This window comes from Bacteriovorax sp. As-1, assembly GCF_058446905.1.
Genome location: NZ_CP184341.1, coordinates 3,244,872 through 3,302,542 on the forward strand (window position 1 = coordinate 3,244,872; position 57,671 = coordinate 3,302,542).

General features: G+C 42.1%; 54 protein-coding genes (2 of these 54 cut by a window edge). 27 read left to right on the forward strand and 27 right to left on the reverse strand.

The annotated features are described in order from the left end of the window. The 5 genes in view from ACN20O_RS16500 to ACN20O_RS16520 are tightly spaced (at most 44 nt apart) and all read left to right on the forward strand, a layout consistent with a single transcriptional unit that may run on beyond the window. A protein-coding gene (locus tag ACN20O_RS16500; RefSeq protein WP_491635219.1) for a beta/alpha barrel domain-containing protein crosses the window boundary here: on the forward strand, positions 1-735 show its 3' portion. It extends 285 nt beyond the left edge of the window; 735 of the gene's 1,020 nt are visible here — the last part of the coding sequence; the start codon falls outside the window, past its left edge; it ends in the stop codon at positions 733-735. Positions 736-779: 44 nt separating this feature from the next. Next, positions 780-2,108, forward strand: coding sequence for a hydroxymethylglutaryl-CoA reductase, degradative (locus ACN20O_RS16505; RefSeq protein WP_491639297.1), 1,329 nt, complete (start codon positions 780-782; stop codon positions 2,106-2,108). A gap of 7 nt (positions 2,109-2,115) precedes the next feature. After that, complete coding sequence (locus ACN20O_RS16510) at positions 2,116-3,159, forward strand: GYDIA family GHMP kinase (protein WP_491635221.1); 1,044 nt, start codon at positions 2,116-2,118, stop codon at positions 3,157-3,159. Between the two features lie 9 nt (positions 3,160-3,168). Beyond that, entirely contained in the window at positions 3,169-4,203 is a 1,035-nt protein-coding gene (locus tag ACN20O_RS16515; protein ID WP_491635223.1) for a diphosphomevalonate decarboxylase, read from the forward strand. 8 nt (positions 4,204-4,211) lie between these two features. Beyond that, the gene (locus ACN20O_RS16520) at positions 4,212-5,132 is read left to right on the forward strand and encodes a mevalonate kinase family protein (RefSeq protein ID WP_491635225.1); all 921 of its coding nucleotides are present in this window, start codon (positions 4,212-4,214) and stop codon (positions 5,130-5,132) included. On the opposite strand, the gene ACN20O_RS16525 is transcribed toward ACN20O_RS16520, so the two are convergent. From ACN20O_RS16525 to ACN20O_RS16540, 4 genes are all read right to left on the reverse strand, one after another. After that, a complete protein-coding gene (locus ACN20O_RS16525; protein WP_491635227.1) occupies positions 5,129-5,920 on the reverse strand; it encodes an enoyl-CoA hydratase-related protein in 792 nt (263 codons plus the stop codon). The two genes, ACN20O_RS16520 and ACN20O_RS16525, sit on opposite strands and share 4 nt — an antisense overlap. A 182-nt stretch (positions 5,921-6,102) precedes the next feature. Next, complete coding sequence (locus ACN20O_RS16530; protein ID WP_491635229.1) at positions 6,103-7,608, reverse strand: hypothetical protein; 1,506 nt, start codon at positions 7,606-7,608, stop codon at positions 6,103-6,105. Positions 7,609-7,759: 151 nt separating this feature from the next. Further along, on the reverse strand, positions 7,760-8,713 hold the full coding sequence (trxB, locus tag ACN20O_RS16535) for a thioredoxin-disulfide reductase (protein ID WP_166637353.1): 954 nt from the start codon (positions 8,711-8,713) through the stop codon (positions 7,760-7,762). An 18-nt stretch (positions 8,714-8,731) separates the two neighbouring features. Then, positions 8,732-8,956: a hypothetical protein gene (locus tag ACN20O_RS16540; RefSeq protein ID WP_102243454.1), complete on the reverse strand. Its 225-nt coding sequence runs from the start codon at positions 8,954-8,956 to the stop codon at positions 8,732-8,734. Between the two features lie 119 nt (positions 8,957-9,075). On the opposite strand from ACN20O_RS16540, the gene ACN20O_RS16545 reads away from it, so the two are divergent. Together ACN20O_RS16545 and ACN20O_RS16550 are read left to right on the forward strand one after the other, a co-directional pair. Further along, positions 9,076-10,647, forward strand: a complete 1,572-nt coding sequence (locus ACN20O_RS16545; RefSeq protein WP_491635232.1) for a hypothetical protein — start codon at positions 9,076-9,078, stop codon at positions 10,645-10,647. A gap of 17 nt (positions 10,648-10,664) precedes the next feature. Next, positions 10,665-11,852 (forward strand): outer membrane beta-barrel protein, encoded by a 1,188-nt coding sequence (locus ACN20O_RS16550; RefSeq protein WP_102243456.1) that lies wholly within the window; start codon positions 10,665-10,667, stop codon positions 11,850-11,852. A 3-nt stretch (positions 11,853-11,855) separates the two neighbouring features. Here ACN20O_RS16550 and ACN20O_RS16555 read toward each other — a convergent pair whose 3' ends face one another. From ACN20O_RS16555 to ACN20O_RS16575, 5 genes are all read right to left on the reverse strand, one after another. Next, a complete protein-coding gene (locus tag ACN20O_RS16555; protein ID WP_491635234.1) occupies positions 11,856-13,301 on the reverse strand; it encodes a glycerol-3-phosphate dehydrogenase/oxidase in 1,446 nt (481 codons plus the stop codon). Continuing rightward, positions 13,298-14,665 carry a hypothetical protein gene (locus ACN20O_RS16560; protein ID WP_491635236.1) on the reverse strand — a complete coding sequence of 456 codons (1,368 nt, stop codon included), beginning with the start codon at positions 14,663-14,665 and terminating at the stop codon, positions 13,298-13,300. Before ACN20O_RS16560 ends, ACN20O_RS16555 begins: the two co-directional genes overlap by 4 nt. An 11-nt stretch (positions 14,666-14,676) precedes the next feature. Next, on the reverse strand, positions 14,677-17,232 hold the full coding sequence (secA, locus tag ACN20O_RS16565) for a preprotein translocase subunit SecA (RefSeq protein ID WP_491635238.1): 2,556 nt from the start codon (positions 17,230-17,232) through the stop codon (positions 14,677-14,679). Between the two features lie 47 nt (positions 17,233-17,279). Next, positions 17,280-18,380: a peptidoglycan DD-metalloendopeptidase family protein gene (locus ACN20O_RS16570; RefSeq protein ID WP_491635240.1), complete on the reverse strand. Its 1,101-nt coding sequence runs from the start codon at positions 18,378-18,380 to the stop codon at positions 17,280-17,282. A 75-nt stretch (positions 18,381-18,455) separates the two neighbouring features. Further along, positions 18,456-19,199 (reverse strand): Stp1/IreP family PP2C-type Ser/Thr phosphatase, encoded by a 744-nt coding sequence (locus ACN20O_RS16575; RefSeq protein ID WP_491635242.1) that lies wholly within the window; start codon positions 19,197-19,199, stop codon positions 18,456-18,458. 179 nt (positions 19,200-19,378) lie between these two features. Between ACN20O_RS16575 and ACN20O_RS16580 the strand changes: the two genes are divergently transcribed. The 4 genes from ACN20O_RS16580 (at position 19,379) to ACN20O_RS16595 (ending at position 26,036) form a co-directional block, all read left to right on the forward strand. Further along, positions 19,379-21,436 carry a PrkA family serine protein kinase gene (locus ACN20O_RS16580; RefSeq protein ID WP_491635244.1) on the forward strand — a complete coding sequence of 686 codons (2,058 nt, stop codon included), beginning with the start codon at positions 19,379-19,381 and terminating at the stop codon, positions 21,434-21,436. Positions 21,437-21,460: 24 nt separating this feature from the next. Next, the gene (locus ACN20O_RS16585) at positions 21,461-22,576 is read left to right on the forward strand and encodes a DUF444 family protein (protein WP_102243463.1); all 1,116 of its coding nucleotides are present in this window, start codon (positions 21,461-21,463) and stop codon (positions 22,574-22,576) included. Between the two features lie 12 nt (positions 22,577-22,588). Then, entirely contained in the window at positions 22,589-24,085 is a 1,497-nt protein-coding gene (locus ACN20O_RS16590) for a SpoVR family protein (RefSeq protein ID WP_491635246.1), read from the forward strand. Between the two features lie 97 nt (positions 24,086-24,182). Further along, on the forward strand, positions 24,183-26,036 hold the full coding sequence (locus tag ACN20O_RS16595; protein ID WP_491635248.1) for a FecR family protein: 1,854 nt from the start codon (positions 24,183-24,185) through the stop codon (positions 26,034-26,036). A gap of 1 nt (position 26,037) precedes the next feature. Here ACN20O_RS16595 and ACN20O_RS16600 read toward each other — a convergent pair whose 3' ends face one another. Then, entirely contained in the window at positions 26,038-27,447 is a 1,410-nt protein-coding gene (locus ACN20O_RS16600; protein ID WP_491635250.1) for a hypothetical protein, read from the reverse strand. 41 nt (positions 27,448-27,488) lie between these two features. Here ACN20O_RS16600 and ACN20O_RS16605 point away from each other — a divergent pair, with 41 nt between their 5' ends. The 8 genes from ACN20O_RS16605 to ACN20O_RS16640 all read left to right on the forward strand — a co-directional run bounded on the left by ACN20O_RS16605 (position 27,489) and on the right by ACN20O_RS16640 (position 35,505). Beyond that, a complete protein-coding gene (locus tag ACN20O_RS16605; protein ID WP_491635252.1) occupies positions 27,489-29,165 on the forward strand; it encodes a hypothetical protein in 1,677 nt (558 codons plus the stop codon). 42 nt (positions 29,166-29,207) lie between these two features. Next, the gene (locus tag ACN20O_RS16610) at positions 29,208-30,176 is read left to right on the forward strand and encodes an RNA polymerase factor sigma-32 (protein ID WP_491635254.1); all 969 of its coding nucleotides are present in this window, start codon (positions 29,208-29,210) and stop codon (positions 30,174-30,176) included. 79 nt (positions 30,177-30,255) lie between these two features. After that, positions 30,256-30,534 (forward strand): 30S ribosomal protein S15, encoded by a 279-nt coding sequence (rpsO, locus tag ACN20O_RS16615; protein WP_185902995.1) that lies wholly within the window; start codon positions 30,256-30,258, stop codon positions 30,532-30,534. A 237-nt stretch (positions 30,535-30,771) separates the two neighbouring features. Further along, positions 30,772-32,904 carry a polyribonucleotide nucleotidyltransferase gene (gene pnp, locus ACN20O_RS16620; RefSeq protein WP_491635256.1) on the forward strand — a complete coding sequence of 711 codons (2,133 nt, stop codon included), beginning with the start codon at positions 30,772-30,774 and terminating at the stop codon, positions 32,902-32,904. Beyond that, positions 32,904-33,362 (forward strand): dUTP diphosphatase, encoded by a 459-nt coding sequence (gene dut, locus ACN20O_RS16625; RefSeq protein ID WP_102243470.1) that lies wholly within the window; start codon positions 32,904-32,906, stop codon positions 33,360-33,362. Before pnp ends, dut begins: the two co-directional genes overlap by 1 nt. A 25-nt stretch (positions 33,363-33,387) precedes the next feature. Further along, positions 33,388-33,672: a polyhydroxyalkanoic acid system family protein gene (locus ACN20O_RS16630; protein WP_102243471.1), complete on the forward strand. Its 285-nt coding sequence runs from the start codon at positions 33,388-33,390 to the stop codon at positions 33,670-33,672. A gap of 9 nt (positions 33,673-33,681) precedes the next feature. Further along, the gene (locus ACN20O_RS16635; RefSeq protein ID WP_491635259.1) at positions 33,682-34,398 is read left to right on the forward strand and encodes a 2Fe-2S iron-sulfur cluster-binding protein; all 717 of its coding nucleotides are present in this window, start codon (positions 33,682-33,684) and stop codon (positions 34,396-34,398) included. A gap of 84 nt (positions 34,399-34,482) precedes the next feature. Next, positions 34,483-35,505 carry an alpha/beta fold hydrolase gene (locus ACN20O_RS16640; protein WP_491635261.1) on the forward strand — a complete coding sequence of 341 codons (1,023 nt, stop codon included), beginning with the start codon at positions 34,483-34,485 and terminating at the stop codon, positions 35,503-35,505. Here ACN20O_RS16640 and ACN20O_RS16645 read toward each other — a convergent pair. Continuing rightward, the gene (locus ACN20O_RS16645) at positions 35,502-36,089 is read right to left on the reverse strand and encodes a hypothetical protein (protein ID WP_491635263.1); all 588 of its coding nucleotides are present in this window, start codon (positions 36,087-36,089) and stop codon (positions 35,502-35,504) included. The two genes, ACN20O_RS16640 and ACN20O_RS16645, sit on opposite strands and share 4 nt — an antisense overlap. 96 nt (positions 36,090-36,185) lie before the next feature. Between ACN20O_RS16645 and ACN20O_RS16650 the strand changes: the two genes are divergently transcribed. Beyond that, on the forward strand, positions 36,186-37,016 hold the full coding sequence (locus ACN20O_RS16650) for a phosphatase domain-containing protein (protein WP_491635265.1): 831 nt from the start codon (positions 36,186-36,188) through the stop codon (positions 37,014-37,016). A 112-nt stretch (positions 37,017-37,128) separates the two neighbouring features. Beyond that, entirely contained in the window at positions 37,129-37,842 is a 714-nt protein-coding gene (locus ACN20O_RS16655; protein ID WP_491635267.1) for a hypothetical protein, read from the forward strand. Between the two features lie 4 nt (positions 37,843-37,846). On the opposite strand, the gene ACN20O_RS16660 is transcribed toward ACN20O_RS16655, so the two are convergent. From ACN20O_RS16660 to ACN20O_RS16685, 6 genes are read right to left on the reverse strand one after another with little or no spacing between them, the layout of a single operon-like run. Beyond that, positions 37,847-38,179, reverse strand: a complete 333-nt coding sequence (locus ACN20O_RS16660) for a hypothetical protein (RefSeq protein ID WP_491635269.1) — start codon at positions 38,177-38,179, stop codon at positions 37,847-37,849. A 19-nt stretch (positions 38,180-38,198) separates the two neighbouring features. Continuing rightward, positions 38,199-39,161 (reverse strand): ABC transporter ATP-binding protein, encoded by a 963-nt coding sequence (locus ACN20O_RS16665; protein WP_491635271.1) that lies wholly within the window; start codon positions 39,159-39,161, stop codon positions 38,199-38,201. Continuing rightward, a complete protein-coding gene (locus ACN20O_RS16670) occupies positions 39,158-40,165 on the reverse strand; it encodes an ABC transporter ATP-binding protein (protein WP_491635273.1) in 1,008 nt (335 codons plus the stop codon). The genes ACN20O_RS16665 and ACN20O_RS16670 overlap by 4 nt, the downstream gene beginning before the upstream one ends. 1 nt (position 40,166) lies before the next feature. Next, a complete protein-coding gene (locus ACN20O_RS16675; protein ID WP_142409545.1) occupies positions 40,167-41,033 on the reverse strand; it encodes an ABC transporter permease in 867 nt (288 codons plus the stop codon). 2 nt (positions 41,034-41,035) lie between these two features. Next, positions 41,036-42,055, reverse strand: a complete 1,020-nt coding sequence (locus ACN20O_RS16680) for an ABC transporter permease (protein WP_491639299.1) — start codon at positions 42,053-42,055, stop codon at positions 41,036-41,038. Beyond that, entirely contained in the window at positions 42,056-43,699 is a 1,644-nt protein-coding gene (locus tag ACN20O_RS16685; protein ID WP_491635275.1) for an ABC transporter substrate-binding protein, read from the reverse strand. A 131-nt stretch (positions 43,700-43,830) separates the two neighbouring features. Between ACN20O_RS16685 and ACN20O_RS16690 the strand changes: the two genes are divergently transcribed. Next, the gene (locus tag ACN20O_RS16690) at positions 43,831-45,312 is read left to right on the forward strand and encodes a sensor histidine kinase (protein WP_491635277.1); all 1,482 of its coding nucleotides are present in this window, start codon (positions 43,831-43,833) and stop codon (positions 45,310-45,312) included. A 7-nt stretch (positions 45,313-45,319) separates the two neighbouring features. Beyond that, entirely contained in the window at positions 45,320-46,087 is a 768-nt protein-coding gene (locus ACN20O_RS16695; protein WP_491635279.1) for a substrate-binding periplasmic protein, read from the forward strand. 36 nt (positions 46,088-46,123) lie between these two features. Here ACN20O_RS16695 and phnE read toward each other — a convergent pair whose 3' ends face one another. From phnE to ACN20O_RS16710, 3 genes are read right to left on the reverse strand one after another with little or no spacing between them, the layout of a single operon-like run. Next, positions 46,124-47,173, reverse strand: a complete 1,050-nt coding sequence (gene phnE, locus ACN20O_RS16700) for a phosphonate ABC transporter, permease protein PhnE (RefSeq protein WP_221887024.1) — start codon at positions 47,171-47,173, stop codon at positions 46,124-46,126. Between the two features lie 23 nt (positions 47,174-47,196). Further along, on the reverse strand, positions 47,197-47,955 hold the full coding sequence (gene phnC, locus ACN20O_RS16705) for a phosphonate ABC transporter ATP-binding protein (RefSeq protein WP_491635281.1): 759 nt from the start codon (positions 47,953-47,955) through the stop codon (positions 47,197-47,199). 38 nt (positions 47,956-47,993) lie between these two features. Next, the gene (locus ACN20O_RS16710; RefSeq protein ID WP_142409541.1) at positions 47,994-48,899 is read right to left on the reverse strand and encodes a phosphate/phosphite/phosphonate ABC transporter substrate-binding protein; all 906 of its coding nucleotides are present in this window, start codon (positions 48,897-48,899) and stop codon (positions 47,994-47,996) included. Between the two features lie 164 nt (positions 48,900-49,063). Between ACN20O_RS16710 and ACN20O_RS16715 the strand changes: the two genes are divergently transcribed. Beyond that, positions 49,064-49,528 (forward strand): hypothetical protein, encoded by a 465-nt coding sequence (locus ACN20O_RS16715; protein ID WP_491635283.1) that lies wholly within the window; start codon positions 49,064-49,066, stop codon positions 49,526-49,528. Positions 49,529-49,551: 23 nt separating this feature from the next. Here ACN20O_RS16715 and ACN20O_RS16720 read toward each other — a convergent pair whose 3' ends face one another. The 5 genes from ACN20O_RS16720 to ACN20O_RS16740 form a co-directional block, all read right to left on the reverse strand. Then, positions 49,552-50,205 carry a hypothetical protein gene (locus tag ACN20O_RS16720; protein WP_491635285.1) on the reverse strand — a complete coding sequence of 218 codons (654 nt, stop codon included), beginning with the start codon at positions 50,203-50,205 and terminating at the stop codon, positions 49,552-49,554. A 132-nt stretch (positions 50,206-50,337) separates the two neighbouring features. Continuing rightward, positions 50,338-50,994, reverse strand: a complete 657-nt coding sequence (locus ACN20O_RS16725) for a class I SAM-dependent methyltransferase (protein ID WP_491635287.1) — start codon at positions 50,992-50,994, stop codon at positions 50,338-50,340. 21 nt (positions 50,995-51,015) lie between these two features. Beyond that, on the reverse strand, positions 51,016-51,345 hold the full coding sequence (locus ACN20O_RS16730; protein WP_142409537.1) for a hypothetical protein: 330 nt from the start codon (positions 51,343-51,345) through the stop codon (positions 51,016-51,018). Beyond that, positions 51,342-52,166, reverse strand: coding sequence for a hypothetical protein (locus ACN20O_RS16735; RefSeq protein ID WP_491635289.1), 825 nt, complete (start codon positions 52,164-52,166; stop codon positions 51,342-51,344). Before ACN20O_RS16735 ends, ACN20O_RS16730 begins: the two co-directional genes overlap by 4 nt. Positions 52,167-52,285: 119 nt before the next feature. Then, a complete protein-coding gene (locus ACN20O_RS16740) occupies positions 52,286-53,044 on the reverse strand; it encodes a DUF4360 domain-containing protein (protein WP_491635291.1) in 759 nt (252 codons plus the stop codon). A gap of 226 nt (positions 53,045-53,270) precedes the next feature. Here ACN20O_RS16740 and ACN20O_RS16745 point away from each other — a divergent pair, with 226 nt between their 5' ends. Then, positions 53,271-53,879, forward strand: a complete 609-nt coding sequence (locus tag ACN20O_RS16745; protein WP_142409534.1) for a DUF4360 domain-containing protein — start codon at positions 53,271-53,273, stop codon at positions 53,877-53,879. 50 nt (positions 53,880-53,929) lie between these two features. Here the strand turns inward: ACN20O_RS16745 and ACN20O_RS16750 are convergent, their stop codons facing one another. Further along, complete coding sequence (locus tag ACN20O_RS16750; protein ID WP_491635293.1) at positions 53,930-55,552, reverse strand: C45 family peptidase; 1,623 nt, start codon at positions 55,550-55,552, stop codon at positions 53,930-53,932. A 32-nt stretch (positions 55,553-55,584) separates the two neighbouring features. On the opposite strand from ACN20O_RS16750, the gene ACN20O_RS16755 reads away from it, so the two are divergent. Further along, positions 55,585-55,824 (forward strand): hypothetical protein, encoded by a 240-nt coding sequence (locus ACN20O_RS16755; protein WP_491635295.1) that lies wholly within the window; start codon positions 55,585-55,587, stop codon positions 55,822-55,824. Here the strand turns inward: ACN20O_RS16755 and ACN20O_RS16760 are convergent. After that, entirely contained in the window at positions 55,785-56,948 is a 1,164-nt protein-coding gene (locus ACN20O_RS16760; RefSeq protein ID WP_491635297.1) for a phosphatase domain-containing protein, read from the reverse strand. The genes ACN20O_RS16755 and ACN20O_RS16760 overlap by 40 nt on opposite strands. 66 nt (positions 56,949-57,014) lie before the next feature. On the opposite strand from ACN20O_RS16760, the gene ACN20O_RS16765 reads away from it, so the two are divergent. Further along, positions 57,015-57,671: the 5' portion of an MgtC/SapB family protein gene (locus ACN20O_RS16765; RefSeq protein WP_491635299.1), read on the forward strand. It continues 84 nt past the right edge of the window; the window shows 657 of its 741 coding nt (coding positions 1-657); it begins with the start codon at positions 57,015-57,017; its stop codon lies beyond the right edge, outside the window.

Below are 57,671 nucleotides of genomic sequence, written 5' to 3' on the forward strand. Positions count from 1 at the left end.
GAATCAGGGCAGTACTTTGAAGATTTTAATCTTCGCCCTATTTTAGGAAATGATCTTCCGTTTTATGCCAACCTGGGAATCGCGCAAGTTGAAAGACTTGTTTACGACCAGGAAATTAATAAAATTTTTGATTTAGTGAACCGACTGGACACAGACGGGCTTATTATTCATGTGAATCCTCTGCAAGAATGGTTTCAACCGGAAGGAGACAAGTTTCTTTTCAGCCCGATTGAGACGATTGCCAAGCTAAGCGAAGCTTTTAAAGGCAGCGGTAAAAAAATTATTGTGAAAGAAGTTGGGCAGGGAATGGGGCCAAAGAGCTTAAAGTCTCTTTTGGATCTTCCTATTGATGCTATCGAGTTAGCTGGTTTTGGCGGCACGAATTTCTCTCAGCTTGAATACCTAAGAACAAAGGGTGCGGACAAACTGGAGATCGAAGCGCTGGCCAAAGTTGGTCACACGTCTTTGGAAATGATCTCGATTCTTAACAATCTCCTGAAAGCAAACCCTGACTACATTAAAAAACAAATCATCATCTCTGGCGGGATCGGAAATTTCCTTGATGGATTCTACCTGCAGGAGCAATTGCACTTTTCTTCAATTATCGGCCAGGCCAAAAATTTCCTGACTCGCTCTGAGAACTATGAAGAGCTTAAAGCTTTTACCAATGCTCAGATCGAGGGATTAAAAATGGCGAGGAAATTCCTGACGATAAAGAACTCGGAGGTCCAGTGAACCAGACTATCGAAACAGAAGGCGCAGAAAAGAATAAACTTTCTATGCCAACAGCTCCAGTAAAAGGTTTTTCTAAACTTTCAAAGCTGGAGAAGATCGATTTTATCGCCGATAACTACTTCAGTGGGGGAGAGTCAGTAAAAACTCAGTTCAAGAGATTCTGGCTTAACGATGAAAACTTACAAAAAACAATTGATGAATTCAGCGAAAATACGCTGACAAATTTTATCTTCCCGATGGGAGTTGTGCCAAACGTATTAATCAACGGAAAACTTTTTTGTGTTCCGATGGTTATCGAAGAGAGCTCGGTTGTTGCTGCTTCAGCAAAAGCTGCTAACTTCTGGCTGACTCGCGGAGGATTTAAAGCAGAAGTCCTGGGTGTCAAAAAAGTCGGACAAGTCCACTTCATCTGGAATGGCGAAACATCAAAGTTAGAAAAATTCTTTGCTCTTAAAAAAGCAGAGCTTCTGCAAGCGGTTGAGCCTCTTGCGGCCAATATGGTTAAGCGCGGAGGAGGAATCCTTGATCTGCGTTTAGTAGACAGAACAAAAGATGAAGCCGGTTACTACCAACTTCTTGGGGAATTCGACACTCGCGATGCGATGGGGGCAAACTTCATCAATTCAATCTTAGAAAAATTAGGAAGCACGTGGAAAGAGATGATCCTTGATGCTTCGGACTTCACTGATGCAGAAAAAGAAATGCAAATCGTTATGGCGATTCTTTCAAACTACACTCCAGAGTGTATTGTAAGAAGCTCTGTAGAGTGCGATATCGCCGATCTTAATGAACCAGGGCTGGAAATGAGTGCCGAAGAGTTTGCTGATAAATTTGCCCGCGCTATCCGCATCTCAAAGATTGATGTAACGAGAGCGACAACTCACAATAAAGGGATCTTTAACGGAATCGATGCGGTGGTGATTGCTACTGGTAACGACTTCCGCGCCGTCGAGGCCTGTGGCCATGCTTACGCTGCCCGCGATGGTCAGTACAGAGGTCTATCAAATGTAGAAATTAAAAACGGAAAATTCCGCTTCAGCCTGGACATCCCGATGGCCATTGGCGCTGTAGGGGGGCTGACGTCACTTCACCCTATGTCAAAAGTCTCTCTTGATATGCTCGGACGCCCTAGTGCAGAAGAGTTGATGAAAGTTGTGGCGACCATTGGTCTTGCTCAGAATTTTGGTGCCGTGAGAAGTTTAGTGACTTCTGGAATCCAGAAAGGTCACATGAAAATGCACTTGATGAATATTTTAAACCATCTTGAAGCCTCAGAAGAAGAAAGAGAGAAGGCCAAGGTTCACTTTGCTAACGAAGTGATCTCATTTCAATCAGTGCGTGAATTTATTGCCAGCTTAAGGAACTACGTTTAGGAAAAATATGAATCAAATTAACCTTAACCAGATTAACAACGAACTAAAGAAGACTTGTCCGGAAAAAGACCAGTATTATTTCGGTCACGGCAAACTCCTTCTGACAGGCGAGTACTTCGTCTTAGATGGTGCCCTATCTCTTGCATTACCAACAAAAGTTGGTCAGTCCCTTTCAGTAAAATACAATCAATCATTTTCACCGTCGCTTAATTGGAAATCATACGATGTAAACGGCAACATCTGGTTTGACAGCACATTTGAGTTCTGGCACTTCAAGTGCACTGATGAGAATCCATCAGAAGAAGCTCTTTTCTTGCAAAAAATTCTTCAGCAGGTTAGGAAACAAAACCCTCATTTCCTAAGAGACAATGTCGATGTAAAAGTTGAAACTCGCCTGGGATTCCCATTAACGTGGGGACTGGGAAGCTCTTCTTCACTTATCTATAATATCGCTCAATGGGCCTATATTTCGCCGTTTGAGCTTTTATTTAAAACTCATGGCGGTTCTGGTTATGACATTGCGTGCGCGCAGTCTGACGGGCCGATTGCTTATAAGAAAGTTTCAAGCGGGCCTAACTGGTCGCCGATTTATTTCAACCCAAGTTTTAAACAAAATCTTTATTTTGTTTACCTGGGGAAAAAGCAAAACTCTCGCGAGGCCATCAAAGAATACACTAAGAAAAGACCGGTTGATTCGGCCATGATCTCTAAGATCACCGAGCTGACTCAGGAATTTATCAATGCTTCAACCCTAAAACAATTCCAGTCGCTGATGGTGTCGCATGAAGAGCTTGTCTCTCAGACGATTGACCAGCAGACGGTTAAAGCAGCGCTTTTTGCTGATTTCCCGGGAGCTGTTAAGTCTCTGGGCGCATGGGGTGGAGACTTCGTTTTAGTGGCCACAGAAAACGATTTTGACTTCGTAAGAAGTTATTTTGCCGGCAAAGGACTGGACACAGTTTATAGATACAGTGACTTGATTTCTGATCCAATTGAAGCTGAGTCTAAAGATGCAGTGAAGATGGGCTTTTCAAACCATCTGCTTCACTAAGGACTTCTTTTGGAAAAATTAAGTGTCAGTTGGTCGTCGCCTTCAAATATTGCCCTGGTAAAATACTGGGGGAAGATCCCGCACCAGATTCCCTGCAATCCATCGGTAAGTTTCACCCTAAAGAACTCACTGACCAGAATGGATGTGGAAGCAGAAAAGACTGATGCAGGAGAGATACAAGTAGATTTCTTTTTTGAAGGGAAGATCAACGAAAAATTCAAATCAAAAATTGTAAAGTTCCTAGAGTCTGAGCGCGAGCGCTTTGGCTGGATCACAAACTATAAACTAACTATTAAATCAGAAAATACATTTCCGCATTCATCAGGGATTGCCTCATCGGCCTCTTCGATGTCAGCACTTTGTTTATCGCTTCTTTCTCTGGATGAAAAAATCACTGGCAGTAAGGCACAGACGGACGACTTTTATAAAGAAGCTTCTGACCTTTCCCGTAGAGCTTCAGGATCGGCCGGAAGATCTGTTTACCCTTACCTGGTAAGTTGGGGAGAAATTGATTCTGTGGTGGGATCGAGTAATCTTTTTGCGGCCCCAGTTAATAAGGCAGATATTCATCCGATGTTTCATGACTACTGTGACTCTATCATGATTGTTGATGCCGCTGAAAAATCAGTTTCAAGCCGCGCGGGGCACTCTTTAATGGACACCCATCCTTTCAGAGAGCTTCGTTATAAGCGTGCGCACGAAAATTTAGAAAAACTTCTTTCGGCAATGAAAGTAGGGAAGATGGAAGAATTCATTTCCATCGTTGAAGAAGATGCTCTCATGCTGCACGCATTGATGATGACGTCGACGCCTAGTTTTATTTTACTGAAACCAATGTCGCTTCTGTTGATTGAGAAAATCAGGGAATACAGAAAAAGTACAAATATCCCGGTGTGTTTTACCATTGATGCCGGGCCAAACATCCACTTATTATACCCGAAGGCCCACGAAACGGCCGTAAAGGAATGGTTAGCGATGGAGTTTAAGGATTTACGAATCATTCACGATGAAACAGGGCCAGGACCTGTGAAGATCAAGGACTAGACTTAAGAATGAGCAGAACTCATACAGAAAAGAAATTTTACTCTAAGGTTATTCTCTTCGGCGAATACAGCATGATCCAGCACTCGATGGGACTGGTGATTCCTTATACATTATTTGACGGCAAGCTGACTTTTAGAAGAGACAACTCTGCCATTGTCGATCCTGAACTTAAGGCCTTCTCTCTATACTTAAAACAATTAATTGAAAGCAATCAGCTGAATATTCAGTTTGATGTGACGTCTTTTGAATTTGATATTTCTCAAGGGCTGTATTTTGATTCTACGATCCCGCAAGGATATGGAGTTGGAAGCTCAGGGGCGCTGGTTGCAGCGGTTTTTGACCGTTATGAGCAGGAGAGTCACTCGAACCTGGATATCAGCAAGCTAAAGAGAATTTTTGCTCAGATGGAGTCACATTTTCACGGCGCGAGCTCTGGAATGGATCCGCTGATAAGTTATTTAAATTCACCTATCCTGATTAAAAATAAAAATGAACTAGGCCCGGTCACTCTTCCTAAATTCCCAAAAGGAAAAGGGGGACTTTTCCTGCTTAATACAAAACGTTCAAGAAAAACTGAGCCCCTAGTGAACCTCTTCCTTGAAAAAACGACCAATGCACGCTTTAACGATATCTGTGAGACTCAGTTAAAGCCAATCACCAACAATTGCATCGAGAATTTTCTCGCTGCTGACATGGAAACACTTACTGAGAACTTCAAAAAACTTTCTGAGTTCCAGTTTGAGCATCTTTCTCCGATGATTCCAAAGCTCTACCGCGACGTCTGGGTGGAAGGGATTAAAGGCGGGGATTTTGCGCTTAAATTATGTGGCGCCGGAGGTGGAGGGTTTCTTATGGGAATCACTCGTGATTTCCAGAAGGCAAAACAAGTCCTCTCGGCGCATGAAATTAGATTGCTTTTAAGTTTTTAAACTTCTTGTTGTAATTTTTCTTTAAACTCAGAGTGGCTCATAAATGGCTGCTCTAATGTGTAGTCACCAGTTCTCACTGACGCGTTGAAGATTTGTCTTTCAACTTCAATCTTAGCGTTAACATCATTAGTGAAGTTGCTTCCTAGAAGACCGCGCTTGGCCTGCATACGGGCAACTGGGGCCTGAGCAAAGATAGTGGCCAGGATTTCTTTCGGATGAAGTCCCACTTCACACCAGCCTCCCAGTGTATTCATAACATTCACATCAAAAGTTCTTCCGCTTAAAATCAGCGAGCGCACTACGTTCTGGTTTAAATATGGAGCAAGGTAAGAGAAGACACCGCAAACCGGAGTCAATCCTTGCGAAAGGTGATCAAAAGTAAATTGAGCGTTTTCAGTAGCAAGGCGGATATCAGCGGCCAGCGCCAACTCAAGTCCAATACCTTTTGTTCCTTGCTTTACATCCATGATCACTGTCTGAGGAAGGCAAAAAAGTGACTGAGAAATTATTGAAAGCTTTCCTGTGATCTTTTTTAGTTTCTCTTCGTTCATTGTCTTCATTTCTTCCGGATCGATTCCCTGGATGAAATAATCACCGTAAACAGTGACATAAAGTGACTGCACTTCAGGATGACTTGCACACCAGGCAAGGATAGATTCAAATTCAAAAAGAGCTTCAAGAGTGATGAACTTTTTTCTGAATTTGATTTCCAGCGATTTGGTGTCGGTTAAAAGAGTCGTGGCAATGGTGTTGTAACTAAAAATAGGAATTCGTGTGAGTGCTTTCATTAACCTTCCTTGGTAGTAAACACTTAGGGCCTAGAGGGATGAAAGAGAGTCATTCTCTTTCATGAATCTATTCTTTCAAATTTTAAAAATGAATGTCAAAGGGCCATTGTTCATTTTTATAACAAAAAAATAAAACAATGTGAATTTAAGTAGTTAAAAGCAATAAAAGTGAATTAGTCGGATTAGAAACGGGACTTAAATTGAAGCATTGTCGTGTAGGTGCGGTCATCACTGGCCCTTGCCGTGATGGCAAGTGAAGAGGATTTCCCTATGGCCACTTCATGTTGAAGATCCATAAAGCGATTGCGCTCTCCCGCAGAAGTCGTCGCACTTCCAAATGAAGTGGTGAGTTTTCCGTAGTCACCGAGGTCGGTTTTTTTACCGACACTATAAGCTTTTGCTCCGGCAGTATCAGTTGAGAATTTTGTGGTCACTGTTCCAATGACATCATTGTTGAATTCACTTCCGACAGAGACCTTGCTGTATTTATCAATTGGCCTTTGGTAAAGCTCGAGGTCAACATACTTGTTACTGTGGTCGGTAAGGGCCATATTGTATGTTTGGGCGTTGGAAATTTTTCCATCAGTCTTATCAGTGGCCGGGATCACAGTTTCATTTTTCACACTAGCATCTACTTTTAATTTTGAATCCGCATCAATGTCCACTGACATTGGAACGACTGTGACGATTTGTTTTGTTCCGGCCGTGTAATTAGTCGCATTGACTTTTACCCAGTCAGAGCCTTTATCATTTTTTAACGAGAGCTCAGTGCTTTGTTCGTTGTAAGAAAACTTTGTTTTTGTTTCAAAGTTTAAATTTTCAGTTAGGGAAGTCTGCGTTTTCGCTTTCAAGACTTCAACGTCTGTTGGAACAGCACCATCGCGGAATTTTACACTTGGAACGATATCGACGTAGGTCCCCTCAGGCTCGCCCTTGGCCTTTGGTTTAATTTTGCGAAGAAGTTCAACAGTGCTTCTGTCATTTGCAATGCGCTCAAGTTTTAATTCTGAGGCGCTTGGCTTATAAGCAAAGTATCTAATCTTTGCCGTGCCATCTGGAAGCATGCGTACTTCAACCAGTGTGTTTCTTTGTGAGCCAGATCCGCGGTAAAGATAGACGACTTCCTGGCCATCTGCCGGTATGTATTGAATGTTCTCTACGTTGGGTAGCCCCACAAGCTCTTCGCGCATGAACTTGTAGTCGCCTTCATATCTTTTTGTTGTGGCATCAATGTTTCCAAACTTTCCACATTGGATTTTTCCATCAGCGGTTTCCCATCTGACGACATAGTACATGAAGTTCAGGTTATTGAGTTCTACGCCTATCTGGTTATTGGTTGTCACATCATCACCTTTTTTTAATTTGGCGATAATTTTACTGACATCTTTACTTAAGTTGAGGTGAGTGTCGCACGTCTGGCATTCAGATTCATCAATGAGAGCAGTGCTTAGCAGTTCTGATTCTCCAGTGACCCCGGCCTCTTTATCAGCAATATACTTATCCAGTGCTTGGTTGAATTTTGAAAAGCCTTCGGCCGTCTGGCCCGTAGAGACGTGGGAATCGAATTTTTCGACCATGCCTTTGTAATTTTCATTTCTCTCCAGCAGGTTTTCAAATTGGCTATTGCCCGCATGAACTGCAGTGAGTGAAAGAAGTGAATAGGTTATGATAAAAAGAGATAGTTTCATTTTATTCGGAACTCCCCATTTGTCTTTGCGGGAATCCGATAAAATTCTTTAGCGTTTTGGTGAATTTTTATGTTTTATAATTCACATAACCAAGCTGAATCGTCGGTTGATCCAATAAAAAAGGCCGCTCAAGGCGGCCTTTAAAAGGTCTTTATTGATTCTTTTTGTCGTGTTCTGCTTCCAGGAATCTTTCAGCGCGGATAGCAGCTGTACATCCTGAACCTGCCGCCGAGATGGCCTGGCGGTAGTATGGATCTTGAACGTCACCACAAGCAAATACACCGGCAACTGATGTATCTGGGTGGAAGCCCTGAGTTTTGATATACCCGTGGTCATCAAGTTCAAGCTGGCCGTTTAAGAATTTTGTATTTGGCTCGTGACCGATTCCAAGAAAGAACCCGTCAGTTTTTCTTTCTGTGATTTCATTTGTCTTATTGTTAATAACTTTCAGACCTGTAACCCCAGTTTCATTGAAAAGAATTTCTTTTACTTCTGTGTTCCACACCACTTCAATCTTTGGGTTTTTGAAAGTGCGCTCTTGCATTGGTTTACTTGCACGGAATTGGTCTTTTCTGTGAATCAGGTAAACTTTCTCTGCAAAACGAGTCAGGAAGTTTGCCTCTTCAAGAGCAGTGTCACCACCACCTACAACGTGAACAACTCTGTTGCGGTAGAAAAATCCATCGCAAGTCGCGCAAGCTGAAACACCTTTACCGATAAGTTCCATTTCATTTTTAAGGCCTAGGTATTTTGCTGAAGCACCAGTTGAAATGATCAGAGTTTCGGCCATGAATTCAGCGCCGTTGTCGCACTTTACATGAAATGGTCTTTTTGAAAGATCGACACTTGTTACTTTTGCTGAAAGGTATTCAGTTCCAAAACGTAGAGTTTGTTTTTTCATGTTGGCCATTAGATCAGGGCCCATAACTCCTTCAGGAAATCCCGGGAAGTTTTCTACGTCAGTTGTTGTTGTTAATTGTCCGCCTGGCTCATGGCCTTCGATAACGAGAGGGTTAAGACCAGCACGTGATGAGTAAAGGGCAGCTGTATATCCAGCAGGTCCAGAACCCACGATAATAACTTGTCTGTGAGCGATTGTTGTCATGATAAATTCCTTAAGAGATTACTCAGATAATAATGCTGCTTTTAATTCCGCAGCAGTTTCTTCTTCCTGCTTAACTTTGATTTTTACATCAACTGGACGGTCGTCCAGCTCTGGGTGCATTTGGTAGTAAGCGCTGACAGTCATCAGGTCTCCTGGAGATGGAGCTTCTGATGTTGTTTTGAAAGTCTCACCTGTCACGTTACATTCGTACTTGTAGATTTTTTTAATCTTTTTCTTGCTCATTTTTGAGTCCTGCTTCATTGGGAATAATGTACCTCTAGTTATAGAGAATTATACCCAATAGAGCAAGGATTTCCCATCAGTGGGAAGGCGCGCAAGTTTGCTTTAAACTATTAATTAATATGAAAAATTCAGCCTTAATCACAGTTCTTTTATTTATGGGTGTTTTTACCGGCAAAGCCTTTGGAATTGGGCTTACAGAGGTCAATTTACAGGACATTTCCACTTCGGGGAAAAGCTTAATCATCGACCGCGGGAACCTCGAAGAGTACAAAGAAGGGCTTCTGGCCCGTTTTTACCTGCAAAAAGGGCCAAAAGAGTTCCCGAAAGTATTCCTGGTTGCTGAAGGGGAACTGGTTAAAAGCTTTCCACGTAAGTCTTACTGGATCCTAAGAAAGATCCATATTCCTTCGGCCATTAAGCGCGATTCAAAGGTTTTGATTTCAACTTCCAGTGAGCTTTTGAGAGAGCGTCCACTAAAAATGAGAAACAAGCACGTGGTGATTTCGGATTCTCAGTATCAGGACGTGGATGATTACATCGATCAAAACCAGGAAAATGTTCCTTCGAGACTGGTTAAAGAAGACAAACCCTATGCGGCCTCAGCAGATATTTTTGAGCGCGATGAAATTAAAGACGTCACTCCTGAGACAGATGTCCTTTTGACGACCTATGAATCTTACAAGAAAAAATCAGGCAACTATTACAGCGATGAATACGGTGATTTGACGGCACAGAAGTATTTTGTCGGCAATAAGCAAGTGGCCCTGGGTGATATTAAAAAAGCAGAAGATAAAAAACTTTTTGATTCTATGAGCGATGGTTATGAGAAAAAAACCAACGGTATGAAATACGGAATTAAAAGTTTTTACAGCGAGCAGGCAAGAACTCCAGGACTTCCAGAAATCGCGGAAAAAGGGGTGGAGATTTCAACTTATGCCCGCATGAAAGAAGATGCCAAACTTGCTGATCAAGTTGACCCGAGGGCAATGGCGAAGATGAAACGCGATGGTGATCAGTGGTCGTCAGATATGGATGATGCTGCTTTAAGACGTTATTTCATTCAAACGGGAATGGAAAAAGAAATCAGAAGAAGAGATCTGGCCCTTAATGAACTTGAAGGCCATGAGATCATGCTTCATTACTCGGGTTCAATGGTTGCTCACGGGAACACTCAAGACCCAAATTACCAGGGACGCGGTTACAGCCTGGGGATTGCTTATGACTTGCACCTGGCACGTACGTCGGCTTCTCTTAAAAAATGGTCGCTTCAATTTTTTCTTGAGCGCGGGGTAACTGAGTACGACACAGGAGAGTTTAACGCTCGTTCTGAAGAAACGGACTATGGGGCCTATTTAAATTATTACTTCATCAACAACCCGCTGACGTTAAATTCGTTTATTTACCAGGCGGGCGTTGGACTTAAAAATGGAAGTGCCAGCGTTTACTCACCTGACCTCTCAAAAGAGTATTCTTATCAACTTTTATCTCCCTCGTTGCAGCTTATGACTAAATACCGCTTCCGTTCAGGTGACCTGAAAGAAGACACGGTCAATGTAGGAGTGAGTGTGAACTTTGGGGTCAATATCGACATGAAGAATTTGTCAGTCATTGACCGTGTAGATGACAATATTAATAGCAAAATTTCTGTCACTGACTTAAAATATATACTAGGAATGAGTGTTTATTTTTAGGATGAGGATTTAGAGGCATGAAAAGGTCATTATATTTTGTTTTGCCTGCCGTTTTCGCTTTCAATGTCACTAACGTCAGCGCTTTAGAAATCGATGAAAAATTAACTCTTCGTTTTTTGAAAGTTTCATCAAGTAAAAAAACAGTACTCGTTAACCGCGGTGGAGAAGATGGTTTAGTGGTCGGAGATCACGCCAAGTTTTTTATCACAGCTGGTGTTGTGGCCCGTGGAGTGGCCGAAAAAGTTTCTCCTTCAAGATCGGTCTGGTCGCTTTATAGAATTGTTGATCCAAATGAGATCACTCAGGATAAAGTCCTTAACCTGAAGATCGCTACGCCGGTAAAAATCACAGATGATCCAAGTAAGAGTTTAAAAGAAGAGCCGATCCCTGGTGGCACTGAAACGATGAATGTTGAAGACAATTCAGCAGACGGCGCTGCAAGTGAAGAAATCGTAGTAAGCGATGCTGATAAAGACGAACTAAAAGGCCTGGGACTGGAAGAAGATATGTCAGTGGGCACGACAAAGTCAGTGCCTTCTAAGACGGCAAGCAGCTCTAAGAAAACAAGTTCAGCTCCAGTGATTGAAGAATCAGCTCCTGTCTACTCGTCAAATACTTCAAAAACTTGGGAGGCCTGGGGAACTTTATATGTGAATTCTCTCTCTGGCACGGTTGAAAGTGATACGACGACATCATCTTCTACTGCAGCCTCAGGATCAACAATTGATTTCTCCGCTGGGATTGAAAAATATTTTTTAACTTCATCAAGCTTTTTTAAAGAGTTTTCTCTTTCACTTTTTGCTCACAAGAGAACTATTGAAACTGGTGACGATGTTAAATCGACGAGTGATTGGTTTGAATATGGGGTAGGAGCGAACTACCACTTTTATAATTCAGCGGCTTCAGTCAACAAACTTATCGGTTACGGGGCCTTAACGGCAGGAAAAGGAAGCGCTTCCGTTAAGTCGGTATCGACAACTGGAGGAGTGGCGACTGAAAACACAACTGATGGGACAAATACATTTTTCTCAGTTGGTGTGGGTGCAAAATACATCCTTAATAATGGTTTTGGTGTAAGAGCAATCCTGGATTATTACCATTCATCAGAAGAGTTTGAATTTGATGACGGAGCTGGCGGAACTTTTGTTTCAACAAGAACTCTGGCAGGTCCTCGTGTTCAGTTTGGGCTCTCTTACCGTTTCTAATTATTAATTAAATTTTTCAATATCTTCGGCGCTTATCTTTAGATAGCGCTGGAGAGTTTTTAGATGTCTATTGAGATAAGTATCGAAATCTTCTTTAGTTTTTTCTTTCCAGATCGCGCGGCTTAAAACTGACAGCCTTCTGACAACTAAATCTTCAAATGTCTTTGGCATTTCTTTTTCACAGATATGAATCAGCTCAGCTTCACTTGGCAAATGCCACTCGAAAGGGCCAACCACAGAAGGACTGCGCAGAGGTGATTCTGTTTTATCTTGATTGTAGCTTAGATGAAAACGATGACAGATTTTCTGGGTGATTTCTCTGCCCATCACTCTGAAGGTTGTGTATTTTCCTCCGGCGATTACATAGGTGTCGCTGGCCGGCTGGAAAACTTTATGCTCTCGCGATGTTTTTCCGCGGTCTCCTCCGGTGTTTTCTTCTTTTACCAGAGGTCTGATTCCTGCAAAACTTCCAATGATTTTATCTTTTGTCAGGTTGGACTGAGGAAAGTACAGGTTTAAATTTTTAAGCAGGTATTGGATTTCTTCTTCCGTCGGTTTGACATGGAAGAGGTCATCTTTGTTAGGAACTTCTGTTGTTCCTACCAGAACTTTTTCGCCATGAGGAATAACAAAAATGACACGGTCTCCGTACTCATCTTGAGGAGTCATAACAATCGGATGGGCAATAGGAAGATCAGCGCTTTTTACCCAAATGTGTGAGCCTTTTGAAGGAAGAAGCACATCTTGCCAGTGATAAAAGCTGTATTGTTTTAAAAACGAATCAGTAAAAGGGCCAAGTGCATAGACTACCTGATCAGCGATAATGTTTTTTTCTTCGCCGGTGATCTGGTCTTTGAGCGTGAGTGTATTTTTGTTGTTAATTTTTCTGACGTTGGTAACTTTTGTATGGTTTATGGCAAAGGCATGGGGTTCATTAAGCGCATCGTAAATCACTTCCAGCGTGATTTTAGCGTCGTCCATGATCCCATCATAATACACGCCCGCACCTGAGAGTCCTTCAGGGTTAAGACCTTTAATATCTCTGACACATTCGTCTCTATTTTTCATACTAAAAGGTGAGTTCTTAAAGCTTGAGAGAAGATCGTAGAGGAAAAGCCCAATTCTGATCATCCAAAGTGGACGTTTTGAATCTTTGTAGACCGGCATATAAAAAGGAACTTCGCGAGTGAGGTGAGGTGTGAGTTTTAACCACAGGTTTTTTTCATGCAGGGCCTCAAATACCAGAGGAAAATCCATATTTTCCAGGTAGCGTATGCCTCCGTGAAGCATCTTTGAGCTGCGCTCACTTGTCTGGGATGAAAAGTCCCCGGCATCGATTAAAAGCGTTTCTACGCCATTTAAAACCAGGTCGCGGAAAATCCCCGCGCCAACAATCCCACCGCCAACGATGACGGTTTTATAAGAATCTTTTACTGGCGTTGTTTTCAAGTGGTCTCCGGGCCTACGATGGCAAGAGTGGCACTGCAAGTGATCTGGTACGCATTCACTCTTCCATGTGAGCGTTCAAATTGCAGCGGTGATAATTGAAAATTGAGTCCCAAAAGCGCATTTGCGTGTTGAGCATAGGCCTTTTGTTTTAACTGCATCGTCAGGTCTTCATATAAAAGAGCAAACGAGTTTTGGTAATCTTTAAATGCTTTTTCAGATGTTAGCTCTGGATTCTCCAGGTCTTCCATATTGAGAATTTCACCTGAATCACGCTGGTTTTTTTGCACGAATTGCAATCTTTCCAGTTCGGCTTCTTCGACAATCGTAAAAGTCGTTTGCACGCCGATGTAGTTTTCCACCACGTAACCTGGAACCTGTGAGCTTGTTGTGACGATGATGTCTTTAATGCTCGTATCGATGTCTGAGAGCTTTAAACTCTCGGCACGGTTTTGTTTTAGGTTGTCTTTTTTTAGTAGTCCGCGTGGATTGCTCTCGCCTGATTTTGAAGGATGCACTTCATCCGAGAGGCCAACTTCCAGGTCTAAATCAAAGCGGCGTAGTTTATGGGCCAGGACAATGGCCGTGTACTCGCTGATCTGGGGAACGATAAGTGAGCCCAGTTCAAGTGAGCGTTCAGTGTCTTTTTCATTTTGAGTATTGACCACGCCGAACTCTTTTAAAAGTTCCAGGATGTCGTCAGCTTCTTCTTTGTATTTAATATGACGGGCGATAATGCTGTAGGGAGGATTTCCTCCACCAACAGAGGCCTTGCCGTATGAAAAATTTTGAGCAAAAGTTTTAACATCTTCAAATTTTTCTGAAGTGTTGGTGTAGGCGCTTTCGTCGCGGAGAGTTTCTTTTTGAAGCGCTTCACTTTCCATTGGAGTGAAGTCTTCTTCTATTGTTGTCGTTTCTTCTTCGGCAAAAGATAATTCTTCAGTCGGAGTGAACTCTTCGGAAACTTCTGATTCAAAAGGTGATTCTTCTTCAAGATTGATATCGAAAGAGCCTTCTTCTTGGAAATCTTGAGATTGCTCTTCTGAGTCACCAAAAGGATTGTCTTCAGTCGCACCAAAAATATTTTCTTCTTGTGTCTCAGTTTCCAGCTCAGAGACTTCAAAACTCATCTCTTCAGAGGCATTAGATCCAGAATCAAAGGGAACCTCTGGAGGGACATCGGGAGAGAGGTCATCATCCAGGGCATCTAAGCTGATGCCCGTGGAAGATGAATCATTGTTGTCGAAAGAGTTAGAATGAAAGCTGTCGAATTTAGAGTCGAGATCAGAGTCGTTCTGGTGTAAAAACTCAGAAAGATCCTCGATTCTCGTTAAATCTTTATTTTCGTCATCTTTCTTTTTTGTCATTTAAGACCTTATTAAGCTTCTGTCCCGTGACATTGCTTGTATTTTTTCCCTGAACCACATGGACAAGGATCGTTTCTACCCACTTTAGGGTTTGATCTTCTGATCAGTTTTGCTTCTTCTTTTACTGTTTCAGCTTCTAAGGCGCGTCTGTGGGCCTCAAGTTGAGCTTCTAGCTCTTCTTGGTGCCTCTTTTGAAGCTCTTCGATCTCGGCCTTAGTATAAAGTCTAACAGTAAATAGGTTAGCTACAATAGATTTTTTAACTTGAACTTTCATGGCATCAAAAAGCATGAACGATTCTTTTTTGTATTCAGTTAATGGATCTTTTTGAGCGTAAGCGCGCAAGTTGATACCTTCTTTTGCATGGTCCATGTTCAGAAGGTGCTCTTTCCAGTGCTGGTCAAAAGCAGAAAGCAGGATTTCTCTTAGAGCGTATGTCACTTGCTCAGGCTCGTATTGAGAGAATTTTTTCTCTAGAACACTGTTTGCTGTAGCACCGAAATAGCGCTCAATTTCGCCATCAAAGCCCTGAAGACACTCTTGGTATGAGATCTCATGATCAGTGTTAAAAGTTGACTTAAATCCTTTTTTCATCTCTTCCCAGTCCCATGAATCAAGCGGAGCTTTTTTCTCAGGACGGTAGTTCTCTAATAATTCAACTGCAACATCTTCCACCATTTCTTGAACGAATCCCATGTTGTCCTGGTCGTTTAAGATGTCGCGGCGGATTTTATAGATAATACGACGTTGCTCGTTCATAACGTTATCGTACTCAAGAAGGTGCTTTCTGATGTCGAAGTTATGGGCCTCAACTTTCTTTTGCGCCTTAGCAATCGCGTTTGAAATCATTTTGTGTTCGATTGGCTCATCTTCTTTCATTCCCAGAGTGTTCATTAACCCTGAGATTTTATCTGAACCAAAAATTCTCATCAGGTCATCTTCAAGTGAAAGGAAGAACTTCGAGTTCCCCGGGTCACCTTGACGTCCCGAACGACCGCGAAGCTGGTTGTCGATACGACGAGATTCGTGTCTTTCAGTACCAAGGATGTAAAGACCACCGGCCGCTTTTGTTTCCGGAGTCAGCTTAATGTCGGTACCACGACCGGCCATGTTGGTAGCGATGGTAACCGCACCTGGTTGACCAGCATTTTTAATAATCTCGGCTTCACGCTCGTGTTGTTTCGCGTTTAGGACTTCGTGAGGAATACCTTCCTGGCGAAGGTAGCTTGAGATCAATTCTGATGTTTCAATAGCGATAGTACCGACGAGAACTGGCTGTCCTTTAGCATGAAGAGTTTTAATTAACTCAGCAACCGCTTTGTATTTTGCCGCTCTGTTTTTGTAGATGATATCTGCTTCATCGATACGGGCCATTGGAAGGTTTGTCGGGATAACTACAACGTCAAGGTTGTAGATCTTCATAAATTCTTCTGCTTCTGTATCAGCTGTACCTGTCATCCCTGAAAGTTTTTTATAAAGCTTAAAGTAGTTCTGGAAAGTAATCGAAGCAAGTGTCTGGTTCTCAGACTTGATCTTTACACCTTCTTTCGCTTCAACCGACTGGTGAAGACCATCAGACCAGCGCGATCCTTCTTTTAGACGTCCTGTGAACTCATCTACGATGATGATTTGACCGTCGCGGTTAACGTAGTCAACATCCAGCTTGAAAAGCGCGTGAGCTTTTAGTGACTGGTTTAAATGGTGAAGAAGGTTAGAGTGCTCAATGTTGTAAAGGTTTTCAATTTTTAAAAGTTCCTGAACGCGGATAACCCCTTCTTCAGTGAACATTGCTGAGCGGGCCTTTTCATCCACTGTAAAGTGAACATCTTTTTTTAGTTTTGGGATAACGTCATTAGCGACGTAGTAAAGTGAAGGGTCACCTTCTGATGGACCAGAAATTAAAAGTGGAGTTCTCGCTTCATCGATTAGAATCGAGTCAACCTCATCCACGATACAGAAGTGGTGGTCTCTTTGAACGTATTCTTCCAGAGAGAATTTCATGTTGTCGCGAAGGTAGTCGAAAGCAAACTCATTGTTTGTTCCGTAAGTGATGTCACATTTGTAGGCAACCTGGCGGTCTTCATCCGACATTTGCGAAAGGATTACACCAACACTTAGTCCTAGCCACTTGTATAAAACACCCATTTCTTCCGAGTCACGGCGAGCAAGGTAGTCGTTAACTGTTACGACGTGAGCGCCTTTTCCTTCAAGGGCCACAAGATACAGAGGAGCTGTTGCCGTAAGAGTTTTACCTTCTCCGGTTTTCATTTCCGCAATACCACCATTAAATAGAGCAATACCACCCATTAACTGCACGTCGAAGTGTCTCATTCCAAGGACACGCTTAGAAGCTTCTCTGATTGTGGCAAACGCTTCAGGAAGGATATCCGCTGTCGTTTTTCCTGACTCAAGCATGGCCATTAGTTTTGGCGTTTGAGCTTTAAGTTCTTCGTCAGATAATTGCTGCATTTTTGGTTCAAGTGAGTTGATCACTTCAACAATTGGTTTAAGTTTTTTTAGATCTCGGTCGTATTTTGTCCCGAAAATCATTTGCAATGGATTGAACATAAAAAAGGTCTCCTGAGATTCAATATAAAAATAAATTTTAAGTGTTGCTAGTTAAGCGTGTAGTAAAGTGGGTCAACGGGTGTGCCGTTGACACGAACCTCGTAGTGGACGTGCGGTCCTGTCGAATACCCTGTGTTTCCGACGGTTGCAATTCGATCGCCACGAACAACTTTCTGACCTTTTCTAACTGTAAGAGTAGAAGCGTGACCGTAAATAGTTTCGACCCCGTATCCGTGGTCGATCTGGATAAAGTTCCCAAATCCCGGTTTCGCTCCAGAGTATGTCACGACACCGTCTGCTGGAGCAATGATGGCCGTGCCACTTGGGGCCCCGACATCGATTCCTTCATGCATTTTGATTCTTCCGGCATACGGAGACATTCTTGGACCATAACTTGATGTGAGATGTCCTGCTGCCGGCAGTAGCGTCGGCGTTGAGCGCAGGAATGATTCTTTATCCAGTAAGTGCTGATCGAGTTGATGAACGCGCACTTCAATATCTTTTAAGTAAGAGACGACCACTTCATACTTGTAGTCGAATTCCGCGTAGAGCGGGGCCATGGTTAAACTCTGGCGAGTCAGGAATGACCATTCCTTTGAATAAGAAAAATCGTTGTTCTGCACATAAGCGGTTGCGATTTTTTCTTCGTAACTCTTTTTTGTTTCCTGATATTTTTTATCATCTTCAAACTGCTCAAGCTTCTGCGCCGTTTTAGTCGGCTGTTGTTTGAAGATTCTGATCATTGAACCCGGAGAGTAGTCGCGGTCTGGTTCACCTAAAACATTTGAGCCGTTAGGGCGAGCAGCACTTCCGCTGTCAACTGTTGTCGCTTGAATGGCTTCAAGGCCGGTGATGGCACGAAGTTTTCTTTCAAACACGTTGATGCGCTCAAGATCTTCAGTGATCGAATTGAGCTTCATCTGGAAGAGTTGAACCTGTTCTTTGAGCTGGCGGTTTTCCACCAAAAGGTGTTTGTTTTCGTAGACCTGACTTAAAACGTTCCAGTAGTCATAAGTTAAGATTCCTAAAAGAACCGTGAACGTAATAAAAAGAAACACGATACTTTTAAAAACAAGGCGCGGAATTTTGATCGAACGGACGTCTTTATTTTTTTCCGGAATGATCATTAAAGTGTAATAGCGATCCAATGGGAACTCCAAATGTTTTCACTAGCAGAAAATGTACTTATAAATTGTAAATTTAGAGGGGGCTGATGGCAACTGTTATTGCGCTATGACCAGAATTGCCGTGATATTATCCTGCCCACCATTTTCGTTGGCCTGAGCAATAAGACTCTTTACCACTTGCTCACAGGTCGCTTGCGTAGCTACGGCGGGGTCGGGAATGTGCTTGTTGATGATGTAGAGAATATCTTCGTCACTTACTTTCCCGTGTAGTCCATCTGAGCAGCAAAGAAAGATATCATTTTTGACAACTTTGTAGATGAAGACATCAACATCGACATCGTCTTCAAATCCCACCGTGCGCACGAGTACGTTTTTTTGTGGATCAAGGGCCGCTTGTTCGCGGTTGTAAACGCCGTAATTAAGCTTTTCCTGCACGAGAGAGTGATCGCGTGTAAGCTGGAAAATTTTTTTATTATTAACTAGATAGCCACGTGAATCGCCGACGTTGCCAACGTAAATATTTTGCCCGCGGAAGTAGAAACTAACAATCGTTGTCCCCATCCCAACAAGATCTGGATGAGTTTCTCCGAAATTCTTAATGGCCCTATTTGATTCCTTAATTGAACCAGTAAGTAGCGGCGTAGGTTCCATTGAAATATTTTTGATCAAGTATTCAGGAAGCGCTTTAACTGCCATCTGCGAAGCGATGTCACCACCGTTATGGCCACCCATACCGTCAGCTACTACAAAGAGTTTGTTCTCAAGACTTAAAAAGTAAGCATCTTGGTTACTCTTGCGTTTGCGCCCAATGTCTGTTGCACCTGCAGCTATTAAACCCATTTGTTCGCAAATTCCTAAAAAACGTTGTTTCTATTTATCTATTGTCAGGAAGCCCGGAATTTTTGTCAATTTCATTTTTTACACACTGGAGTTTTTTGCTCGGGTTTATATATTTAGGTAAATTTTTGAATCTATGCCATAATTATAAGTGGAAATCGTTAAAAAAGATGGGAGGCCTAATGTCGAAATTAGATATCAATAGATTTATGGATGAGAATTATAAAGTATCAGACTTTTCTCATTTGCACTGGTCAGGTACGTTTCAACAGTACCTGGATTTAGTTACTGAAAATCCAAAAATCACGAGAAACGCTTTCCAGCGTGTTCACGATATGATTATGTCATACGGATCTACTACATATACAGAATACAAAAAAGAAGTTGTTCGTTACCACTTCTTTGATGATCCAATCCAAAACGGAAAAGATGCAGTATTTGGTATCGACGTTCACTTGATGAAACTGGTGAACTTCTTTAAATCCGCAGCAGCAGGATACGGAACTGAAAAACGCGTTCTTCTTCTGCACGGGCCGGTAGGATCGGCAAAATCATCGATTTCAAGAATGATCAAAAAAGGAATTGAGCACTACTCGCGCACAGATGCCGGAGCACTTTTTACTTTCGAATGGTTTGATGAAACAGAATCAGACATCCTTGGTGGAGCAAAAATTTTCCCTTCTCCAATGCACGAAGAGCCGCTTAAGCTTCTTCCGGTAGAAGTAAGAAAGCAATTCCTTGAAGAAATCAATAAGGGAAGAAAAGACGGACACAAGATCAATATCAAAGGCGAAGTGTGCCCAGCTGACCGCTACATCCTTGGCGAATACCTGAAAAAATACAACGGTGACTGGAAAAAAGTTCTCAACCACGTTCGTGTGAAGAGACTTCTTCTTTCTGAAAAAGACCGTATCGGTATTGGTACGTTCCAGCCAAAAGATGAGAAGAACCAGGATTCAACAGAATTAACTGGGGATATCAACTACAGAAAAATCGCTCAGTACGGATCGGACTCTGATCCACGTGCGTTTAACTTTGATGGGGAATTCAACATCGCTAACCGCGGGATCGTTGAGTTCATCGAGATGTTAAAACTTGACGTAGCTTTCTTATACGACCTTCTTGGGGCGTCTCAAGAGCAGTCAATTAAACCTAAAAAATTCTCTCAGACTGATATCGATGAAGTTATTCTTGGCCACACAAACGAGCCGGAATTTAGAAAACTTCAGTCTAACGAATTCATGGAAGCCCTAAGAGATAGAACGGTAAAAATCGACGTTCCATACATCACGCGCCTGGATCAGGAAGTCAAAATCTATCAAAAAGATTTCAATGCTGAAAGAATCCCTCACGTGCACATCGCTCCTCACACCATCGAGATGGCAGCGACATGGTCGATCCTGACTCGTTTAGAAGAACCAAAAAAATCTGACCTGACTAAGCTGCAAAAGCTTAAACTTTATAACGGAAAAACACTTCCGGGATACAACGAAGACAACGTAAAAGAGCTTAGAAAAGAAGCTATCCGCGAAGGTCTTGAAGGGATTTCTCCTCGTTACATCCAGGATAAACTTTCAAACTCTCTGGTTAAAAACGGCCACGTAGGATGTCTAAACCCATTCATGGTTTTCAACGAACTTGAATCAGGACTTAAGCACCACGGTCTGATCAACTCACCTGAGCAGCTGGACCACTACAGAGAAATGCTGGCGATTGCTCGCCAGGAGTATGAAGATACAGTGAAAAACGACGTGCAGAAAGCGATCTCAGTTGATGAGTCAGCGATCCAGACACTTTGTGCAAACTATATCGACAACGTGAAAGCTTATACACAGAAAGAAAAGATTAGAAATAAATACTCTAATAAGTTAGAAGACGCTGATGAGCGATTCATGAGATCGATTGAAGAAAAAATCGATATTCCTGAGTCGAGAAAAGACGACTTCAGAAGAGAAATCATGAACTACATCGGAGCTCTGGCGATCGAAGGTAAAGTTTTTGATTACAAAATGAATGAGCGTCTGCACAGAGCGCTTGAGCTGAAGCTTTTTGAAGACCAAAAAGACTCAATCAAGTTGACAACGATCATTTCTAAAGTTGTGGATAAAGAAACACAAGAGAAGATCGATGTTGTGAAGTCTCGCCTTATTAAAAATCATGGCTACTGTGAAATCTGTGCGACAGACGCACTGAACTTCGTAGCATCGATTTTTGCTAAAGGTGACTCTGCTAAGTCATAAGCTTAACTTTTAAGGGATAGTTAGATGGATCATCCAATTAAAAGAGACCATGCTCGCTTTAGAAAGATTGTTAAAGGAAGAATCCGCGACAATCTAAGAAAGTATGTGTCTAAAGGTGAAATGCCAAGTCCAAAGGGCGACGGGACTTTTAAAATCCCGATGCCCTCGATTGATACACCTCGCTTTAAATTTGGCGACAGAAACCAGGGCGGAATGGGCCAGGGTGAAGGTCAATCGGGTGACCCGGTTGATGGACAAGAAGGCGATCAACCAGGACAAGGGCAGGAAGTCGGTAACCAGGCCGGAAACAAAGAATTAGAAGTTGATCTTTCTCTAGAAGAGCTGGCTTCAATTCTTGGTGATGAGCTGGCACTTCCACGCATTGAACCCAAAGGAAAGAAGGCCATGCCTTCGGTGACCAATAAGTACACGTCTATAGGGATGACTGGTCCAAATTCATTAAAACATTTTAAACGCACTTATAAAGAAGCGATGAAGCGCCAGATTGCGACGGGGACTTACGATTTTAATGACCCGCGAGTTATCCCGCATAAGCGCGACTTCCGTTACCGCGCCAGTGATGCAAAAGTTGAGTTTGAAAACTCAGCTGTTGTTATCTATATGATGGACGTTTCTGGATCAATGGGTGATGAGCAGAAAGAAATTGTCCGCACGGAGTCTTTCTGGATCAACCTATGGCTTAAGTCTCAGTATAAAGATATTGAAGTCAGATACATCATCCACGATGCCACAGCAAAAGAAGTGGACGAAGAAACATTTTTCAAGACCCGCGAATCGGGAGGGACACTGATTTCCAGTGCGCTTAAACTGTGCCGTGAGATCATTGAAAAAGACTACGACCCATCTGAGTGGAACATTTACCCGTTCCATTTTTCTGATGGTGATAACTGGTCAGCAGACGACACTAAGCTATGTTTAGAAATCCTGGATCAGGATCTTCTGCCAGCTTCAAACGTTTTTTGCTACGGACAAGTTGAAAGCCGTTACGGTTCTGGGCAATTCTACAAAGACCTTGCCGGCCGCTACGGTGAAGACGATGAGAAAGTGATCCTTTCAAAAATTAAAAATAAGGACGCTATTCTTGATTCAATCAAAGATTTCCTAGGAAAGGGAAAATAAAGAGGAAGACAGATGTCGAGAACCAAGCCACTTGATGGAGAGTTACTAAGAATCAGAGATGAGATCCATGGTTATGCCAAGGAATTCGGACTGGATTTTTATGAAGTTCGCTTTGAAGTTTGCGACTATGACACTATTAACATCCTTGCCGCTCAAGGTGGATTTCCTTCTCGTTACCCTCACTGGCGTTTCGGGATGGACTACGATCAGCTTTCTAAAGGATACGCTTACGGATTACAAAAAATTTACGAGATGGTTATCAATACCAATCCTTGTTATGCTTACCTGCTAAATGCCAACCACATTGTTGACCAGAAAATCGTTATGGCCCACGTTTACGGCCACGCGGATTTCTTTAAGAACAATGCCTGGTTTGCTAATACTGACAGAAACATGCTGGCCGTTATGGCCAACCACGGGACGAAGATCCGCCGTTATATGGAGCGCTTCGGGCAAAACCGCGTGGAGGAATTCATCGACCGTGTAAACTCAATTGAAAACTTAATTGATGTCGGAATGCTTTTTGAAACTCCGGAAAGCAGAAGACAAAGCGAAGAGCGCATGAAAGTGGCCCGCGAGGAAATCGCGAACCTTTCAGATGACCGCTCAAATGCGCTTAAGTCATTCATGCGTTCTAAAGACAGAAAAGAAGGATCTGCCCCTCAGCAGGTTGTTGAGGAATCGGCCGACCTGCGCGAGAAAAAAATCAATTACCCTCGCGATATTATGCACTACCTTCTGGAGAATGCTCCCTTGGAAGAGTGGGAAGCCGATATTCTGGGGATTCTAAGAGATGAAGCGTACTACTATCTTCCTCAGCGATTAACAAAAATTATGAACGAAGGCTGGGCAAGTTATTGGCACTCACACATCATGACCACCAGAGCGCTTAAGGCCTCAGAGATCATCGATTACGCCGATCACCATGCAGGTGTAATGGCGATGAGCAGACAGAATATCAACCCGTATAAAATCGGAATTGAGCTTTATAGAGACATTGAATACCGCTGGAACACTGGCCGCTTCGGAAAAGAATACAACGAATGCGAAGACATGCATGTAAAGGCGAATTGGGATAAAAAATTAGGCCTTGGCCGCCAGAAAATCTTTGAAGTTAGAAAAACTCATAACGACGTAAGTTTTATTGATGAATTTTTTACTCCTGAGTTCTGTGAGCGCCAACAGCTCTTTACTTATAAATTCAATCCACGCACGGGTCGCAACGAAATTGAGACCCGCGATTTCATGGACATCAAAAATAAGCTTCTTTCATCTCTTTCAAACTTCGGTTCACCGGTGATTGAAATTGAAAGCGGAAACTACCAAAACAGAGGAGAGCTTCTGCTTCGCCACGTTCACCGTGGAGTAGACCTGGATTTTGGTTATGCTTCTGATACGCTTAAAAACCTTTATGCTCTTTGGAAGAGACCGGTGAATATCACCAGCCGTCAGGAAGAGCAGAACATCACATTGAGTTTTGACGGGAAAGAATTCAAGCAGACAAAGTAAGGTTAACTCACTTTAGTTTTCCTGATCTTTCCTTGTACTCTTTATTAATTCGAGTAAAATAAATAAAAAAATATTAACTCGTTTTGCTTGAGAGTTTATGCGCACAATCCAATCGACAGGTTTATTGGTTACTCTTTTATTGTCTTCACCACTTTTTGCAGCAAAAACTCCGATTGCTTCTGTTGCAAAGATCCGCGGGAATGTAACGAAGCTTCTTCCTGGCGCTCTTGAGGCCACTGTTCTGGAAGCAGGTGATCAGCTTCCGGAAGATACATCGATTGTTACAGGCCCAAAAAGTTTCGTTAAAATCGTTTTCATTGATAAGTCTGAACTCAATATGGGGCCGGAAAGTAAAATCGTTATTTCCGAAATGAACCCTAATGAGCAAGTGGGGATCATCTCCCTTTTAAAAGGAAGAATCAGGACGGAAGTTGAAAAGTCACAAAAACCTAATTCACAAAACCAGAATAAATTTTATATCAGAACCCGCACCGCTGCTTTAGGTGTGCGTGGGACAGATTTCCAGACGATTTACAATCCTGAAAACCGCATGACATCACTTCTAACTTACAAAGGTGCTGTCGCTATGGCCAAGGTTGATGAGAACACTCATCAGCGTTTTGAAACCAGCGAAACCAAAGTAGTGAGAGACGATGTAACCAAGGCCCCTGAGATTCAAAAAATCCCAGGAAAAATCATCGACGAAAACACGGAACTTAAAAAAGTTCTCGCTTCAAGTGATGTGGTCATCGTTCCTCCGGGGCAAAGTTCATTTTCTTCGCAGGCCCTGAAGAAATCCTCTCTGCCTGTTAAAATCTCTCCAGTGCAGTTAAATGCTTTGTACAAAAACACTGAGTTCAATGAAAAGAATCTGGTGAATCTAAAACCAGCAAACTTGGATAATGAGGTAGGGCCTCTGATTGCTGTTGCCCCACAAAGTGCACCGGCCGATGGTCTCTACAACGCTAAAAACGGCGACTTTGCTCCAAGGGCCGGAGGCTTTATTGATGAGGTCACGGGTCTTTATGTCGCTCCTGAAGCAGGTTCAACATTCGATTCAAAAAACGGTGTTTACGTCTCAGGTAAAAGTGGTGAGATCGATGCCGATACTGGACAGTATGTGGCTCCAAAAGGGCTTATCCTCGACGCTCAAAAAGGGTTTGTGGTTGAAAAAAATGCTGAGGTTAAGCCAGAGCTTCTCGCTTTAAGAGAAGATTTAAATAAGTCTATAGCCCGCGATGTGGTTGTGGGAGATTTAGATGGGGAAGTGGTTATTGCCGCTAAAACACTGCGTGAGAAATTTATCCGCGATCATTTGAGTTTTATGCTGTGGATGGGCGGAGAAAAAATAAAAGTTAATGATGGCATGGATATGGATGCCGACAAACCGTACAAGTTTAATGTTGAATGGCAGATTGCTTCGACAAACCGTTTTGCTCCTCTCTTAGGTTTGTCGTACGAATCAACAGAGTTCGACGATCTTTCTAATCGCGGTTTTTCTCAGGACTCAAAAGCACAGTTTGATATGACAGTAGGCTTAAAATACGCTCTAACTAACAGAGTGGACCTGGTGTCTAAACTTGTTTTAGACCAGTCTCTTTATGCTGTTCAGACATCGGTGTCTCCTGATGTTTTCAATCTTAACCGCATCGTGATTACAAAGATCAATTTAGGGGCGATGGCCGAATTGATGCGCTCAAACCGCTTTTCAGTTAATGCGGAATTTTTTGCGAACATGGGATTTAGGAAGCGCTTTAACAATGCAGTTGTCTCAGGCATCAGCGGTTTTTCATTTAAGCTAATGCCACAATACGCTTTGGATGAAAAGAGATCACTGGCCTTTGGTTTTGTGATGGAAAACGAGTCTGCAAAAGTAGGGACAGGGCTCATCACCAATGATATCAAACGCGAAAAACGCGCTCTGGAATTAAAATATACAACGAATCTTTAAATTATTGTGGTGAGATCTTAATGGTCTCACCATCAAGCTCTTCAATGTCAGACTGGTCGATACTTTTTGCTTCAACCAATGGTTCAAGTGTTTTCTTTTCTTTTAGTGAGTCTAAAGAAAGTGTTTTATCTGTGTAAGTCGCATCATCTCTTTGAATCGTTTTCCCCAGATTTTCCCACTGGATATACTGCAGTGAAATCCAGCAGCTCATGCCATCAAAAGACTTGCATGATTTTTCTGCCGTCTCTTCGACCTTTCTTTTTTCAGCGCCTACGATCAGGTTGACGTAACTATCCATGATGTTGACTTCAAAAGGTGGCTCATTTTTAAAGGCGATCTTTAAAAGTGTGAGTTCTCTCTGTGCTTCAGCAAATCTTTTTTCTCTGATTAAAAAAGCAATTTTAATAGCCTGCGAGTTTCTTGGATCGAGACTCTTATTAGAAATATTATTGAGCATTGAAAGGCCATCGGCCCATTGGTTGAGCAGCCATGAAAGCGGGATCGCACGCTCAAGCGAGTTTTGCGAGTCCTGCTTTTTTTGCAGGGCCAGGCGGAAGTGTCCGAAGGCGAGTTCGTATTCTTTGTTGGCAAGATTGATATTTCCTTTGATGTTTTCGGCGTTGGCAGAGTCGATATCATCGACGAAGGCCAGGGCCTTTTTCGAATCACCCGAGCGCAGATACATAAAGGCGATAATCTCGCGCAGTTTTTTAGACTGGTACGAGCTCTCCGGTAAAAGAGAAATCAGGTTAAGCAGGTCCTTTTCTTTGTTGAGATACAGTCCGGTCTTAAGCCACAGCTTCGACATTTCATCGTCGCTGATAGTGTATTCGATATCAGTGAGCATGTTCTTTTTAAGTCCCTGAGTGTCGTTGGTTTTTAGTTTGATCATGGAGTCCAGCCAGAACTGATCATTCTTAGAGAATTTCATCGTGTAGAACTGGCAGGATTGTTTTTCGCGGTTAATGGCCGCAACATCGTTGACTGCCATGAAGTTAATCAGGCGCAAAAGACAGTTCTGAATAAAATAATTGTTGTTATTAACTTTGGGGTCATCAAGTTCTTTAATTGATTTATCAAAGCGTCCTTGGACAAAATAAATCATCGCCAGGTAGCGCTTTTTAATCGCCATCACCGCACTTTCTTTTTCACTGATTCTTCCCAGGAAAAATTCGGCCAGCTTTAAATCGCCGCTGATCATTTTAAATTTTGCTTTTTGCAAATTGTAGAGATCGACTTGTCTTTGGTTGTTGTCTTTAATCTGATTGGTTTCAGTCAAAGCATCAAGCGAGTATTCTTCGCCCTCAAGGATGATCTCTTTGAGTTCGTCTTCATTGACCTGAGAATGTGCCTTCGTTGGAACAAAACCAACTGAGAGAGTCAGGAATAAAAGGACATATAATGCTTTCATGCTTAATTTTTCGGGTTTTATCCCGATAACTTTAAAAAACTATGAAAGTCTTAAACACAAAATTTGTTGCCGTTTTCCTTTTTGCCTTCTCGGTGCTTGCTCCGAGTGCTTTTGCTTTGGCACCGGTGGAGAGTTTGGTGTTAGGAAATTTCTCTGATGATTATTCTGAAAATAAAAGTGATCCACTCAACTATGTCTATACCCGTGACTTGTCTCTTAAAAATGCTTCCGTTGAATTAAAGCGCGAACTCGCTATTTACCGCGGTTTTTACGAGGAAGGTAAAAACACACTGAACTACTGCCGTGGAGGCCGTGAGGTTCGTTATGCGACTGAATGGGAGAAGGTACAAGTTAAGCGCTCTGTATTGGCGCTTATTCAGTATATCGGCCTGGACTTAACCACCAGAGCGCTTCCTAAGTACGCCAAAGCCCTGGAGTTCACCAGTGATGAATACAGCAACATGATTGAGGGACTGGTTGGAAACTATTGCTCTACGAATCTTTCCATCATCAGCAAAAAAGAACTTCTGGCCAACTTTCGTTTGAAATTCGACAAGGATAATAATTTTAAACTTCCAAGTGTGGAAGGGAATCCTTATTTTCCTGACAATCTTTCAAGCTATCTTCCAGAGAAAAAAGCACTGGAGCAGGAGATGCTTTATACCGTGAAGCTTTTTCAGTCGCTTTGTTCGTGGAATGGAAATCCGACTAATCCGGGATTGATGGTTCCCATCCTGAAAAACCCGGCATTAATGTCATTTTTTGCCAGACAAATGTCCAATCAGGATATTGGCTGGAAAGAAATCGACAACTCGCTTTTTTTGAAAGAAAACAAAAATACTGCGCAAGTCTGGTGTGAGAACCTGATTTGCAGAAAAGTTTCCCGCGAAGAATTTTTAAATAAGTTCTATTACTCGGTAGGGGGAACAAACATCACTGATGACATCAAACGCCTTTACTGTGAAGAATTCAGAACGGTTGATTATAAACCAAAAGACAGCGACCCAAAACTTGCCAAGATGATGAACAGTATGACTTTTGAAGAAGAGAACTTCATCAATTCACAATTCATTGCTTTAATCACAGGTGTTCCAGATTTTCTTTTGCGGGGAGAAAAGTTCAAATCAGGTGAAGACGTGTTCCGCTCGAGTGTTGATTATACCTGGAATAAATGGGCCCGCGCTCAAAGTGAAACCAACACTCTCGATTTATACTTCGAAGAGCCTCTGACTCTGGAGCTTATCGACCGCAATCAGTATTACGATTTCCGCTCGGGAAAATTGCGCGTGGCCTTTGATGTGAACCTGGGTGAATTTGACCGTATCAATCAGCGCGCGGGAAAATTAAAAGTGCAGTTTAAGATCTTTGTACAAAAAAGTTTCCTTGAATACTATCGAACGGCGATGAAGAATAATGACTACCGTGATACCGCTGAAAAGGCACGCCTCAAAAACCGCTTTAAAATGCAGGTGACTAAGGATGTTCAAGGTGCGCGTGAAAAATTTATCATCCCTCCGTGGAAGGGAGATCTTGAGGGGTTGATCGTCAATGAGTTAACCACTCAGATCCTCGACACACCAGAAAAGCTGCTCAATTTCACAGGCACCGGCATGTACGAAGTAAACGTAGAAATCAACTATGGCCTCTTTGCATTAAAATACTTGAATCACCAATTAAATGTGCAAAAGAGTCAAGAAAAACTCCCGAGTAAAAAGTAAAAGAAATGTGACAACAATGGCAGAAATGGTTTAAAATCCTTCATGGCCAAAAAAACAAGCACATCTAAAAATCAGGCATCTAAAAAAGGCGAAGAACACCTTCCGGTGATTCTTCCAAAGACATCTGATGCTTTGGTCGTTCAGAGCATTCTCGAGCACAACCGCGCCAGCGATCTTCCGACAACGACGGATCCGCTTACAACCTACGTGCGTGAGATCAGCCGCTACAAACTTCTTTCAAACGAAGAAGAAGAGGCCCTGTTAAAAGAGCTTCAGGAAACCGGTGATATCGAAGTGGCCAAGAAACTCGTTTTGGCCAACCTGAGACTCGTAGTAAAGATTGCCATTGAATACCGCTCTGCCTGGCAGAACGTCATGGATCTAATCCAGGAAGGGAACATCGGTCTGATGAAAGCCGTTTCAAAGTACGATGCCACTAAAGGGGCGAAACTTTCTTATTACGCCAGCTGGTGGATCCGTTCATACATTTTAAAATTTATTCTCGATAACTTCCGCCTGGTAAAAATTGGGACGACTAATGAGCAGAAAAAACTCTTTTTCAATCTGATGAAAGAAAAAGAGCGCTTGATTGGTCTGGGGTTTAACCCGGACAACAAGATGATTTCGGAGAGTTTAGGGGTTTCTGAAAAGGCCGTGGCCGTGATGGACCGTCGTCTGGGAAGTTCTGGAAACGAACTTTCTTTAGAGGCCAAAATTGATGAAAATGGCCCAAGCCTTGGCGAAGTCCTGGCCGATAAGGATGAGCTGGCCATCGATGATAAGCTTGCCGACCTTCAAGGTGTAGAGATCTTAAAAGAGCAGCTTCAAAACTTCTTAAGTGGTCTAAAAGAAAGAGATAGAGAGATTTTTGAGATGCGCCTCCTGTCAGAGGTTCCTGCATCGCTTCAAAGTATCGCCGATCAATATGGCGTGTCGCGTGAGCGAATCCGGCAGATCGAAGAACGACTGATCGGAAATTTAAAAGTTTACATGTCTGAATTTATCCGCTAAAAGGTTAGAACTATTAAAAAACACCTTTATCTAGGTTTGGGGATTGGCCCCATGCTTGGGCATTGGCGAGGAGAAAATTATGATTACTGTAGCAGAATCAAAAAAAATCGTAGCTGAGTTCGGAAAAGAATTCGGTTCATCAGAAAAAGACTCAGGATGTACAGCGGTTCAAGTTGCGCTTATCACAACAAGAATCAACAACCTTGCACCTCACTTCGCAGCTAACAAGCACGACTACTCTGGAAACAGAGGTCTTCTAAAGCTAATTGGTCAAAGAAAGAGACTTCTTTCTTACCTAGCTAAGACTGATGACAAAAAATACCAAGCTCTAATTAAGAAACTTGGTCTAAGAAAGTAAAAAAACCAAAAAAGGGAACCTACGGGTTCCCTTTTTGTTTTATATCGTTAAACTATTACTAGAGAAAAGACTTCGAATTTTTGGGTGTAGGAATTTGAAGGATATTTGAAGTTAGTGTCTGTCTTAAACACCACTGCCTTGAAATATCTTTTAAAATCCCTCCCTAAAAAGCACAAAGATCTTTTCCATAACAAAGCACCAATGCCAATTATGGTGGTGCATCGACATGGAGAATTTATGGCCCTAAACAACAAGAAAGAGTACAAAATCAATTACGGTGGTAAGGAAGTTACTATCGAAACTGGAAGACTCGCAAAACAATCAGATGGAGCAGTTTTAGTAAGCTGTAACGGAACTCAGGTTCTCGTTGCTGTTAACTCTGCACGCGAACTAAAAGATGGACAGGATTTCTTTCCACTTCTAGTTGAGTATCAAGAAAAATTCTACGCTGCTGGGAAATTCCTAGGTGGATTCATTAAACGTGAAAACCGTCCTTCAACAGCAGAAATCCTGGCATGTCGACTTATCGACAGACCACTAAGACCTATGTTCCCAAGCGACTACATGTTCGACACTGTTGTAACGTGTTCAGTTCTTTCATACAGCGAAAAAGGTGACCCTGAAGTTCTAGCCGGACTTGGAGCATTCGCAGCTGTAGCAATCTCAGACATCCCATTTGCGGCACCATTAGGATCGGCGAAAGTTGGTCGTATTGATGGCAAGCTTGTTCTTAACCCAGACCACGCTGACTGGGCAAAATCAGATCTTGAAATCGTTATCGCTGGTTCAAAAGACGCGATTCTAATGGTTGAAGGTGAAGCTCATATCGTTCCAGAAAAAGAAGTTCTTGAAGCGATCAACTTTGGTCACGATCACGTAAAAGAATTCTGTGAACTAGTTGCTAAAATGCAAAAAGAAGTTGGTAAAGCAAAACGTACATACGTTTCAGCTGAAGCGAACACAACTCTATCTAAAAAAGTAAACACAGATTTCTCTGCAGCAGCTCGTGCGGCCTTATCAATCAACGATAAGATGGAACGTCAGGACGCTGTGAGAAACCTTAACAAGAAAGTTGCTGAAGCTATTAAAGCTGACCCAGCTGCATTCGGATTAAAAGACGACAAAGGCGCTTCTAAAGAAGCTTACAAAGCAGTTGATGGTCTTTTATACGACATGATGAGAGCGGACATTCTTAACGAAGGAAAGCGTATCGCTGGAAGAAAACTTGATGAAGTAAGAAAGATTGAAACTGAAGTTTCAGTTTTAGATGCTCCTCACGGTTCATCTTTATTTACTCGTGGTGAAACACAAGTAATGGCAACTGTAACTGTTGGTGGATCAGTAGGTGATCAAATGGCCGACAGAATTTCAGGTGTGACTTACGATAAATTCTACCTTCACTATAACTTCCCTGGATTCTCAGTTGGGGAAGCAAAAGGATCTCGTGGAGCTGGTAGACGTGAATTAGGTCACGGAAACCTTGCTGAGCGCGCCCTAAAAGCAGTTATGCCTTCACAAGAAAAATTCTCGTACACAACAAGAGTTGTGTGTGAAGTATTAGAATCAAACGGGTCATCTTCAATGGGATCTGTATGTTCAGGATCACTTGCTCTTATGGACGCAGGGGTACCTATCGTTGCTCCAGTTGCCGGAATTGCAATGGGTCTAGTAACTGATGGTGGAAAATATAAAGTCCTAACAGACATCCTTGGAGATGAAGATCACCTAGGGGATCTGGACTTTAAAGTTGCTGGAACAAAAGATGGTGTAACAGCTATTCAAATGGATATTAAGATTACAGGTCTTACTCGTGAAATCATCGCAGAAGCGATTGCTCAAGCTCACAAAGGACGTCTACACATCCTTGGTGAAATGGAAAAAACAATCAAGACTCCAAGAGAAGGATTCAAACCAGGTGTTCCAACAATTATGACAGTTATGATTCCGACAGATAAGATCGGAGCTCTAATCGGACCTGGTGGAAAAAACATCAAGAAACTTCAAGAAGAATTCAAAGTGACAATCGAAATCACTGAAGAAGGAATGGTTAAGGTTCTTGGATCTGATATGGATGTTCTAAAGACTGCTATCAGCACAATCAATATGCAAATCAATGGACCAGAAATTGGTTCAGTATACGATGCTCGCGTTGACTCTATTAAAGAATACGGAGCTTTCGTTGACATCGGTTCAGGTGTATCTGGTCTTGTTCACGTTTCAGAAATGTCTGATGACCGTGTTCAAAACCCTGCTGACTACATCTCAGAAGGTGAGACAATTAAAGTTAAGGTTCTTGAAATCGATAAGATGGGAAGAATCAAGCTTTCAGCTAAAGCTGTTGCGTCTCTAAAAAAGAAAGAAGGCAAATAGTGATTACTGTAAAAGTAAAAAAGCTCGAGCATTACGACTCGAGCTTTCCTCTACCATCGTATGAAACGACAGGAGCAGCGGGTGCAGACGTACGCGCTTCTCTTGGAAACGGTGAAAAGCTGCTAATAAAACCAGGGGAGCGCGTTTTAATCCCTACAGGTCTTTCAATGGAAATCCCGCACGGGTACGAAATTCAAGTTCGTCCACGTTCAGGGCTTTCATTTAAAACAGGACTTATGGTTTTAAACTCACCAGGGACAATCGACTCAGATTACCGTGGTGAAGTGAAAATCATTTTAGGAAATCTTGGTAAGAATGATGAAGTGATTAATCACGGCGACCGCGTAGCTCAACTGGTGCTTGCACCTGTGACTCAGGCGGCCTATATCGTATCAGAAAGTGAACTTTCTGATACTGCCAGAGGAACCGGCGGATTCGGTTCAACTGGCAGACAATAGAACTTAGATTTTAGGAGATTCAAGGATGAGTTTAAAAATTGATTACAATAATCTCACGAATTCAGCTGACGCTTATGAGAAAGTTAAGAAGCTGATCACTCCTGAGTACATTGAGAAGTTTCAAGTGAAAGCTGACATCAAATACGACGATGCCGGCAAAAAGGTCACAGCAAAAGGATCGGGCTTCACACTGGAGCTATGCTTTTTTGATAAGCACTGTGATGTAGACTTAGACCTCTCGTTTCTTCTTAAGCCCCTTAAAGGCAAAATTTTAGAGAAGATCGAAGGGCAAATTAAAAAGAATTTATAAAAGGAATATATGACATCTCATAAAGTAACGTTAAGACCAGAAGGGAAAGTCGTTGAAGTTGAAGAAGGAAAAAACCTTCTTGAAGCACTACGCGGCCAGGACGTTTACGTTAAATCAAGCTGTGGCGGACACGCAACGTGCACGGACTGTATTATTAAAATCGTTTCAGGTGAAGACAATTTAACTCCTCCACCGTTTGAAGAGTTAAAACTTTTAGGAAATGTGTTTCACATTACAAAAGAGCGCCTTGCTTGCCAGACAATGGTAACTGGGGACGTGACGATTGATATTTCAAAACACGATAAAGCTTCTGATGAAGAGAAGCTAAGAAGCAAGACTTCTAACTTTTCAAAAAAAAAACAGGTTCAAACTTTAGTTCGCAAAGAAAGCGATATTAACCGCGCCCGTGCTGAACAAGAAGAAGAGCGCGCTCAGTTTGACCGCGATCAAAAACAAAAGAATGATACTTGGCAAAAGCACTGGGAAAAGGAAAAAGACGCAAACGCGCCTAAGAGACTTGCCGGTGGAAAACGTCCCAAGTTTTTTGACACTGATAAGGTTGACTACGAAAAAGAAACGTACACAAGACCTCTTTCGGCAGAAAAGCAGAAGCTTAGAGATGAGCGCCTTGCTAAGGAAGCAGAGCTAAAGAATGACAAAGAACTAGTGAAGAAATCTCAAGAGATTCCTAAGTCAGACAAAGACTTTAAGAAATTCCGCGGATAGAGAACGCCTCGCGTTTTGACGACTTTGAGAGATGCATAAATACTTAATCTTGTATTAGGTATTCATCACTCAAGGAAGAAACGCATGAAAAACTTATTAGCTCTTCTTGCTTTAACAGTTTTCTCTACTACTGCCTTCGCTATCAGCGAATCATACTACGCTACAGAATACAAAGAAAAAATTCTCCCGCTTATTGGCTCATTTAAAAATGCTACTTTTAAAGGCCAGGCGGGAGTGAATATTCATTACGCCACTTACACTTCAAACGATCAAAGCACACGCTGTTTAGTCATTCTACCAGGGCGAAGCGAGCCGCTAGAAAAATACGCAGAAGTGGTCTACGACCTGGATCATGGATCAAAGGCCGGGGCCTTTAAGTATTTCCTGATGGACCATAGAGGGCAGGGAAGTTCAGGGCGCATGATTAATGATGAAGCAAGTGATTCAGAAAAAGGGTATGTCGATCATTTTGAAAACTACGCTTTAGACGTAAAAACATTCTTAGATACGGTTGTTGGAAATGCCGGATGCTCAGAAAAACTTCTGCTTGCTCACTCTCTGGGAGCGGGGATTGCAGTGGATTTCATGCAGAAAAATCCTGAGTACTTTGACCGCGCTTTCTTAACCAGCCCGATGTTAAAAATCCAAACAGCGCCTTATAGTTATGCCGTGGCCAGAAGCATTGTTCTTGCCAGCATGGCCGCGGGACGCGGGAAAAAATATGCTGTTGGACAAAAACCTTTTAACCCAAATAGAAACTTCGAAGCTAACACCTTTACAACTTCACAGGCCCGCTACAATATGGCGATGGATATGTTTGATTACTTCCCACAAACGAGACTCGGTGGAGTGACAAACAGATGGCTTAATGAAGTCATGAGTGCTACAGCTCATATCAGAAAAAACTACAGCGACCTGAAGCTTCCGCTTCGCATGGCCCATGCTGGAAATGAGACCTATTCAGAGCCAAGTGAAATGATCCGCCTATGTGAAGAGGCCCCTCATTGTAATCGTGTGTTCCTGAAAGATTCTAAGCATGAAGTGCTGATGGATCAGGACCACAACAGAGGTGTGGTCCTTATAGAGATCGAAAAATTCTTTAACTAGTACTTTGAAAGAAGCTCTTTAAGCTTAATGAGATCAGCTTTGCGAGAGTGTCTGTCGATGTTGACGGACTTGTTCTTGTCAGTCTTGATGTTGAGTTCAAAGTAGCCCTTGTTCTCAAAGTGTTTCATCGCCTCGGGACTTCCCAGACCTTGTCTGTTTCTGATTCTTGCCATATTTGGTGAGTCCATAAAGTGATCGACAGTAAATGAGTCCTGAGCGCTTAAGCGGAATTTTTTAATCCAAAATGGAATGAAGAATACACGGTAAGTGAGGATGAGTTCTTGCCCTTTTTTTGTCAGCATCTTCTCATAGAAGAAAAAGCCTAAGAGAACAATTGGAGTCAAAATCAGGGTCCATTGAACCAGGTGACCTAGAAAAAGCATTGTCGGGTCTTCCCCGTAGCTTAAAAGTTTAGCAATCACGGCACGGCTTGCTAGCCACATAATTAAAAGAACAGACATGGCCGCCGCCAGGTAGCCCCAAAAGATCATCGGAAGACCATAAGTCTTAAGTGTCAGGGTGTTGTCTTTTACAACCGCGCGATCGCCTTCTGATTGATCGTCTGTAACTGGAAAAATATACATAAGACCCATAATACGCCTTGAGTTAAATTTTACTTTTAATAGGGCCTCACTTTAAACTATTTCCCATATATGTGTAAACTGCATGGAGGCCACCCAGTGAAGTCTATTAAATTTTTAGTCCTATTGAGTTTGTTCTCATATTCCTTTGCGAGCTTTTCTAAAACAATTATTGTTTCCGATATCGACGACACCATCAAAAAGGCCAACTCTATGGGCGGGATTGGGGGTGTGTGGCACTTCTTAAAGAAGAAACCCTATGAAGAGACTCGCGACCTGTTTAATGAAATTAAAAAAGATGAAAACGATCATGGTGAAGCAACAGCCTATTACTATGTTTCAGCTGCTCCCTCATTTACGTTTGATGGTGATGAGTGGATTAGAAAAAACAATTTCCCAATCGGCCCGGTTATTTTAAAAACAAAAGATAACGGTGGAGAGACATACGCTTACAAATACAGAACGATTAAAGCGCTTCTGCAAAAAGAGATGATGGAAGACCACGCTCCAAAAATTATTTTCTTTGGCGACAATTCTCAGCACGATGCTAAGGTTTATTACGACTTAAATAACGAAATGAATCTGAATGCTGAAATCTACATCCGCGACGTAAGTACGGAAGGAACATTCTTTAGTTCAACTCTTCCGGTAGTAAGACTTCCAGGAGTGAAGTATTTTTTCTCTGAAAGAGAATTAATTGAAGATCCATTTTTTGCCTTCATGAGCCCGAAGCTTCAAAACTTAATCACTACTCAATATGAAAAACAAGACCTTATTCCAGGATACACGCTGGATACGTTGGGAGATCGTTTAAAAGCTATCTGTGAAGGTAAATCAATTATCGTCTCAGAAGAAGTTCAAAAGAGCTGTAAGGCAGAAGGGAAGACTCAGGCGCTTAAGTACTGGGCCGAGTATTATCACCGTTACTAATGAAGAGCTATACGGCCGTCTAATCTTTAGGCGGCCTTCTCCTTTTTTTCCTCAAAAACCCCTGAATTTTCATTCCTTTTTTTTGGCCCTTTCTTTGTATTTATCCTCTTTTATGAAAACACTACTTCTTGCCCTTACCCTGGTTGGAAGCGCTTTTGGCGCGGACTATGTTGAACCCTCTGCCCATGCGGATAAATACCTCTTGGTGGCCGTTTCTGGTTTTAAAACAGGAAGGGACAAGAGCGAAAGCGAGGATATTTTTTCTAATATAGTCGGGAAAGGTTCAGAGGCCAGTGGTGTTTGGACGTACATGAACATTAACCATAAAAAAATCTTTAAGACGGTCTATCTTTCTCATTACTCAAAAGACTCAGAATTAAAATCAGTCATGAATCTTGCCGTCGATGAAAAAGGCGAGTGTAAAAAGAAGCAAGGTCTTATCATGATGGTCAATAGCTGGGGAGCTAAGATGTCCCAGAAGCTGGCGGACATGTATCTTCAAAAATGTGGGCAGCTGCCAAATCTTACGATCTTAATTGACGGAGTTTCTAAGCCAACTCCTTTTGCATACGATAAACCTATTCGCACTCTTAATTGCGTAAACTTCTACCAACAGTCAAGTACGCTTAAGGGGACGAGTATTGAAAATTGTTACAACGTTCTTTCAAACTATAACACGGGGTCAGACCTCTTTAATGCCCACATACACCTGGAATGGGATGCTTCAAAAAGAGGAAACAGTATTATTGAACAATTCCTGGACGGTAAACTTCCGGTGATGTTTGTGCGCGATATTTATCAAATTGATTATAGAAACGGCCTATAAAAGTCTATAGGGCAACACAGACAGGAAATAAAATAGCATCTCCCAGGTTTGTGCCGTTAACAAAGACAGCGCGTTTATTTTTATAAGCAATGGCCGTTTCTTCATTGTAAGCAGAAAAAGCATCTTCTGCTTCGACTTCTTTTTGCCAACGACCACGCCCATCTAGTGAGGCACTCTCATCGTTGATGAGGCCCAAAATCCAGTGGACGAACTTTCCTTCAGGTTCTTCAGTGACGGTGATCTCTAGTTTTAAATTGCCGGTCGTGCAAACAAATTTTTCTAACGAGTAAGCGTTGAGTGAGAAAGAAAAAAGGGCAATTATTATTAAAGTTTTCATATAAAGCATCTACCTAAACCTAAGCATTAAAACAAGCAATCTGGCGTCCTTCTTTCATTTCAAGGTGTGGAATCGACTCCATACAATGATCTGTTTTCATCGGGCATCTTGGAGCAAAAGCACATCCTTTTGGCAGATACAACGCAGATGGCGCTTCACTTGGTGTGACGTCGCTTGAAACTTTTTCTACATGCTCTCCGGTAATTTTCGGCGCACTCTCAAGAAGGATCTTAGTGTATGGGTGTTTCGGGTTGTTGAAGAGTTGATCGCGTGGACCGTATTCAACAATGCGACCTAAATACATAATTAAGATACGGTCAGAAATGTGCTCAACGACTGAAAGGTCGTGAGAAATAAATAAGTATGAAAGAGAAAATTCCTGCTGAAGTTCCATCAAGAGGTTTAGCACTTGAGCTTGAATAGAAACGTCGAGAGCTGAAACCGGTTCATCAAGAATAAGAACTTTTGGCCTTAACATTAAAGCGCGGGCAATCCCTAAACGCTGTCTTTGTCCACCTGAGAAGTGGTGAGGGTAGCGCGAGCCGAATTCTTCACGCAGACCTACTTTTTTCATCATGGCATAAACTAATTCTTTAATTTCTGCTTCTGATTTATCGCTGTTGATGCGAAGAGGATCGGCGATGATATCAAACGCTTTTTTTCTTGGGTTTAAAGACTGGTAAGGGTCTTGGAAAACCATTTGAATCAGCGAGTGAAATTCACGTGCTTTGTAATCGTTATAAGATTTTCCTAAAAGTTTGATGTCGCCTTTGGTAGGAATTTCAAGTTGAGTGAGAACTTTTGCCAGCGTACTTTTCCCACATCCAGATTCTCCAACGATACCTAGAGTTTCGTTAGCTGAAAGAGAAAAATTGATTTCTGAAAGTGCTTTTAATTCCAGTTTAGGTTTAAACGTTTTTTTGATTTCAAAAATTTTATGAACATCATTTACTTCTAAAATAGGTGTATTCACTTGGCTCATCTGATGGCCTCCTCAATCGGGTGAATACAACGGTATTCGCGGAAATTATCGTTATGTGGCCCTTCGCCAAAGATGGTGATGTGACCTTGCTGACATTCATGAGTCATATACTGGCATCTTGGATTGAACTGGCATCCCAATGGTCTTTGGTGGAAGGCCGGAACGATTCCTGAGATTGAAGGAAGCGGAGTTTTTGGGATGCGTTTTTTATCATCAACCAGAGCACCTGGGCGAGAGGCTAAAAGAGCGTGAGTGTAAGGGTGGCGTGGGTGTCTAACTAAATCAGTTGTTGCACCTGTCTCGACAATCTCTCCAGCGTACATAACTTGTAGGCGCTCAGAGTATTCACTCACAACACCTAAATCGTGAGTGACTAAGATCACTGACATGTTGTTTTTTTCTTGAAGCATTTTAATAAGATTTAAAATCTGCTTTTGGATTGTTACATCGAGTGCCGTTGTTGGTTCATCGGCAATCAGAAGTTTTGGGTCGGTTGAAATCGCCATGGCGATCATCACCCTTTGGGCCATCCCACCTGAGAGTTCAAACGGGTAAGACTTAAGGCGGTCTTTTGGCGAAGGAATCCCAACCAGGTTTAGAAGTTCAATACTTTTATCGATAGCGTCTTTTTTAGAAAGTTTCAGGTGGGCCTGAATGGTTTCTACCATTTGATACTGAACCGAAAGAAAAGGGTTAAGCGCCGTCATCGGGTCCTGGAAAATCATGGCGATTTCCTGACCTCTGATTTTTTGCCATTCTTTTTCTTTTAAGTTTAAAAGATTGTGGCCGTTGAAGTTGGCCTTCTCTGCTCTAACAATCGCCGTATCGGGAAGTAGCCCCATCAGCGCCATATTAGTGATACTTTTTCCTGATCCAGACTCACCAACAACTCCCAGTATTTCACCTTGTTTAAGGGTGAAAGAAAGATCGCGAACCGCATGAATCGGCTCAGGTGAGCGGTCAGACTTAAAATGAATATTTAATTTTGAAACTTCTAATAACATTCTAGTTCTGCTTTTTTAAACGAGGGTCAAGGGCATCGCGAAGCCCATCACCTAGTAAGTTAAAAGATAATACGATGACTAAGATACAAAGCCCGGGAAGAGTCACCATCCAAGGTGAACTTTCAATATAGCTTCTGGCATCTGAAAGCATCGTTCCCCATTCAGACATTGGAGCTTGAGCACCAAGACCTAAAAATCCTAGGGCCGCACAGTTAAGAATCCCGTCACTAAAACCTAAAGAGGCCTGAACAATTAAAGGGGCCATACAGTTTGGAAGAATCTCAACGAACATAATTCGCATGTGTGAGGCCCCAAAAAGTTTTGCCGCATGAACGTACTGGCGGTTTTTTTCCACCATGACCTGCGCGCGGATAATGCGCACGAAGTTTGGAACGGCGACAATACTTACGGCGATAATGGCGTTACTGATTCCAGGTCCTAAGACCGCAACAATAACGATGGCAAAAAGAATACTTGGTAGAGACATAATAAGGTCAGTGAGTCTCATGATGGTTTTATCAACCCATCCACCGAAGTATCCGGCCACGACACCAAGGAATGTCCCGGTGATAAGTGAGAGAACAACCACGGCAAAACCAACAGAGAGTGAGACTTGTGAACCATAGATTAAACGGCTCAGAAGATCGCGACCCAAGTCGTCTGTTCCCAGAGGGAATAGGGCATTTCCACCTTCAGCAAAGCTTGGAGGAAGTTTTAAAAACTCAGCATTAATATGAGTCGGGTCGTGTGGAGCAAGCACTGGTGCTAAAAGTGCAACGAGGACAGAAAGGATAATGATAACAACTCCAATCATTGATCCTTTATTTTTCTTTAACTCAAAAAAGAGTTCACTTAAAAAGACTCTCATCTTTAGCTCCTCATCTTTGGGTTAAGTAAATAATAAATAATATCAACGATGATGTTGGTTAAAACGATCACGAAAGAAATGATAAGAACTCCGCCTTGGATAACCGGATAATCGCGGGCCGTGATACTGGCCACGATCCATTTGCCGATCCCCGGCCAGCTGAAAATCGTTTCAGTTAAAATCGCACCGGTGATGATGGAACCAAAAAGAAGTGCCAGTGTAGTGATGATAGGCACCAGGGCATTTCTTAGGGCGTGAATGTAGATAATTCTTTTTTTACTCATCCCTTTTGCTTTCGCTGTCCTGATGTAGTCTTCACCTAAAACTTCCAGCATTGATGAACGAGTCATGCGGGCAATAACCGCTAGAGGAATAGTCCCCAGGGCGATAGAAGGAAGAATAAGATGCTTTAGTGCACTTAAAAATGGCCCGAATCCTTCTTGCGAGAAAACTTCCGGACGAAGTGTATCGATTAAATACAGTCCTGAGAAAACCGGAATATCGTAGATAAAATCAATGCGGCCAGAGACCGGAGTGATTCCCATTTTTACTGAGAAAAGAAGGATGAGGATAAGTCCCCACCAGAAAATAGGCATTGAGTAACCAACTAGTGAACTACTCATTAAGAAATAATCAAAGAAGCTATTGCGTTTCATGGCCGCAAAAATACCAACCGGGATTCCGATAACAGTCGCACCAATAAGGGCCACAATCCCAAGCTCTAATGTAGCAGGGAAGCGCTCGATAAATTCATTCCAGACAGAGTTGTTGGAAATAATCGATGTCCCGATGTCACCTCTAAAAATGCTCTTTAGATAAATCCAAAACTGCTCAGTGATCGGGAGATCAAGGCCCAGGGCCTTTTTCATTTCCAGATAGCGTGCCGGATCGGCCCCGCGCTCACCGATGAGGTTTAAAACCGGGTCTCCCGGAATCAGTCTGATTAAAAAGAAGCAAACAAGACTGATCCCGAGCAATGTCGGGATCAGGTCCAGTAATTTTTTAGCGATGTATTTCATTATTTATTCAACAGTAATGTTTGTTAAGTAGTCTTGTCCTAATGGATCAAGCTTGTAGCCTTTAATGTTTTTTGCCATCACTTTGAATGTCTTAGAGTTGGCAATGTTAACTAGAGGAGCTTCGTCGTGAGCGATCACTTGCGCTTCCATATAGTATTTAGTTCTCGTTTTGATATCAGTTGCCAGTTTGGCATCCATGATCAATTTGTTGAACTTTTGGTTACACCATCTTGGGTAGTTACTTCCAGATTTTACACTCGCACATCCAAGAAGAACGTTAAAGAAGTTATCCGGGTCTCCGTTATCTCCAGTCCATCCCATCTGTAGCATTGAGTGGGCACCTTGTTTTGATTTCTCAAGGTATGTCGGCCAGTCGTAAGAGATAAGTTTTACTTTTATGCCGATTTTTGCCAGGTCCGCTTGCATTAGTTCACCCATTTTTTTCCCGTTAGGGTTGTATGGGCGAGCTACAGGAAGAGTCCACATTTCTGTTTCAAATCCGTTTGGAAGACCTGCTTTTTTTAGAAGTTCTTTGGCCTTATTAACGTCGTAATTGTAGTCAGTCACAGAGTTGTTGTATGACCAGATTGTTGGCGGGATAAGGTTTTTAGCAGGAGTTGCGTTGCCCATATAAATGGCCTTGATATAAGTTTGCTTATCAAGAGCGTGAGAGATCGCTTGTCTTACTAAAACATTGTCGAAAGGTTTTTTTGTTACGTTCATTGCCAGGAAGCCGATGTTAAGACCAGCGTCTTCCATAACTGTAAGTTTTGGGTTCTTTTTCATTTCAGCTATATCAGCAGGTGACGGGTCTGTGGCCATCTGGCACTCGCCAGTTTTTAGCTTTTGCGTTCTAACGTTAGCATCTGGAGTGATGGCGAAGATAAGTTTATCTACGTTTCCTTTTTTACCCCAGAATGATTTATTCTCTTCGTAACGGATAACAGAGTCTTTTTGGTAAGAGATGAATTGGTAAGCACCAGTTCCAATAGGGAAGTTATCCATGTCGGCCATTTTCTTAGAGGCAGCAAGTTTATCAGCGTATTCTTTTGAAAGGATACTCATAAAGCTCATGGCCATATTGGCGATGAACGGAGCGTCTGGCTGAGCAAGTGTGATTTGCACTTTGTATGGATCAAGAACTTTGATGTCTTTAATCAATGTTCCCATTTCCATTCCATCAAAGTATTCGTATTTTCCGCCACCAACATTGTGGTAAGGGTGAGACTTGTTTCTTTGTCTTTCGATTGAGAAGACAACGTCATCAGCATTAAACTCACGAGTTGGAGTGAAGTATTTAGTCGTGTGAAACTTTACACCTTTTCTCAGAGTGAAAGTGTATGTCTTCTTGTCTTTTGAAACTTCCCATGAGCTGGCAAGAGCAGGAACAACTTTTGTGCTTCCAGCTTCAAATTCTACAAGTCTGTTATAGATATTTGCTGATGAAGCCGTGATTGAAGTCCCATCAGTGACTAACTGGGGGTTAAATGAGCTAGGTGAGCCTTCAGAACAGAAAACAAAGTTCTTGGCCTGTACTTCTGCTCCAAAAGATAATGATAACGCTAAAAATAGAAGTGTTTTCACATTCCCTCTTTGGTTTTTGGTGTGGTTGATTATTAAAAGGTAATGATAATTGTTTAATAACATATCCTTTCTGACAACTTTTTTAGTCGTTTTTTAGGTAAAATTTTGTTCTTTTCTGCTCAGAAAGTCCGATAAAAGACCGTAAGCAGAAGCTTACATTTCCTGACACCAGAGCATGCTAGGATAACTTTTTAATGGGAATTTTATCTTCCACCAGCCTTTCTAAGAAATTGACCCTTTCGGCCCTGGCGCTGACAGCGGGGTCCATTCTTCTTATCACTTCGGTGGTGTATCTTACAGTGCTTTCTTTCGGGGAGAGCTTCCTGGAAAACGAATTGGAAGAAAAATCAGAGTTCATTAAAAAGGCCCTGACAGAGCCTATCTGGACTTACGATCAGCACCAGATTGAAGAAGTGGGGAATTCGCTCTTAATTGATAGTAAGTACACGTATATTACGGCCCTTAAAATTGAGACAAGCGAGCACAGTACGTTGTTTGAAAAAGGGATCAATAACATCTCCTCTTTTAGCCTGGCACAAAAGCTTCCTTACACTAAAACAAAAAGCATTAAACTTTTTAAAGGCAAGCAGTTCATTGCGAAGATCTCAGTTGCTATGACGAACGAAGGCTATATCGTTTCAATTAGAAATCAACTCGGGCTCATTCTTGTCGTATCGTTGTTGATGCTTTTACTTGTCTCTCAGCTGGTTCGTTATTACTACAACCAGACGCTGACTTCACCCTTAAATAAAATCCTAGGCCAGGTTAGCCGTATAGAAAACGAAGACTACCGCTTGGTAATGGAAGAAGGCCTTCCTGATGAGTTGGAAGCAGTTTCAAGGGCCCTTAATCAGGCGGCAAGCATGATTGAAAAACGCAACAACGATATTATGTACTATACCAATGACCTGGAAAAACTTGTTCAAGAGCGCACGGCTGAACTTGAAGACCAAATGAGTAAAAACCTCAATACAGCACGCCTCGCGGCCGTCGGTGAGATGGCCGCAGATGTGGCCCACGAGATCAACAACCCACTAACCGTGATTGATTTGCACATCAACAAATTAAAAAAGCATGAAGTCGATTACAACCTTCCTCCTGAAGCGGCCTTATCGGTGACAAAAGTGCAGGCGATGGTTAAGCGAATTGCTAAGATCATCAAAGGCCTGAAGTCGCTTTCCCGCGATGGAAACGCCGATCCGAAAGTTCCTTTTTCTATTGTGAGTATGGTTGAAGATGTGAAGATGCTGGTGGAGATGAAAATTAAATCTCACGATATTCATTTTGATATCACGATTGATGATCATTCACTGATGGCCGAAGGTCGTGAAGTTCAGATCTCGCAAGTTTTAGTTAACCTTATTGGAAACGCCGTGGATGCCATTATCCATTCTCCAGAATCCCGCTGGATCACTCTGACGGTGAAAGATCGAGGAGACATGATTTATTTTTATGTGACAGATAGTGGAGATGGGATTCCGAAAGGGTTACAAGAAAAAATCATGCGTCCCTTTTTTACAACTAAAGAACTCAATAAGGGAACGGGGCTTGGCCTCTCTATCTCTAAAAGTATTGTCGAAGAGCACGAGGGAGTCTTGGAATACAATACTAGCTCTAAGAATACTCAGTTTATTTTTACTTTGAAAAAAGTTCAAGCAGCACTTAAGAGTGCTTAAGGAGCTCATGTTAAAATTGTTCACTCTTGGTCTTTGTTTGCTTTTGAGCTTTTCTTTGCTGGCCAAAGATAAGGTGATCTCGATGCGCTCGGATGTCTGGTGCCCATATGCTTGTGACCCGAAGTCGGATCATCCAGGATTTATGATAGAGATTGCCCGCGAAGTGTTCAAGAAAAAAGGCTACAGAGTTGATTACAATGTAATGAACTGGGCGCGAGTTCTCTTGGACGTCAAGAGCGGAGAGTATGATGCTGTTATTGGCGCAAGCCGCTCCGATGTGAAGGGGTTTGTGATCCCAGAAATCCCAACAGGTATTCTCGTCAATTACTTCTGGGCGCTCAAAGACAGCAAGTGGAGCTACAAAAACGAAGGCTCACTTGATTATATCTCTGTCGGAATCATTAATGATTACAGTTATGGCGATGAAATTGATAGCCTGGTTAAGAAGAAACATAAATCTATTAGAGAAGTCTCTGGTGATTCTCCACTCTTAAGATTGATTCAAATGACAGAGACAGGCAGGCTTATCGCCTTCGTAGAAAACCCGCTGGTTCTCGATTACAACATGAAGAAGCTCAAAAAGGATAAGTCGATTTTTAAGATGGTCAGTAAAAACCTGGCCAATGACCCCGATCTTTTTATTGCTTTTTCTCCGTCCAATCCCAAGTCAAAAGAGTATGCAAAAATCCTGGATGAAGGGATGGAGGAGTTAAGAAAGAGCGGAAAATTAAGAGAGATTCTTTTACGATATGGCCTGAGTGATTGGGGCGGATAGAAAATAAAAAGGCCTCCATTTCGGAGGCCTTTTTTATTACTTAAGTGCTTCTCTTAATTTTGAAGATGCCCAGTCCATCGTCCAAACGATAGCAGCAATCAGGATAACCAGCATACCTACTTCATTCCAACGTGCTTGACCTTGGTATTGCATTAGAAGGTTACCGATACCACCACCACCAACAAGACCGATGACAGTCGCCATACGAACGTTGATGTCCCAACGGTAGATTGTGTACGAAAGGTATGGAAGAACGATTTGAGGTACAACCCCGAACCATACGATCTGGATTGGGTGAGCACCTGTTGCAGTGATCGCTTCAATTGGACCGTCGTCGATTGATTCAATCTGCTCAGAATACTGCTTAGTAAGTGAAGCGATTGAGTGGATACAAAGAGCAAGCATCCCTGAGAAAGGCCCGATACCAACCCATACTGAGAAGATAATCGCCCAAACTAGAGGCTCGATCGAACGAGAGATGTTTAGGAAAGCTCTAAGAGCGTTGTAGCAGAAGAATAGAACAGGGTTAGAGTTCATCAAGTTTCTAGCTGCAAAGAACCCTAAAAGGAAAGCGATAGGAATAGCTACTGCAGTTGCAATGAAGGCCATATAGATCGTTTCAATAGCAGCGAATAGACCTTCTTCAAAGATTGCCCAGTTCGGGTTAAAAAGCGCTTTAAAGATACGCTTCGCTCCTTCAAGACCACTTTCAGAAAGGAATTCTTTTAGTGAAACTTGAGAAGAGTAGAAACCAGTGATGAATGTTAAAAGGATAAGCAGGTATCCAATCCATGCAAATGGTTGAGACGTCGGGCTTTCGTTTTCGTCGTACTTAAGCAGACCGAACATCCCGCGACCTAGAGAGAATTTTGTAAAAAATAAGACTGCGGCAATTGCCAGACCAATATAAAGAGCTAGTAGCGGCTGGTTCCATGTGAACTCTGGGTAGCGCTCATCAATAATGATCTTTTCGTAAATAACTTTATAAGCGACAAGTGCCATGTAGGCCCATGCCAATGTATCAAGAACGTAAGCTTTAAAGCTTTGAACGTATTTGTTTGGTGTTTTATGCGTTTTTTGTTTCATTATATTTATCTCGTGATCGTAAATTAGTTAATTGTTACTTCTACAGCGTCTTCGCCGTAAATAGTTTTGAACCATTCTTCGTTAATCTCTAATGGTTTCCCATCGTAGATCATCTTTCCGCCTTTAAGTGCCACTACACGGTGAGCGTACTGACGAACAAGAGAAAGGAAGTGCAGGTTACAAATAACTGTTACACCTAATTCTTCGTTAACCTTTTTAAGGTACTGCATAACTGAGTGTGATGTTGCCGGGTCAAGTGAAGCCACCGGTTCATCAGCTAGTAAGATTTTTGGGTTTTGCATAAGTGCGCGAGCGATCGCTACACGTTGCTGCTGACCTCCTGAAAGGTTGTCCGCTCTGTTTCTCTCTTTTCCTTTAAGACCTACGATCTCAATGTACTTTTGGGCCAGAGCACGAGTCTCTGGAGAGTGGATTCCGAAGATGCTTGCCAGGATTCCTGTGCGAGACAGGTTTCCAGAAAGCACGTTTTCCATAACTGTTTTTCTAGGAATAAGATTGAAATGCTGGAAAATCATACCGATTTCCGATCTGATTTTACGAAGCGCCTTTCCTTTAAGTTTTGTTGTATCTGTACCGTGGAAGATGATTTCCCCGCCTGTCGGGTCGTGAAGGCGGTTAATACATCTAAGCATAGTAGATTTACCAGAACCTGATAAACCGATAACAACTAAAAATTCCCCTTGAGGCACACTGAAAGAGACATTCTTCAGGGCGTGGTGGCCGTTCGGGTAAACCTTTTCGAGTCCTTTGATTTCTAACATATCAATCTATTCCTATATAAATGAGTTCAAAAAAAAGATTACTTAACTAGAGCACCAACGTCTACGTTAGCAGCTTTAATAACTGCGCGAAGAGAGTCGTAGTCCTTGTTTGAAGCAGGAACGATTCCGTCGATAGCGTAGATGTTTTTGAAAGTCGTTTTTCCTTCTTCAGTTGAAAGGTACTTGTTAAGAGCAGCAACGATCTTAGTAGTGATTGCTGGGTCGATTCCTTTTCTGAATACGAATGGGTCGTTAGGAATTTTGTCAGTGATTTTTAGAACTTTTACTTTCTGCTCAACGTCTGGGAATTGAGTCATAACTCTCTCTCTAGCGTCTTTGATTTTTCCATCGAAAGCATCAGAGTAGAAAGCAGCACCAGCATCAACCTGACCTTGGTAGATCATAGTGATAACGTTGTCGTGCTTTTGAGCAAACATTGTGTTTCCAAGTTGAACTTTAGCATCTTTGAAGATTTTTAGCGGGTAAAGGTATCCAGAAGTTGAAGAAGCGTCTGTGAACGCGAATTTCTTTCCGTTTAGGTCTTTAAGGTCTTTGATTCCAGACTTTGCAGAAACGTAGATCGCTCCAGCGTAGTAGTCTTTTCCGTGGCGAAGAGCTTTAAGTTTAGCTTCTGCTCCGAATTTTGTATTTGCAAGCAGGTAACCAAAAGAGTTCATAACCGCAACGTCAGCACGGTTTGAACCGAAAGCTTCTACTACAGCGATGAAGTTAGATGGAATCCCAGACTTGAAGTAAAGTCCTGTTTCTTTTTCCATGAATTTTAGAAAAGAAGTTGAGTTTGTAGCAATTGTGTTGGCATCAACAGAAGGCGTGAAGAAAATTTTAACTGGGTTATCGCGAGTACCTAGTTTGTCTTCGGCCATAGCAACAGTAGACACAGCAATCAGTAAAAGGCCCACTAATGGTCTTTTCAAGAACTTCATGAAAATCTCCTAGAATAAAGAATTCAACAGTTTATATTAAAAAATGATGGGTCAAACTAACATAGAATATTAGATTTGGTTAGTCAGGAATTGATTTTATTGGCCGTTTTTTGAAAAGATGTTACTTTTTACAGTGAAGAGATCTTATTTGAGAGGATGTTGCAGTGAATAAAAAGACTGTTTTTTCAATGATAGCGCTTACAATGGCCTTGAGTACAAGTTCATTTGCGGAGATTAAAACCTATCAATCCACTGACAACACAGGTCTAAATAAGAAAGAGCAAATCGATAACCTTGAGCGCTACTTGATGGAGCTATCGGGGTCTTTGAAAAATATGGAAGCAAAACTTGATGCCAATACGATCAAACTTAAAACACTTGAAGACGTCGTCAAAGCACTCAAGGATCAGGACATAAAAAAAATCCAGGATCAATTGGGGCAGAAAAAAACTGATTCACCAGCGACGGCCCAAGCAACTCCAGGACCGACAGCACAAGAGATGGAGAAATTAAAGGCGGATATTTTAACGCTTAAAAATGAAGACATCGAGAAGGTTCAGTCAGATATCAGAAATCTTAATTCATCAGTAGAATACATTCAGAAAATGCTAAAAATCGGGCAGAAATAACTCCTGCCCGACCCACTTATTTTTTAGAACTTAACTTGACCAACAGCTAGTGAAAGCGTCGTTGCTTCTTTTGAAGCGTACACGAAGTATCCAACAGCTTTGTTGTCAACGTTAGTTGAAAGAATTGATCTCGAAGTTAATAATTCACTTGGGTCAAGTGAAAGCTTAGTGCCTTTTACTTCAACGTTAGCGTTCAGGTAAAGGTATCCATTGAATGGTGAAAGCCATACGCCAACAGATGTGTAGTCAAAAGGAGCTTTTACAGGAAGAGCGATCGCGTCTTCAAGTGAAAGAGAAGCATATAAATTTGTGTTCCCTGCGAATTTTTCCAGGTTTGTTTCACATGTCTCATCATCAGACTGGTGAGTGATTGAAGCGAAAACTTTTTTCGTGATATTTTTTGTCCATCCAGTGTTTTTGTCAGCAAGTTTGAAGTTCATTTCACCAACTTCAAAGTTAGCAGTTGTGACACAGAAAAGATCGTTGTCATCGCGGTGAGTGCTGAAAGAGAGAGTTGTTTCAGAAACTGTTTTCTTAGCGCTTAGGTTAACTGTCATTTCATAAAGACCAGCGTTTGTATTTCCGTATGTATTCGTGAAATCCAGAGTTGCTTTTTGTTCAAAAGCAAACGAGCTGAGTGACGTTAAAAGTAGGGCCATTGAAAGCATAGTTTTCATGAGTGTCTCCTTACAGGGGTGATTTGGCCGATTTATGCCAGTTTTTCGGACGACACTCAAGTTATGATTGTGTTAGGTTTTCGTTTTGAAAAAGCATTTAAAGAAGCGTTTAAAGAAGCATTTAAAGAAGCGTTATTGGATATTAGAAAGAAAGTAGGTCTGCACTTCTACAACACCTACGGCCTGCATTTTCTCACTGGCAGCATTCATTTGTGAGCTGGCCATCTTAAGAAAAATCCCCATGTTTTTATAAGCACTCTTCACTTCTTCTGGTGAAATTTTAAAGGGAGGTCCGTAATCATCTGGCCCCTGATGATCAATAGCGCCTAAAAAAAGAATGGTGTGATTATCAATGAGAGTCGACATATGGGCGTAGTACGCAGGTCTTTTTTCATGATCGAAAACCACCTGGCTGGCGCGGTCATACATGACATCAAAAGGAGTTTGGTTTTTATAGTCAAAAAAATCGCCGGCATAAAAAGTGATGTTTTTCCCATAATAGGTGTGATCTTTTTTAGTGTAAGGGATTTTATTTTCGTTGAAGAAGGCAAGGACTGCACCTTCATAAAATTCAATGGCCGTCACATGGGCGCCCTGTTCAAGGAAAAAAAGAATGTCATTGGTTTTTCCAGCAAGGGGAATGAGCACCGTTTTGTTTTTCAAGTCGATGTCTTTAAAAAAATCTACCATCGCCTGATTGTATTCTTGCTGGTGAAAGCGAATCACGCCTTCTTTCCAGACGTCGCTCCAGAATTCTTTAGGTGTAAGGGGCAGAGTGTTATCAGTCATGCCCCCTAACGTAACTTAAGATTATTGAAATGTAAAAAAACCTTCAAATTCTTGCGCGGAGATGACGCTTTTATCGACCACAACTTTTGTGACGTCGGAAATTTTAGGGTCTACGCGGTCACTTGAGGCAGCTACAGCGATTTGTTTGCAGTCACCCTTCATGACAATTCCTGATGGGTGAATAAAGCCCGCAAGCCTTGCTAATGAAAGTTTTGAACCTGCTCCCGTTAATTCGCCCATGCGAACCTGAAAGCCTTGCTTTTTTAGTTCATCAAGGCTGTGCTGATCGATTGCAAAAGCACTTGTCATGGAAGAGACCACAAAAAGAAGAGAAAAAATGATTATTTTCATTGGAGCACTCCTGTATTGGCTTCATTTAAAGGTGTCGGACCCATAACGTCTGAGACGATTAGGGCAAAATAAGGTAGATCCCCTTGAAGGGATTCGGTATTCATCACGTCGTAAATTTTTTTGACGGCATCTTTTTCGATTTCTTTGATTTTTTTGATTCCTTCTTCACTCATACCTTCAGAAAGTGAGTAGAAAAGGTTTAAACCACTTTTTACGTCACATGGTTTGTAGAGATCGACCAGGGCATGGCTTAGTTCATGGGCGAGGGCAAGGTCGACTGAGAAATTCTTCTCTCTGGCATGAAGCCTTTCATCTTTATCGTTTTTTAAAATCCAGTTTTTATCAATAAGGTCGATGAGTTTTCTCAATCCCACCAGGCCAAAAGCATTTTTGACATCATCAATGCTCGTTCCATTTTTGTTGGCGGCCATTTTATAGATCAGGTAGCAGAACTTATCCTGAAACACAGTATTTAGATCTGCGCTCATTTCATGTGTTGAAGATTTTTCATCAAAGATGAACTGATCAAAACATTTCTTGAGAAGATCGGCGATTGGGCCTTCGACTAGTTTTAAGATTTTTGAGATTTTTCTTTCTTTTAACAGGTAAGACGTCAGGGCCAGAACGGTATGAGGAGCAAGCTCGCTTCGTTGCTCCTCCTGCATGAGTCGTCTCATGGTTGTGGCCGGAACTCCACTTCTTTGTGCTAAAGCATTGAGTGTAAGGCCCGGGTGTTTATCCAGGTAAGCAGCAGTCATGCGTCTGAGCTCCTGATTAACTGAGAAAGATGAATGTGAATGTTCTGAAGTTGTTTCATTCATATTTCTTGGTTGTAACAGTTGAATAAAAAAAGCAAAACAAAATTCTATTAGTTGTAGGAAAGAGTTAGGTATAGAGAATCAACTGGCGCCATTAAGGCACCAGTTAATCATTAATAGTTTTAGATACAAACTTGTTGTGTGCGCCCGTCAACTCTGACTAAACGACAGTTTCTCCCCGGTTGAGTTTGTGGTTGCGAATTTGAGCCACATGATGAAGTGAGTGCTCTGAGTCTCAGGCCCCCTTTAATGTCAGAGGTATCCATTGTAATGCTTCCCTGCGATTGGGATTCAAATCCAGCAAGAATTTGGCTACTTAAAGTGTGTTGCAGTCTGATTGAAACCACATCTGTCGCTGATCCGCGGGCACACTGTGAAGGAATGGCAATGGTCTTTAGGGCCGACACTGTAAAATCTTCTTCCTGGTTAGAGAAAGTGTTAAACCATAATCTTTCGGCCAGCGTTTCCGGGTTTCTACTTCCTACTGATTCTGTCCCCAGACCTGATTTACTCACTAAGAAACTTTTAAAGCTTCCTTGAACGCCTCTATCTAAAGTTGCAAAGCCGCGCATATCGTAAGCGACTTCTAAGGAATCAAGTTTTACTCCTGCCGGAACTTTAACATCTAAAAAAATATTACAGTTAAGTGTTGAGATATTGCGCGAGACTTTTGGACCGGCGTTTAAGACCGGAACGCGAGATTCAAACTGAGAAAAAATTAAACTGGCGCTGCTCGCATCTGGTGCCAGGACAATGGTAGTTAGTTCACTTGGACAACCAACACCACCTACTCGGATGTTTTGCAGTTTAAAGTCGGCCGCATATAAAGATGTGGCAGTAGTGAGTGAAAGAAAAGACAGTGCTGTGATTAATGTTTTCATAGGCCCCCCTATGTTTCTATATGTAACGGATGGTGAAGTTGCTTTCAATACCAAAGAGTGTGTGAATTCTTTTTGTCCGCCAGCTGGCGATGACATGATTTTCTAAAAAACCACGTGGCGGTCAAACTCAAAGCGTGCACATTTTGAACTTTCTTTTGAAAAAAATATCCATTAAAAAATTGAATACGAACAAAAAAGTTCGTTTCTATTGAGGGGGAAAATTTTTATGACAAACAAGAAACTTCTAGGACTCTGTCTGGCGCTTACAACTCTTTCATCTGTGGCGATGGCCGATCTTAACGACATCAAACTTGGTGTTCCAGGATATGGTGGGAACGGATGTCCAGCAAACTCTGCTTCTGTTACACTAAGTGAAGACGCAAAATCACTTTCAATCATCTTTGATCAGTTTATTGTTGAAGCTGGAGGGATGAACAAACAGACAGAGCGAAAAACCTGTAATATTGCCATTCCAGTTCACGTGCCACAAGGATACAGCGTTTCAGTTATCGACGTCGACTACCGCGGGTACGTTTCACTTCCATCACAGGCCTCTGCGCGCCTTACTGCTGAATACTTCCTGGCCGGATCTCTGGGACCTCGCTTCGATAAAACTTTCCTAGGCCGCACAGATACAGATTACACATTTAAAAACGTGATCGGGATCAACGCGCAAGTTTGGTCACCATGTGGAGCTGACACAATTTTACGTGTAAACGCGGCGATGCTGGTAAAGACAAACCGTTACATGGATGAAGCGATGGCAACTGTGGACTCTGCTGACTTTAAAGCGGGGATTTTATACCAATTGCAATGGAGAAGATGTTCTCTATAGTTGATAATGATTCTTCCAAAGAAAAAAGGCTTCCTTCGGGAAGCCTTTTTTTATGCCGTTAACACGTAAATCACGTCTAAAATATCTATTCTCGGGACAATCATTCCTTTGCTGGCCACATGGAAAACCGCTCGTGGGATCATGAGCTCTCGGTTGTAAATCTCTCTTAATTTTTTCGTTTGAATTTTATCTTCTTCTAAACTTGGAGGAAGTTTTAAAATTCTCTCCAGTCGTCCAATGAAAAGCAAACATTGGTCATTCAAATAAGGAGGAAGATGGTCTTCAAATTTTTTAAATTCACCAAGTAAATTTGCCAGAACCTGTGGGTGAGACTCGTATAAATACTGAGCAATAAGAAAATAAAACTCAGCAATTTTTCTCTCTGGATAGTGTTCTAAATGGTCAATGGCCATTTGCAGATAGTGGTAAATAGACTGCGAATCATGGGCATCAAATCCTTTTTGTGCTTCCATCATCAGGTGAAGGCCAGTGTGGTACTCAGGATCAAAATTGACTGCTTTTTTAAGCTTGTGAGGAGCTTGTTTGGCCCTTCCAAAGGAATCGCTGATCTCGATTATGTCGGTGTTAAAAATCTTTGGGGCCGGCCCGCCTAAGTAAAGCGCCCTTTTCGCAGTTGGATTCATGGTCATAATCGAAAGACTGGTTGAAGTGACGTTGTCGAGTTCATAGTCTTTAAAATTGCGCGATGTAATCTTTTGATCCAGCGGCGTCGACATCAGTTGAATCAATTCCGCTTCTGTCGGCTGTGCTTTTTTCTTGTCCAGGAACTTGTGAATCTTTTTAGTGGCAATACTCTCTCTCATCAGGTTGTATTGATCAAAACCCAATGGAAGAAATTGTCTCTGGTTGAGTGATTTATCTTCGAGATGATTACAAAAATAGAGAATTCCCGTCTCTGGAACCTCAAGTTCGTTGATAAAAGGTTTATCGCCGTGAAGGTCACAGGCGAGGACTTCGCCGTTTTTAAACGTCATATACAAACACCAGGTCGTGATCGTCTGATGAGTGTTGATAAATTCGATCGCCGATTTTTTATCGCGGGCCTTTTTTGTCAGGGCAAAGATGTATTCAAAAATCGACATCCCTTTCGGGTTAAAAATATTGGTGAATTTCTGGTGCAAGGCCAGAGTTATTCCATCTTCAGTCATCAGAGTGATTGAGGGATAGGGAATACCGCTTGCTCCAAAGCCTAACATTTTCGGCATGCCAGTCAGGTCGTAGGAAATGGCGCGCTCATAACGATCGTATGAACCTTGTAAGGGGAAATCGAGGATGCGCCCATGAACGACTTCGCCTTCCGGGTTTCTTAGCATAAAACTGGAACAACCCAGGTTTCCTTTGATAAATCCCGGTGCCCATTTACTCATTGAGCTCACGAGTTCGGGAATCAGCATCACATAGGCCGCCTCATCAACGGCGATCCCCATGCCTTCAGCGTAGTGCTTTAGGTGACGGAATTGATCGGTATTTTTTAAAAGGGAATTCTTTAGGACGGCCTTTCCCACTTCCTGAATAACTAAGTTTACGGAGTTCCAGGGCGTTCTCAGCATCATTTTGACGTCTTGATGAACAAGTTTTCCCACTTCGCGGTCCTTGAGCCCCAGTTGGTAAAAGTTTTCGTCTATGTCGCCGATCAAAGTAAGTAGATCCATATCTTTGTTGGGTCCTAAAAGTGGAGTGATGTATGTTTGATATTGTAAATGCAAATGACCTTGGAAGCAATCAATGGCTCAATATCTTCCTTCTGATCGCCGCTCTTTTTAGAGTGTATTTAGAGATTATTAAATTTGATTTTGCTGCTCTTCCATTGACCAAAGGAATGTTTCAAGGAGATGAAGAGCGCGCCCGTCAATTTCACCGCAGCGGACTTTTTTTGAGTCTGGGTTATATTGTGCTTTCTGCGCCTTTTACGCTTTTTGCCTGAGCTTCTTCCATCATTTTTTGGAACTCATCCTGGTAGAGCCCGTCGTACATCTCAATCATCTCGAGGTACTTCTTTTGCTTTTCAAAAATAGGTGAGAGTTGGAGCTCGTCAGTTTTGAAGCGCTTTCTGATATAAATCTTGATACCGATTTTTTTCCCGCGGCTTTCTTTTCTTTTTCTGGTTAGAAGATTATCCAGCTGATAGATCTTATTTAAAAACTGTGAGTTTTGTTTTTTCTTAAGCTGAAAAATATCCTGCTCTTTAATTTCATTCCAGATAACCCAAGGATCAATGTTTTCACGCAGGATTTTTGTCAACGTCAAATAGATCGTCGGGTCCGACTCAAAATTATCGCCCATAAGTACCAGCTCATCCGGAATCCCGGTCATCAGTAGAATATCTAAAAGGTGATTGAGCTTGTAGAGACCCTGAAGCTTTAAATCCTTCGTGGTTAATTCACCATCGAGGAATGAAAAAAAGTGGCGGTAGTCTTTTAAAAAAATCCCGGCAGAAAAAATATTATTCTTATATAACCAGTCTCTCATGGCATCTTCATAAAAATGCGGAGAGGCCGAAAGAATAAACGGGTGATGCCCGCGGCGGATATAGCGATGAAGAATTTCTACCGAGCTTGCCACTGTTGGGTTTTCCTCCAGCGAGCGGGTCAGTGAGCGGTAGACTTCTTTAGTTGTTGAATACTTCGTATCAACCAGAGTCTTGTCAAAATCACAGATAATAAGTTTTTTCGGAGAAAAGATGCGCAGAGGGATGTATGTCCCTAGATGCAGCTCCAGCCCCGGTCTTTTTTTGGTTTCGTAAATTTGCAGGATCTCGATTTCTTCGCGCTCCTTGGTCAGCGGGATCTTGAAATTAAAGTTTCCAAAAGAGTCAGATTCAAAAGATTTTTTGTAAATCTCACGTTGATCCTTTGAGACCCCAATTATCTTCATGGTGAATTGGTAACCGTTTAAGAGACGCAGGGCCTGAATAGGAAGTTTCGTCGTCACAATGTCGAAGTCCAGATTCTGGGCCATCAGGTTTTCTTTCATTGTAATAGAGGCCTTGATGTTGATTGAATCATCAGTGACAATGGCCAAAAAATGTACAAGGTGAGGTCTTTTCATAAACGTTGTTGCTCTCTTAGGTGAAGTATAGCAGAATTAAGAAATAGTTAAAAAGGATTATTGCAGATGGGGCATGTCGAACAAACTGTCTATATTGAATATTTAGGAAACGTTGACGTTTATTTAGGAATGGGAATCAAGATTGTTACAGGTCTGATTCTGGGAAGCTTAGTAGGTTATGACCGCGAACAGAAAATGAAGAACGCGGGGATCAAAACGAACGTTTTGATCTGTTTAGGAGCGACTCTCTATACAGCTATTTCAATGCTCGGGCACGTTCAAGGCGGCGGGATTGAGTACGATTCTGCGAGGATTCCAGCTCAGATCGTTTCGGGGATCGGTTTCCTTGGTGCCGGTGCCATCATGAAAGATAAAGGTAACATCATCGGACTTACGACTGCAGCGACTATTTGGGTTGTGGCGTCAATCGGGATGACAATCGGGTATGGATTCCCGGTTATTGCGACTATTTTTACGATTACAATTCTTTCGGTTTTAAAACTTCTAGGCCCAATCTATCAAGGCTTCGAGTCGACGAAAAACCACAAATACTATCATATTGAAGTTCTTTCACACGGGGATATTAAAAACCTGGTTAAAGAAATCGTCTTCAACACGACTGATAGAATTGATGAGCTTCACGAGCAGATTGTCGATAAGGAAACGAACAAGAGACACATTGATTTCTACGTGTACATGCACCCGAAAAAAATGCGTATCATG

Excerpts from the sequence above, each read along its gene's own strand:
- ACN20O_RS16505 (WP_491639297.1), top strand. The coding sequence starts at position 780 with ATGCCAACAGCTCCAGTAAAAGGTTTTTCTAAACTTTCAAAGCTGGAG.
- ACN20O_RS16510 (WP_491635221.1), top strand. The coding sequence starts at position 2,116 with ATGAATCAAATTAACCTTAACCAGATTAACAACGAACTAAAGAAGACT.
- ACN20O_RS16520 (WP_491635225.1), top strand. The coding sequence starts at position 4,212 with ATGAGCAGAACTCATACAGAAAAGAAATTTTACTCTAAGGTTATTCTC.
- ACN20O_RS16525 (WP_491635227.1), bottom strand. The coding sequence starts at position 5,920 with ATGAAAGCACTCACACGAATTCCTATTTTTAGTTACAACACCATTGCC.
- ACN20O_RS16530 (WP_491635229.1), bottom strand. The coding sequence starts at position 7,608 with ATGAAACTATCTCTTTTTATCATAACCTATTCACTTCTTTCACTCACT.
- trxB (WP_166637353.1), bottom strand. The coding sequence starts at position 8,713 with ATGACAACAATCGCTCACAGACAAGTTATTATCGTGGGTTCTGGACCT.
- ACN20O_RS16540 (WP_102243454.1), bottom strand. The coding sequence starts at position 8,956 with ATGAGCAAGAAAAAGATTAAAAAAATCTACAAGTACGAATGTAACGTG.
- ACN20O_RS16545 (WP_491635232.1), top strand. The coding sequence starts at position 9,076 with ATGAAAAATTCAGCCTTAATCACAGTTCTTTTATTTATGGGTGTTTTT.
- ACN20O_RS16550 (WP_102243456.1), top strand. The coding sequence starts at position 10,665 with ATGAAAAGGTCATTATATTTTGTTTTGCCTGCCGTTTTCGCTTTCAAT.
- ACN20O_RS16560 (WP_491635236.1), bottom strand. The coding sequence starts at position 14,665 with ATGACAAAAAAGAAAGATGACGAAAATAAAGATTTAACGAGAATCGAG.
- secA (WP_491635238.1), bottom strand. The coding sequence starts at position 17,232 with ATGTTCAATCCATTGCAAATGATTTTCGGGACAAAATACGACCGAGAT.
- ACN20O_RS16575 (WP_491635242.1), bottom strand. The coding sequence starts at position 19,199 with ATGGGTTTAATAGCTGCAGGTGCAACAGACATTGGGCGCAAACGCAAG.
- ACN20O_RS16580 (WP_491635244.1), top strand. The coding sequence starts at position 19,379 with ATGTCGAAATTAGATATCAATAGATTTATGGATGAGAATTATAAAGTA.
- ACN20O_RS16585 (WP_102243463.1), top strand. The coding sequence starts at position 21,461 with ATGGATCATCCAATTAAAAGAGACCATGCTCGCTTTAGAAAGATTGTT.
- ACN20O_RS16590 (WP_491635246.1), top strand. The coding sequence starts at position 22,589 with ATGTCGAGAACCAAGCCACTTGATGGAGAGTTACTAAGAATCAGAGAT.
- ACN20O_RS16595 (WP_491635248.1), top strand. The coding sequence starts at position 24,183 with ATGCGCACAATCCAATCGACAGGTTTATTGGTTACTCTTTTATTGTCT.
- ACN20O_RS16600 (WP_491635250.1), bottom strand. The coding sequence starts at position 27,447 with ATGAAAGCATTATATGTCCTTTTATTCCTGACTCTCTCAGTTGGTTTT.
- ACN20O_RS16605 (WP_491635252.1), top strand. The coding sequence starts at position 27,489 with ATGAAAGTCTTAAACACAAAATTTGTTGCCGTTTTCCTTTTTGCCTTC.
- ACN20O_RS16610 (WP_491635254.1), top strand. The coding sequence starts at position 29,208 with ATGGCCAAAAAAACAAGCACATCTAAAAATCAGGCATCTAAAAAAGGC.
- rpsO (WP_185902995.1), top strand. The coding sequence starts at position 30,256 with ATGATTACTGTAGCAGAATCAAAAAAAATCGTAGCTGAGTTCGGAAAA.
- pnp (WP_491635256.1), top strand. The coding sequence starts at position 30,772 with ATGGCCCTAAACAACAAGAAAGAGTACAAAATCAATTACGGTGGTAAG.
- ACN20O_RS16630 (WP_102243471.1), top strand. The coding sequence starts at position 33,388 with ATGAGTTTAAAAATTGATTACAATAATCTCACGAATTCAGCTGACGCT.
- ACN20O_RS16635 (WP_491635259.1), top strand. The coding sequence starts at position 33,682 with ATGACATCTCATAAAGTAACGTTAAGACCAGAAGGGAAAGTCGTTGAA.
- ACN20O_RS16640 (WP_491635261.1), top strand. The coding sequence starts at position 34,483 with ATGAAAAACTTATTAGCTCTTCTTGCTTTAACAGTTTTCTCTACTACT.
- ACN20O_RS16645 (WP_491635263.1), bottom strand. The coding sequence starts at position 36,089 with ATGTATATTTTTCCAGTTACAGACGATCAATCAGAAGGCGATCGCGCG.
- ACN20O_RS16655 (WP_491635267.1), top strand. The coding sequence starts at position 37,129 with ATGAAAACACTACTTCTTGCCCTTACCCTGGTTGGAAGCGCTTTTGGC.
- ACN20O_RS16660 (WP_491635269.1), bottom strand. The coding sequence starts at position 38,179 with ATGAAAACTTTAATAATAATTGCCCTTTTTTCTTTCTCACTCAACGCT.
- ACN20O_RS16665 (WP_491635271.1), bottom strand. The coding sequence starts at position 39,161 with ATGAGCCAAGTGAATACACCTATTTTAGAAGTAAATGATGTTCATAAA.
- ACN20O_RS16670 (WP_491635273.1), bottom strand. The coding sequence starts at position 40,165 with ATGTTATTAGAAGTTTCAAAATTAAATATTCATTTTAAGTCTGACCGC.
- ACN20O_RS16675 (WP_142409545.1), bottom strand. The coding sequence starts at position 41,033 with ATGAGAGTCTTTTTAAGTGAACTCTTTTTTGAGTTAAAGAAAAATAAA.
- ACN20O_RS16685 (WP_491635275.1), bottom strand. The coding sequence starts at position 43,699 with ATGTTATTAAACAATTATCATTACCTTTTAATAATCAACCACACCAAA.
- ACN20O_RS16690 (WP_491635277.1), top strand. The coding sequence starts at position 43,831 with ATGGGAATTTTATCTTCCACCAGCCTTTCTAAGAAATTGACCCTTTCG.
- ACN20O_RS16695 (WP_491635279.1), top strand. The coding sequence starts at position 45,320 with ATGTTAAAATTGTTCACTCTTGGTCTTTGTTTGCTTTTGAGCTTTTCT.
- phnE (WP_221887024.1), bottom strand. The coding sequence starts at position 47,173 with ATGAAACAAAAAACGCATAAAACACCAAACAAATACGTTCAAAGCTTT.
- phnC (WP_491635281.1), bottom strand. The coding sequence starts at position 47,955 with ATGTTAGAAATCAAAGGACTCGAAAAGGTTTACCCGAACGGCCACCAC.
- ACN20O_RS16710 (WP_142409541.1), bottom strand. The coding sequence starts at position 48,899 with ATGAAGTTCTTGAAAAGACCATTAGTGGGCCTTTTACTGATTGCTGTG.
- ACN20O_RS16720 (WP_491635285.1), bottom strand. The coding sequence starts at position 50,205 with ATGAAAACTATGCTTTCAATGGCCCTACTTTTAACGTCACTCAGCTCG.
- ACN20O_RS16725 (WP_491635287.1), bottom strand. The coding sequence starts at position 50,994 with ATGACTGATAACACTCTGCCCCTTACACCTAAAGAATTCTGGAGCGAC.
- ACN20O_RS16730 (WP_142409537.1), bottom strand. The coding sequence starts at position 51,345 with ATGAAAATAATCATTTTTTCTCTTCTTTTTGTGGTCTCTTCCATGACA.
- ACN20O_RS16735 (WP_491635289.1), bottom strand. The coding sequence starts at position 52,166 with ATGAATGAAACAACTTCAGAACATTCACATTCATCTTTCTCAGTTAAT.
- ACN20O_RS16740 (WP_491635291.1), bottom strand. The coding sequence starts at position 53,044 with ATGAAAACATTAATCACAGCACTGTCTTTTCTTTCACTCACTACTGCC.
- ACN20O_RS16745 (WP_142409534.1), top strand. The coding sequence starts at position 53,271 with ATGACAAACAAGAAACTTCTAGGACTCTGTCTGGCGCTTACAACTCTT.
- ACN20O_RS16750 (WP_491635293.1), bottom strand. The coding sequence starts at position 55,552 with ATGGATCTACTTACTTTGATCGGCGACATAGACGAAAACTTTTACCAA.
- ACN20O_RS16755 (WP_491635295.1), top strand. The coding sequence starts at position 55,585 with ATGTTTGATATTGTAAATGCAAATGACCTTGGAAGCAATCAATGGCTC.
- ACN20O_RS16760 (WP_491635297.1), bottom strand. The coding sequence starts at position 56,948 with ATGAAAAGACCTCACCTTGTACATTTTTTGGCCATTGTCACTGATGAT.